The sequence below is a fragment of the Alicyclobacillus sp. ALC3 genome (assembly GCF_028751195.1).
Lineage (GTDB): Bacteria > Bacillota > Bacilli > Alicyclobacillales > Alicyclobacillaceae > Alicyclobacillus_L.
The window spans coordinates 4,777,182-4,834,852 of sequence record NZ_CP066784.1; the positions used below are offsets into that span (position 1 = coordinate 4,777,182).

General features: G+C 53.8%; 54 protein-coding genes and 3 pseudogenes (2 of these 57 cut by a window edge). 47 read left to right on the forward strand and 10 right to left on the reverse strand.

All coding sequences use genetic code 11. The annotated features are described in order from the left end of the window. The 17 genes from JC200_RS22665 to JC200_RS22745 form a co-directional block, all read left to right on the forward strand. A protein-coding gene (locus JC200_RS22665; RefSeq protein ID WP_443111932.1) for an NAD(P)/FAD-dependent oxidoreductase crosses the window boundary here: on the forward strand, positions 1-3 show its 3' portion. It extends 1,035 nt beyond the left edge of the window; the window shows 3 of its 1,038 coding nt (coding positions 1,036-1,038); its start codon lies off the left edge, out of view; the stop codon is at positions 1-3. Positions 4-39: 36 nt separating this feature from the next. Next, positions 40-897, forward strand: coding sequence for a bifunctional methylenetetrahydrofolate dehydrogenase/methenyltetrahydrofolate cyclohydrolase FolD (gene folD / locus JC200_RS22670; protein ID WP_274433999.1), 858 nt, complete (start codon positions 40-42; stop codon positions 895-897). Position 898: 1 nt separating this feature from the next. Then, entirely contained in the window at positions 899-2,314 is a 1,416-nt protein-coding gene (gene xseA, locus JC200_RS22675) for an exodeoxyribonuclease VII large subunit (RefSeq protein WP_274434000.1), read from the forward strand. Next, entirely contained in the window at positions 2,280-2,543 is a 264-nt protein-coding gene (gene xseB, locus JC200_RS22680; protein WP_274434001.1) for an exodeoxyribonuclease VII small subunit, read from the forward strand. The genes xseA and xseB overlap by 35 nt, the downstream gene beginning before the upstream one ends. After that, positions 2,536-3,441, forward strand: coding sequence for a polyprenyl synthetase family protein (locus tag JC200_RS22685; RefSeq protein WP_274434002.1), 906 nt, complete (start codon positions 2,536-2,538; stop codon positions 3,439-3,441). The genes xseB and JC200_RS22685 overlap by 8 nt, the downstream gene beginning before the upstream one ends. Positions 3,442-4,200: 759 nt before the next feature. Further along, entirely contained in the window at positions 4,201-4,770 is a 570-nt protein-coding gene (locus JC200_RS22690) for a CNNM metal transporter family protein (RefSeq protein WP_274434003.1), read from the forward strand. 37 nt (positions 4,771-4,807) lie between these two features. Then, positions 4,808-5,701, forward strand: a complete 894-nt coding sequence (locus JC200_RS22695; protein ID WP_274434004.1) for a TlyA family RNA methyltransferase — start codon at positions 4,808-4,810, stop codon at positions 5,699-5,701. Between the two features lie 40 nt (positions 5,702-5,741). Next, positions 5,742-6,254 (forward strand): hypothetical protein, encoded by a 513-nt coding sequence (locus tag JC200_RS22700; RefSeq protein ID WP_274434005.1) that lies wholly within the window; start codon positions 5,742-5,744, stop codon positions 6,252-6,254. Between the two features lie 15 nt (positions 6,255-6,269). Then, the gene (locus JC200_RS22705; RefSeq protein WP_274434006.1) at positions 6,270-7,130 is read left to right on the forward strand and encodes an NAD(+)/NADH kinase; all 861 of its coding nucleotides are present in this window, start codon (positions 6,270-6,272) and stop codon (positions 7,128-7,130) included. A 33-nt stretch (positions 7,131-7,163) separates the two neighbouring features. Beyond that, positions 7,164-8,876: a DNA repair protein RecN gene (gene recN, locus JC200_RS22710; protein ID WP_274434007.1), complete on the forward strand. Its 1,713-nt coding sequence runs from the start codon at positions 7,164-7,166 to the stop codon at positions 8,874-8,876. 118 nt (positions 8,877-8,994) lie between these two features. After that, on the forward strand, positions 8,995-10,368 hold the full coding sequence (gene spoIVB / locus JC200_RS22715; RefSeq protein WP_274434008.1) for a SpoIVB peptidase: 1,374 nt from the start codon (positions 8,995-8,997) through the stop codon (positions 10,366-10,368). A 41-nt stretch (positions 10,369-10,409) separates the two neighbouring features. Next, entirely contained in the window at positions 10,410-11,201 is a 792-nt protein-coding gene (gene spo0A / locus JC200_RS22720; protein WP_274434009.1) for a sporulation transcription factor Spo0A, read from the forward strand. 530 nt (positions 11,202-11,731) lie between these two features. After that, a complete protein-coding gene (ltrA, locus tag JC200_RS22725; protein ID WP_274436636.1) occupies positions 11,732-13,135 on the forward strand; it encodes a group II intron reverse transcriptase/maturase in 1,404 nt (467 codons plus the stop codon). Between the two features lie 478 nt (positions 13,136-13,613). Further along, positions 13,614-15,017 (forward strand): group II intron reverse transcriptase/maturase, encoded by a 1,404-nt coding sequence (gene ltrA, locus JC200_RS22730; RefSeq protein WP_274436636.1) that lies wholly within the window; start codon positions 13,614-13,616, stop codon positions 15,015-15,017. 478 nt (positions 15,018-15,495) lie between these two features. Further along, positions 15,496-16,899, forward strand: coding sequence for a group II intron reverse transcriptase/maturase (gene ltrA / locus JC200_RS22735; protein WP_274436637.1), 1,404 nt, complete (start codon positions 15,496-15,498; stop codon positions 16,897-16,899). 340 nt (positions 16,900-17,239) lie between these two features. Then, positions 17,240-17,425, forward strand: coding sequence for a hypothetical protein (locus JC200_RS22740; protein WP_274434010.1), 186 nt, complete (start codon positions 17,240-17,242; stop codon positions 17,423-17,425). Between the two features lie 118 nt (positions 17,426-17,543). Next, positions 17,544-18,119, forward strand: a complete 576-nt coding sequence (locus JC200_RS22745; RefSeq protein WP_274434011.1) for a hypothetical protein — start codon at positions 17,544-17,546, stop codon at positions 18,117-18,119. Positions 18,120-18,187: 68 nt separating this feature from the next. On the opposite strand, the pseudogene JC200_RS24615 reads toward JC200_RS22745, so the two are convergent. Further along, a pseudogene (locus JC200_RS24615) lies at positions 18,188-18,289 on the reverse strand (helix-turn-helix domain-containing protein); the annotation flags it as partial. Positions 18,290-18,503: 214 nt separating this feature from the next. Here JC200_RS24615 and JC200_RS22750 point away from each other — a divergent pair. Beyond that, a complete protein-coding gene (locus JC200_RS22750) occupies positions 18,504-19,223 on the forward strand; it encodes an MBL fold metallo-hydrolase (RefSeq protein WP_274434012.1) in 720 nt (239 codons plus the stop codon). Positions 19,224-19,249: 26 nt separating this feature from the next. Here JC200_RS22750 and JC200_RS22755 read toward each other — a convergent pair. Together JC200_RS22755 and JC200_RS22760 are read right to left on the reverse strand one after the other, a co-directional pair. Continuing rightward, positions 19,250-19,738, reverse strand: a pseudogene (locus JC200_RS22755) (IS3 family transposase); the annotation flags it as partial. Between the two features lie 80 nt (positions 19,739-19,818). Further along, on the reverse strand, positions 19,819-21,069 hold the full coding sequence (locus JC200_RS22760; RefSeq protein ID WP_274434014.1) for a reverse transcriptase domain-containing protein: 1,251 nt from the start codon (positions 21,067-21,069) through the stop codon (positions 19,819-19,821). Here JC200_RS22760 and JC200_RS24620 point away from each other — a divergent pair. The 3 genes from JC200_RS24620 (at position 21,045) to JC200_RS22770 (ending at position 23,938) form a co-directional block, all read left to right on the forward strand. Further along, complete coding sequence (locus JC200_RS24620; protein WP_443111855.1) at positions 21,045-21,356, forward strand: DUF5372 family protein; 312 nt, start codon at positions 21,045-21,047, stop codon at positions 21,354-21,356. The genes JC200_RS22760 and JC200_RS24620 overlap by 25 nt on opposite strands. Positions 21,357-21,380: 24 nt before the next feature. Then, complete coding sequence (locus JC200_RS22765) at positions 21,381-21,743, forward strand: DUF6788 family protein (protein ID WP_274434015.1); 363 nt, start codon at positions 21,381-21,383, stop codon at positions 21,741-21,743. A 152-nt stretch (positions 21,744-21,895) separates the two neighbouring features. Beyond that, positions 21,896-23,938: a recombinase family protein gene (locus JC200_RS22770; protein WP_274434016.1), complete on the forward strand. Its 2,043-nt coding sequence runs from the start codon at positions 21,896-21,898 to the stop codon at positions 23,936-23,938. Positions 23,939-24,977: 1,039 nt separating this feature from the next. Here JC200_RS22770 and JC200_RS24625 read toward each other — a convergent pair. Continuing rightward, positions 24,978-25,349, reverse strand: coding sequence for an IS3 family transposase (locus JC200_RS24625; RefSeq protein WP_443111856.1), 372 nt, complete (start codon positions 25,347-25,349; stop codon positions 24,978-24,980). Positions 25,350-25,396: 47 nt separating this feature from the next. Further along, a complete protein-coding gene (locus JC200_RS22775; protein ID WP_274434017.1) occupies positions 25,397-25,684 on the reverse strand; it encodes a transposase in 288 nt (95 codons plus the stop codon). A gap of 643 nt (positions 25,685-26,327) precedes the next feature. Between JC200_RS22775 and JC200_RS22780 the strand changes: the two genes are divergently transcribed. From JC200_RS22780 to JC200_RS22800, 5 genes are all read left to right on the forward strand, one after another. Continuing rightward, positions 26,328-26,894 (forward strand): class I SAM-dependent methyltransferase, encoded by a 567-nt coding sequence (locus JC200_RS22780; protein WP_274434018.1) that lies wholly within the window; start codon positions 26,328-26,330, stop codon positions 26,892-26,894. Positions 26,895-27,289: 395 nt separating this feature from the next. Continuing rightward, a complete protein-coding gene (locus JC200_RS22785; protein WP_274434019.1) occupies positions 27,290-28,330 on the forward strand; it encodes a hypothetical protein in 1,041 nt (346 codons plus the stop codon). A gap of 382 nt (positions 28,331-28,712) precedes the next feature. Next, positions 28,713-28,895 (forward strand): IS3 family transposase, encoded by a 183-nt coding sequence (locus JC200_RS22790; protein WP_274436638.1) that lies wholly within the window; start codon positions 28,713-28,715, stop codon positions 28,893-28,895. Between the two features lie 124 nt (positions 28,896-29,019). Beyond that, entirely contained in the window at positions 29,020-30,102 is a 1,083-nt protein-coding gene (locus tag JC200_RS22795) for a protein kinase domain-containing protein (RefSeq protein ID WP_274434020.1), read from the forward strand. A 415-nt stretch (positions 30,103-30,517) separates the two neighbouring features. After that, positions 30,518-31,366 (forward strand): alpha/beta hydrolase, encoded by an 849-nt coding sequence (locus JC200_RS22800; RefSeq protein ID WP_274434021.1) that lies wholly within the window; start codon positions 30,518-30,520, stop codon positions 31,364-31,366. Positions 31,367-32,578: 1,212 nt separating this feature from the next. Here JC200_RS22800 and JC200_RS22805 read toward each other — a convergent pair. Further along, a complete protein-coding gene (locus JC200_RS22805; protein WP_274434022.1) occupies positions 32,579-33,013 on the reverse strand; it encodes a GNAT family N-acetyltransferase in 435 nt (144 codons plus the stop codon). Between the two features lie 117 nt (positions 33,014-33,130). Here JC200_RS22805 and JC200_RS22810 point away from each other — a divergent pair. The 7 genes and pseudogenes from JC200_RS22810 to JC200_RS22830 all read left to right on the forward strand — a co-directional run. Further along, positions 33,131-33,448, forward strand: a pseudogene (locus tag JC200_RS22810) (IS607 family transposase); the annotation flags it as partial. Then, positions 33,432-33,641 carry a helix-turn-helix domain-containing protein gene (locus JC200_RS24630; RefSeq protein ID WP_443111857.1) on the forward strand — a complete coding sequence of 70 codons (210 nt, stop codon included), beginning with the start codon at positions 33,432-33,434 and terminating at the stop codon, positions 33,639-33,641. The pseudogene JC200_RS22810 and the gene JC200_RS24630, both read left to right, overlap by 17 nt. Before the next feature lie 16 nt (positions 33,642-33,657). Continuing rightward, positions 33,658-34,581, forward strand: a complete 924-nt coding sequence (locus tag JC200_RS22815) for an aminoglycoside 6-adenylyltransferase (protein ID WP_274434023.1) — start codon at positions 33,658-33,660, stop codon at positions 34,579-34,581. A 283-nt stretch (positions 34,582-34,864) separates the two neighbouring features. After that, complete coding sequence (locus JC200_RS24635) at positions 34,865-35,179, forward strand: DinB family protein (RefSeq protein WP_443111933.1); 315 nt, start codon at positions 34,865-34,867, stop codon at positions 35,177-35,179. A 129-nt stretch (positions 35,180-35,308) separates the two neighbouring features. Further along, positions 35,309-36,103 (forward strand): GNAT family N-acetyltransferase, encoded by a 795-nt coding sequence (locus JC200_RS22820; protein ID WP_274434024.1) that lies wholly within the window; start codon positions 35,309-35,311, stop codon positions 36,101-36,103. A 185-nt stretch (positions 36,104-36,288) separates the two neighbouring features. Next, positions 36,289-36,924, forward strand: a complete 636-nt coding sequence (locus tag JC200_RS22825; protein ID WP_274434025.1) for a TerC family protein — start codon at positions 36,289-36,291, stop codon at positions 36,922-36,924. A gap of 50 nt (positions 36,925-36,974) precedes the next feature. After that, positions 36,975-37,925, forward strand: coding sequence for a DMT family transporter (locus JC200_RS22830; protein ID WP_274434026.1), 951 nt, complete (start codon positions 36,975-36,977; stop codon positions 37,923-37,925). Between the two features lie 115 nt (positions 37,926-38,040). Here JC200_RS22830 and JC200_RS22835 read toward each other — a convergent pair whose 3' ends face one another. Beyond that, a complete protein-coding gene (locus JC200_RS22835; protein WP_274434027.1) occupies positions 38,041-38,826 on the reverse strand; it encodes an endonuclease III domain-containing protein in 786 nt (261 codons plus the stop codon). Between the two features lie 137 nt (positions 38,827-38,963). Between JC200_RS22835 and JC200_RS22840 the strand changes: the two genes are divergently transcribed. Continuing rightward, positions 38,964-39,629, forward strand: a complete 666-nt coding sequence (locus JC200_RS22840; protein WP_274434029.1) for an Hsp20/alpha crystallin family protein — start codon at positions 38,964-38,966, stop codon at positions 39,627-39,629. A 4-nt stretch (positions 39,630-39,633) separates the two neighbouring features. Here the strand turns inward: JC200_RS22840 and JC200_RS22845 are convergent, their stop codons facing one another. Both JC200_RS22845 and JC200_RS22850 read right to left on the reverse strand, forming a co-directional pair. Continuing rightward, positions 39,634-40,119 (reverse strand): permease, encoded by a 486-nt coding sequence (locus JC200_RS22845; protein ID WP_274434030.1) that lies wholly within the window; start codon positions 40,117-40,119, stop codon positions 39,634-39,636. Between the two features lie 33 nt (positions 40,120-40,152). Then, positions 40,153-41,478 (reverse strand): glycosyl hydrolase family 18 protein, encoded by a 1,326-nt coding sequence (locus JC200_RS22850; RefSeq protein ID WP_274434031.1) that lies wholly within the window; start codon positions 41,476-41,478, stop codon positions 40,153-40,155. 207 nt (positions 41,479-41,685) lie between these two features. Between JC200_RS22850 and JC200_RS22855 the strand changes: the two genes are divergently transcribed. Beyond that, positions 41,686-42,681 carry an MBL fold metallo-hydrolase gene (locus tag JC200_RS22855; protein WP_274434032.1) on the forward strand — a complete coding sequence of 332 codons (996 nt, stop codon included), beginning with the start codon at positions 41,686-41,688 and terminating at the stop codon, positions 42,679-42,681. 1 nt (position 42,682) lies between these two features. Here the strand turns inward: JC200_RS22855 and JC200_RS22860 are convergent, their stop codons facing one another. Further along, on the reverse strand, positions 42,683-43,351 hold the full coding sequence (locus JC200_RS22860) for a molybdenum cofactor biosynthesis protein (RefSeq protein ID WP_274434033.1): 669 nt from the start codon (positions 43,349-43,351) through the stop codon (positions 42,683-42,685). Positions 43,352-43,543: 192 nt separating this feature from the next. Here JC200_RS22860 and moaC point away from each other — a divergent pair, with 192 nt between their 5' ends. The 12 genes from moaC to JC200_RS22920 form a co-directional block, all read left to right on the forward strand. After that, positions 43,544-44,047 (forward strand): cyclic pyranopterin monophosphate synthase MoaC, encoded by a 504-nt coding sequence (gene moaC / locus JC200_RS22865; RefSeq protein WP_274434034.1) that lies wholly within the window; start codon positions 43,544-43,546, stop codon positions 44,045-44,047. Positions 44,048-44,118: 71 nt separating this feature from the next. Next, on the forward strand, positions 44,119-45,855 hold the full coding sequence (locus JC200_RS22870) for a sigma 54-interacting transcriptional regulator (RefSeq protein WP_274434035.1): 1,737 nt from the start codon (positions 44,119-44,121) through the stop codon (positions 45,853-45,855). A 252-nt stretch (positions 45,856-46,107) separates the two neighbouring features. Further along, positions 46,108-47,208, forward strand: coding sequence for a Leu/Phe/Val dehydrogenase (locus tag JC200_RS22875; RefSeq protein ID WP_274434036.1), 1,101 nt, complete (start codon positions 46,108-46,110; stop codon positions 47,206-47,208). A 46-nt stretch (positions 47,209-47,254) separates the two neighbouring features. Continuing rightward, on the forward strand, positions 47,255-48,682 hold the full coding sequence (gene lpdA / locus JC200_RS22880; RefSeq protein ID WP_274434037.1) for a dihydrolipoyl dehydrogenase: 1,428 nt from the start codon (positions 47,255-47,257) through the stop codon (positions 48,680-48,682). Positions 48,683-48,719: 37 nt separating this feature from the next. Next, a complete protein-coding gene (locus JC200_RS22885; RefSeq protein ID WP_274434038.1) occupies positions 48,720-49,724 on the forward strand; it encodes a thiamine pyrophosphate-dependent dehydrogenase E1 component subunit alpha in 1,005 nt (334 codons plus the stop codon). Continuing rightward, positions 49,725-50,708: an alpha-ketoacid dehydrogenase subunit beta gene (locus JC200_RS22890; RefSeq protein ID WP_274434039.1), complete on the forward strand. Its 984-nt coding sequence runs from the start codon at positions 49,725-49,727 to the stop codon at positions 50,706-50,708. 45 nt (positions 50,709-50,753) lie between these two features. Continuing rightward, entirely contained in the window at positions 50,754-52,076 is a 1,323-nt protein-coding gene (locus JC200_RS22895; RefSeq protein WP_274434040.1) for a dihydrolipoamide acetyltransferase family protein, read from the forward strand. A 71-nt stretch (positions 52,077-52,147) separates the two neighbouring features. Next, positions 52,148-53,113: a lipoyl synthase gene (lipA, locus tag JC200_RS22900; protein ID WP_274434041.1), complete on the forward strand. Its 966-nt coding sequence runs from the start codon at positions 52,148-52,150 to the stop codon at positions 53,111-53,113. Further along, on the forward strand, positions 53,110-53,838 hold the full coding sequence (gene lipB / locus JC200_RS22905) for a lipoyl(octanoyl) transferase LipB (protein ID WP_274434042.1): 729 nt from the start codon (positions 53,110-53,112) through the stop codon (positions 53,836-53,838). The genes lipA and lipB overlap by 4 nt, the downstream gene beginning before the upstream one ends. Next, the gene (locus JC200_RS22910; RefSeq protein ID WP_443111858.1) at positions 53,835-55,493 is read left to right on the forward strand and encodes an acyl-CoA mutase large subunit family protein; all 1,659 of its coding nucleotides are present in this window, start codon (positions 53,835-53,837) and stop codon (positions 55,491-55,493) included. The genes lipB and JC200_RS22910 overlap by 4 nt, the downstream gene beginning before the upstream one ends. A 17-nt stretch (positions 55,494-55,510) precedes the next feature. After that, positions 55,511-56,371: a methylmalonyl-CoA epimerase gene (mce, locus tag JC200_RS22915; protein WP_274434043.1), complete on the forward strand. Its 861-nt coding sequence runs from the start codon at positions 55,511-55,513 to the stop codon at positions 56,369-56,371. Continuing rightward, a protein-coding gene (locus JC200_RS22920; RefSeq protein WP_274434044.1) for an acyl-CoA carboxylase subunit beta crosses the window boundary here: on the forward strand, positions 56,371-57,671 show its 5' portion. Its footprint extends 241 nt past the window's final position; only the first 1,301 of its 1,542 coding nucleotides appear in the window; its start codon is at positions 56,371-56,373; the stop codon falls past the right edge of the window. The genes mce and JC200_RS22920 overlap by 1 nt, the downstream gene beginning before the upstream one ends.

The following is a 57,671-nucleotide window of genomic DNA, read 5'->3' on the forward strand; positions in this document are numbered from 1 at the left end:
TGACAAGGACATTCTTGTAAAACAAACGGGGGGATCGGCATGGCCGTACGACTGGATGGAAAAGCCATCGCTGCAGAAATTCAAGCCGATGTTGCAGCACACGTAGAAGCAGAAGCCAGCCGAGGTCGTACCTACACTTTGGCCGTAATCTTAGTTGGCGACCATCCTGCCTCTGCAACCTACGTCCGCAACAAGCAGCGGACGGCCGACAAAGTTGGCATCGCGAGCCAGCTCATCCAACTCGGCGAGGATATCAGTGAGGCTGAACTGCTTGCCGAAGTCGAGCGTTTAAATGCCGATCCCGCTGTGGATGGAATCTTGGTTCAGTTACCGTTACCAAGTCATGTGGCAACTACAGAGGTCTTGCAGCGAATCGACCCACAAAAAGATGTGGATGGCTTTCATCCTGTCAACGCGGGACGGAACTTTGTTGGCCTCGATGCTGTGTGGCCGTGTACGCCTGCTGGCATTATGGAAATGTTGCGGCGCAGCGACATTGACGTAGCAGGTAAACACGCCGTCGTGGTCGGGCGCAGCAACATTGTCGGTAAGCCGATGGCCATGATGTTGCTCGAAGCGAACGCAACGGTCACCATCTGCCACTCACAAACTCCGAACTTGGAGGAGATTACCCGGCAGGCCGACATCCTTGTGGTGGCTGTGGGACGTCCGAATTTGATCCGAGCGACAGGAGTGAAACCTGGTGCCGTCGTGATCGACGTCGGTATGAACCGAGTAGATGGCAAGCTGACCGGAGATGTAGCATTTGCTGAAGTCGAATTGGTTGCGGGAGCGATTACACCTGTCCCCGGTGGTGTGGGTCCACTGACCATCGCGATGTTGATGGCAAACACGGTCTGCCTGGGTGAGTGGCGGCGCGGTGTGGGGGTCAACTAAGGTGTCGACGGTCGTAGCGCATTCAGAACGTTCCGATGTCTGGACTGTGGCTGAGTTAACGGATCGAATCAAGAATCGAATTGAATCTGATCCCGGCCTCATGCACTGCATGGTGGCTGGCGAGTTGTCCAACTTCAAGCATCACTCCAGTGGGCATATGTACTTCACGCTGAAGGATGACAAGAGCCGTGTCCGCGGGATTATGTTCGCGGGCCGCAACCGTTTTCTGCGGTTTGCGCCGAAGGACGGCATGCGCGTCATTTGTACTGGTTCAATCGGCGTGTTTGAACGTGATGGCCAATATCAGCTCTACGTCGATGACATGCAGCCGGACGGCGTCGGGGCTCTCTACGTTGCTTTTCTCCAACTTCGAGACAAACTCGAACAGGAGGGCTTGTTCGATCCGGCACGAAAGCGGCCGTTGCCTGCTCACCCTATGCGGATCGGCGTAGTGACCTCGCCCACTGGTGCCGTAATTCGAGACATTTGCACCACCTTGTCGCGCCGCTATCCATTGGCTTCCGTTGTCCTCTCACCTGCGGCTGTTCAAGGCCCTGGTGCAGCCGAAACGATTGTGCGTGCTCTCCAACGACTGTCCGATTTGCATCAATCAGGCACGTCCATCGATGTCGTGATCGTGGGTCGGGGCGGTGGGTCTCTAGAAGAGTTGTGGCCATTCAATGAAGAAGCTGTGGCTCGTGCCATCGCGACGTACCCGATTCCCGTGATTAGCGCCGTAGGCCATGAAACAGACACGACGATATGCGACTTTGTGGCAGATGTTCGCGCTGCCACGCCGACAGCTGCGGCTGAGTTGGCGGCGCCCAATCTGCAAGAAGTCGCGGCTCAACTGCAAGAATGGCGCAAGCGCTCAGCAACGGCGCTGAGATTTGCTCACGCAGCGCGCACACAGAGCCTGACGGCGCTGAGTAAGACCGCTGTGTTACGGGATCCGATGAAGTTGGTGGACCAGCGGAAGCAAACGGTTGACTACCTGGAGGCTCGTGCAGCGAGATTCATTCAGACGCCAGTGCAACATGCGGGCCGCAAGCTAAGCGCGATTACGGAGAGGCTGTACCGAGTGGACATCCGCCGCCGTATGGACCAAGCGAAGAGAAGTGTCGATGCACACTGTGAACGGGCCTCGGTGGCCGTACATCGTAAGTCTGAGCGGGCCAATGCCACGCTGGAACAGCGTATCAGCCAACTTCAAGCTTTGAATCCACTCGCGGTTCTGTCCCGAGGGTACAGTGTTATCCTTGACGAGACCACAGACACTGTGATCGGCAGCGTCAGTAACCTCGTAGGGGGACAGCGAGTACGCCTCCAAATGCAAGACGGGTTTGTGCACGCGCATATTGATGGTGAGGAGGGAGACTACCATGAGCGAGGAAAACAGCTCCGACTTGACCTTTGAGTCAGCCTTGAAAAAACTTGAAGAAGCCGTCCGGCAGCTTGAATCAGGTGAGCTCAGTTTAACCGATTCAATTGAGCGGTACAAGGAATCTATGCAACTCGTGGCATTTTGCCGGCAGCAACTGGACGCTGCAGAGTTTCAGATTGAGCAACTGGTCGACGGTCAGAATGGTCCTGCTTTGAAGGCCATAGACGACAGTGGGCTTATTGAGAGGGAGAACCATGACTGAGCCGCAAGAAGGCGCCTTGTCCCTGGCGCCTGCATACCTCGCAGAACAAGCAGCGCTCGTCTCACAAGAACTCCAGCGGCTTTTCTCAGACCCGCACCAGCCGAAATCCCTATTTGACTCCATGCACTACAGCTTGATGGCGGGCGGCAAGCGACTTCGACCCGTGCTGTGTCTGGCCGTGGGGCGAAGTTTTGGCGTGCAGGAAGCGGATTTATTACCTGTGGCCGTGGCGCTTGAAATTCTGCACACCTACTCGCTGATTCACGATGACCTCCCCACCATGGATGATGACGACTTGCGCCGTGGACAGCCGACTAACCATCGGGTTTTTGGTGAAGCTACCGCCCTCCTCGCAGGAGACGCACTGCTGACCTACGCCTTCGAACAACTTGCAAAGCCAGCAGCTATTCCTGCGCAACGCCAACTCAGGATGGTTCAGGTGCTTGCCAGTGCAGCCGGTTGCTTTGGTATGGTTGCCGGGCAAGTGGCGGACCTAGAGGCGGAGGGCACGCCAGGTTCTATGGATACGCTTCGTTTCATTCACCTGCACAAAACGGCGCGACTAGTCGAGGCCTCGGTACAGTTGGGTGCGATTTTCGCTGGTGTGGATGCAGCCGTTGAAGAGGCGCTCTGTAAATTTGGTCGATCGCTTGGACTCGCGTTTCAGATTGCAGACGACTTGCTTGATGTCATCGGAGACACTGCCGCACTTGGGAAGACGGTCGGGAGCGATGAGCGGATGTCCAAGCTGACGTACCCGAAGTTAGTCGGCGTAGACGAGACCAAACGCCTCATGCAAGTCGCTCACGCCGAGGCGTTGGCAGCCCTAGACAGTGTCCAAGTCGACGCTCCTTTGCTGCGCAGCTTGGCGAACTTCGTGATTGCCCGCGGTGTCTGACGACTGAGTAGGCATACATGACTGCGGCAACGTGCGGCAACGCGAGAGTGTGAGCAAGGCGCATAGCAGAGCGCGGCGGGGCGTGTTTGCATTCGAGCCCTCGACGCTCGTGTGCTATAATGGGAACACATCGCGACACAGGTGGCGCAGTATTCTAGTCAGCCGTCTGTTTCTGAAGGCGGGGCTAAAAATCCGCCAAAGGGCACATCGATGAAGTTCCTGGTGGTGGCTTGGGGCGCCCAGCCCTGGGTTTCTGCTGGGAGTTAAGGAAGGTGGGCGGTTCGCAATGGCATGCGAAACCCGACCCAGCTTTCGCGGAGGCCCAAGTGCGTGGCTGCCTGGCGCAGTTATGGCTTGGGGTATGAACCTGCATGCGGAGGCAATCTGTGTGCAGCGTAGCCTGCCTTGAGCGGTTTTGAGGGGATCACGGGATTCAAACGGTCGCTTCTTGGCCAAGAAGGACCGTTGGTGCCGCGTGAAATCGAGACTGCAAAAGAGGCTAGGAAACAGCAGCGGTTGTCGCGGAAAACGCCTAGACTGTTCGCCAATTGCGTGGCTCCTTGGGGATTATAGTGTGGACTGAGTGGTAATCCAGTCTGACAGACGGCGACGCTGACAAGGGACGCTGAAAGGGAAACCGCCCGTGCGGTGACGCGCGAGCGCGTCCTTGGGAAAACCTACTGGACCTAAGCCACAGCATTTACTCAAGGAGCTGCCACCTGGTTTTGTTGCTTTTGGACAAGCCCTGGGAGGTACATAATGAAAAGAACACCGTGGCGCCGGGCCATCCGGTTCGCGTTGACGGTTGCGGGATTATCATTCGTTCTCGGTGGCGTGTTTGACACATCCACCGTTTTTTTAAATCACGCGTTCTGGTTTATTGGCGCCATTGCCATCCTTGTGATTGTGGTGGTGGGAGCGCTGTTCGACATGTTGGGGGTCGCAGCGGCTGCCGCATCCGAGACACCGTTTCACGCCATGGCCTCGAAACGTCTGTTCGGCGCGAGGCGGGCTATCTCAATCGTGCGAAATGCAGAACGGGTATCCAGTATCTGCAGCGACGTGATCGGCGATATTGCTGGGGTGCTGAGCGGTGCAGGCGCTCTTGCAGTCGGGGCTCAATTGTCAAACACGATGCACGTGACGTCTTGGCATCGAGAGTTTGTCATTATCTTGTTGACAGCGCTGACCACTGCCATGACGGTAGCTGTGAAGGCAATTGGGAAGACACTCGCCATTCGTGTGCCCACACCAATTGTTTTGACGGCAGCCCGCATTGCCGACAGCATTTTGTTTTATCGGCGGTCGCCTGGTCGGAATCGCCGCTAGTAAGACTTCAGTGCATACAACTGAACGGAGGGCAGACATGAGCAGTCGGCGTGAGCAGCGTCCAGCAACGTCATCCAGTGGAGCAACAAAACGGGTTCGGGTTGACGTCCTACTGGCAGAACAGGGGCTGTTTCCGAGTCGTGAAGCTGCGCGCCGGGCGGTCATGGCCGGCATTGTGTCCATTCAAGGTGTGCCCGTGGATAAAGCAGGCACATTTGTTACACCGGGGACGGTTTTTGACGTAGCTCGCCCAGCACACGACTTTGTGAGTCGCGGCGGACTCAAGCTCGAACGGGCCTTAAGCCGATTCGACGTCCTGCTCGACGAACGAGTGGTCTTGGATGTCGGGGCTTCTACGGGTGGCTTTACGGACTGTGCGCTGCGGCATGGTGCAGCACGCGTTTATGCTGTCGATGTCGGGTACGGGCAACTCGACTGGCGTTTGCGCAACGATGAGCGCGTCGTCGTCATGGAACGGACAAACTTTCGCCACGTTGATCCGGACTCTTTTCACCCTTCGCCAAATGTCGGCGTCATGGATGTTTCGTTTATTTCCACACGCTTGTTGCTGCCGAATTTGCGGGCGAGTTTGTCAGGCGACTTCGACATCATTAGTCTGATCAAACCACAATTTGAAGCCGGACGGGAACACGTTGGGAAAGGTGGAATCGTTCGGGATCCGCTTGTCCACCTCCATGTCCTGCTCGGACTGATGTCGTTTTTACCACAGGTTGGGCTCACCTGCCGAGGCCTCGACTATTCGCCAGTCACAGGAGGCGACGGGAACTTGGAGTTCCTCGGTTGGTGGAAGAAAGATGACGGTGCGAGCCACATGTCTGAGTGTGAATCGGATGCATTTCGTGTGGTCACAGAAGCTTGGCGAGAATTGCGCAATGAGGATGTTTCAGGGGTATTTCTGAGCCCAGACTGAAGAACACTCGCCGACGAATCGTAACGGGGAGGTGCAATCGATGCGACTCCAGGTTCTGTTCGCGTTGCTGATTGGGGCGGGTGTCCTTCTGCTCGTGGGCCGGTCAATTTTTTCCCAGTGGCGAGGGGCGGACAAGGGTGTTCCTCTGCGCGGTAAATACCGTGCGGCGATGGAGTGGCTCGAAGGCAATGGATATCGGGTGCTTCGCGCGCGTGAGCGGTCCACGTGGGTAGGATACTACGGGGACCGCGAGTTTCAGAAGCAACTCATTGCAGACTTCATTGTTCGTCAAGGTGCGAAGACATATGCCGTAAAACTTGCCAGTTCCCGTGAAAAGGGTATCAGCGGCGCGAAACTGCGTGACAGCTGGTTCCCACTGTATGTGCTGTTCGGCGTGCAAGGGATTCTTCATATAGACGTCGAACACGAAGTTGTCCAGGTCGTGGACTTTGACTTGAAGCCCCCGTCCCGAGTCGTTTGGGCTCGAGTCATAAACCGCTTTCTGTGGCTCCTGGGCGGTGCTTTACTGGCACTTGTGGTAATGCACGCGTGAAAGGGGGATGTGTTGTTGCGAACCATAGCTCTTCTGCATAACCCGGCGAAATCGGGCGCCTTGCAGTTACGGAACAGAACAGAAGCGTTACTCACTGCCGCGGGAATTCGGACTCTGACGGCAGACACTGGCGCTGAGTTGTACGAGCGCGATTTTGCAAACGAGCAGGTTGAACTCACACTGGTCTTTGGCGGCGATGGGACTTTTTTAGGGGTGGCGCGTCGCCTGGCACCTTACGGCTTACCACTGCTCGGCATCAACGCCGGACACCTGGGCTTTCTGACAGAGGCAGAACCGGCGGACCTTGAAGACACAGTGAACAAAGTGGTCGAGCGGGAATACCAGCTTGAACAGAGGTTGATGATTGAAGCTCAGGTCGTCCGGGGTGGGGAAGTGCAGGCCTGTCTGATCGGCCTAAACGACGCTGGAATCGGCAAGGGCGGCTTAGCGCGGATGGTCACAGTGGACGCGTACGTGGATGGGGTGTACCTGGATACCTACAGCGGCGACGGCGTGATTATATCGACACCGACTGGTTCAACGGCATACTCCCTCTCTGGTGGCGGTCCACTTGTGGTGCCACACCTAAACGTCATGCTCATCACGCCAATTTGCCCACACACACTGTTTTCGCGTCCATGCGTGATCAACGACACGCAAGTGGTCAGATTGGTAGTACACGCAAACCACGATGAGGTTGGACTCACCCTCGACGGGCAGGAAGGTTTTAAACTTGACCCGGGGGACGAGGTGTGGGTGCGGCGCTCCGCACACGTGACGACGCTCGTCAAATGGCACGGGCACCACTTTTTCGACGTCTTGCGGGACAAACTTCGTCACCCGGAAGTTGCGCCAGAACCGTATCGCCCTTCGTGAGGATGGCTGGGGATACACCTGGGAGGGACTCTCTTGCTTGTTGAGATTTCCATACAAAATTTTGCACTGATTGAGTCAGCGCGTTTGTCGTTTGGCACGGGGCTTACTGTATTCACAGGTGAAACGGGTGCCGGAAAGTCGATTTTGCTCGACGCGATTGGTTTGCTTCTTGGTGGGCGTGGGTCCGCCGATCTCATTCGCCATGGACAGAATCGCGCCCTTGTAGAAGGGCTATTTACCCTAGCGCACGGTGACAAGGGGTTGTCAGTCCGGGCACTGTGCGACTCCTACGGGGTCGACGTCGAGGCGGCAGACGCAGAATTGGTCGTGAGTCGTGAGATCCACGCGAGTGGACGAACCGTTTGTAGAGTCAACGGTCGTATTACGACCGTACAAATGTTGCGTGAAGTTGGTTTGCTACTTGTCGGACAACATGGGCAACATGAACATCAAGGATTGGTTGAAGCCAAGGAACAGCTTCGATTTTTGGATTTGTTTGGTCGCCATGATGTTCTGCTCGAACGTGTTCGTGCCAGCTATGACCAGTGGGACGCAGCAGAGGGCGCGTATCGAACGGCAACCCAGAACGAACAGGAGCGTATTCGTCGCCTCGACCTACTCAATTTTCAAATCGATGAAATCGCCAGTGCGCACCTTGTGGCAGGAGAAGAACAGGAACTTCAAGTTGTTCGGGGTAGGCTTCAGTATGCGGAGAAAATTGCTGAAGCGTTACGCGTGGCCGTGGAAGCTTTGGACGGAGGAGACGCCCGCAGCGGTGTCGGTACTCTCCTGTCTTCCGCAATTCGTGAAGTAGCTGCTGCGCGGGTGCATGACGACGAACTGCAATCCGTGTCGGAGTTGTTGGACACGGCTCAAGTGCATATTGATGAGGCGCTCCATAGCTTGTATCGGCACTTACAGCAGATCGATACGGACCCCACGAAATTAGACACGGTCGAAGTCAGGTTGGCTGAAATTCGGTCGCTTGAACGAAAGTACGGCGCTACCGTCGAAGAAGTCTTGGATTTTTACAGCGCCTGCGTTGCCGAACGCGATGAGACTGTACATTACGAGGCGCATTTGGCCAAGTTGAGAGGGGCGGCCGATGATGCAATAAGGAAGCTCCGGGCGGACAGTGAGGCGTTACATAACGCCCGGCTTCAGGCTGCTTCGCATCTGGCACACGAGGTTGAGGGCGTGCTTCGAACGCTTACTCTTCCGAATGCTCGGTTGCACATCCAGCTAGAGGACCGTGTCAACTCCGATAAACAACTTCGGTTTGGGCCAAACGGTACAGACGAAGTGACGTTTTTGTTTTCAGCTAACAAGGGAGAGCCACTGCGTCCGCTGTCGCGAATCGCCTCCGGGGGAGAATTGTCACGGACATTGTTAGCCTTGAAAGCGGTGCTGTCCGCAGTGGATGACGTGGAGACCATGATTTTCGATGAAATCGATGTCGGAGTCAGCGGTGCCGCTGCGCAGCAAATAGCGTTGCGCCTACAGCAACTTGGCCGTACAAGACAGGTCCTTTGTGTTACGCATTCCGCTCAGGTGGCGGCGGCAGGTGATTTGCACTACTGCATTGAAAAGACCGAAAGCACAGACTCCACCACGACTTCTGTCCAGGAGTTAGATGGGGCAGGACGTGTTGATGAGATCGCGCGACTTGTTGGCGGGCACATGTCAGGTGAAACTGCGACTGCACACGCCAAAGCGTTGTTGGCGGGGTTCCAAAACAGACAGTAGCCGACTCGGACAGCGGTCGGCAGGCTGCTGTGGCATGTTTTGCGCAACATAATGACGGCCCTGCGGGGTACCTTACTAGCACACGTTTCTGGGAGGTGCACGCAAAGGGGGGCCGATCATGCAGAAACACGGGTTTAGTAAACATCTGCGAGTTGCCTTTGCGGTACTGTGCAGCTGTTTGGTGTTGTGTCCGCCAGTGCGACACTTGGCTGAAATGCCGGCAGACGTCGATTTGCCATTAGGGCAGTCGACGCAGATTCCGGTCGGCGTTCCGTTGCAGGTTCGAACGGATTCCTCTCTGCACCATGTCATTCGAGTGAAACCAATGAACGACACAGAACACGACGGGACCGCGATCACGGTACTGTCGACAGACTTGGGCGATGCCGACGTCAAGACGCGTCTGTTTGGTGTGATTCCCTGGAAAACGGTTCGCGTTCATGTCGTTCCTGAAGACCATGTTTTTGTCGGTGGTCAGTCAATTGGAGTTAACCTACACTCCAATGGCGTCATGGTGGTTGGCTTCCAACCCATTGCCGGTAAACGCTCTCCTAGCGCTGCCGCTCACCTGCAACTGGGCGATGTGATTGTCCGTGTCAGTGGACACGCCGTTCACAGCAGCGAGGACCTCGTTCGGCTTGTCCAGGCAAGTACAGGGGTGCTACACATGGAAGTGCTTCGTCACAGTGCTTCGCTCAAACTCAGTGTACTTCCCGAGCGAGATGAACTTGGGTCTCTTCATCTAGGGCTGTATGTTCGAGACAAGGCTGCAGGTGTCGGTACCTTGACGTTCTATGAACCACAGCATCATCGTTTTGGCGCACTTGGGCACGTTATCGCTGATGCAGATACCGGCCAACCCATTGTTGGAACGGGAAATATTTACGAAGCAGACGTAACGGGAATGGTGAAAGGTCGCGCAGGTCAACCAGGTGAGAAACGTGGCCGTTTTCGACCCAGCGACACGTCACTTGGGCGAATTGAAGAAAATACAGACTTTGGTGTATTCGGATCGATGGACAACATGCCACCGGACAGCCTACTGAGCCGAGAATTGCCGGTTGCCTTGCCAAGCCAAGTTCAGGACGGGCCTGCAGAGCTTTGGACTGTCCTCCACGGACGGCGCGTCCAGGCGTTCTCTGTTGAAATTGAAACCCGCCAGCAGCAAGACAAACCGACAACCAAAAGTATGGTGGTCCATGTTACGGATCCGCGATTGCTGAAGGAGTCGGGAGGAATCGTACAAGGCATGAGTGGAAGCCCATTGGTACAAAACGGCCGATTAATCGGCGCTGTGACTCATGTCTTTGTGTCGGATCCCACCCGGGGGTACGGAGTGTACGCAGAGTGGATGTTGCGGGAGGCTGAATCTCCGGAGGAGCAGGCAGGCGAGAGTCGCGGCCATTTGTCGAAAACTGTCGGATTGCACGAACTAAACGCGAAAACTATTCAGTCATTTTTGGCAGGACATACCCACGGATCGTCGAATTGATAACAAGCGTCGAATCGATTTGAACGTGGGGGGATTGTCCAGTGTCAGCTTTGCGTGTCCTCATAGCGGACGATAACAGGGAGTTTGCAGAAGTGCTTGCCGAATTTATTAGCTCCCAAACTGATATGGTGCTTGCTGGTGTAGCTTATAACGGTACTGATGTTCTAGCGCTCGTCAAAGAACAACGCCCAGATGTACTGATTCTCGACATTATTATGCCTGTACTTGACGGGCTGACGACACTGGAGCGCTTGGCCGAACTGGACATCCCAATGCCAAAAGTGATCATGCTTACAGCGTTTGGTCAAGACCATGTTACGCGCCGAGCAGTCGAACTCGGCGTCTCCTACTTCATTCTCAAGCCGTTTGACATGCCAGTACTTGCAGAGCGAATTCGCCAAGTGACTGGTGAACAGCAAGCTGCAACCACGTCCGTCTCAGGGTCCATGCCAGCAAATGTCGTTTCATACCCGAGCAAACGCACCATTGATGCCGCGATCACGCAGATTATTCACGAAATTGGTGTGCCGGCACACATCAAGGGTTATCACTATCTCCGCGAAGCCATTGGCATCGTTTTTGAAGATGTCGAAATCCTCGGCTCTATCACGAAAGTCCTGTACCCTCGAATTGCTGAACGCTTTAAAACGACCCCGTCCCGTGTGGAGCGTGCAATTCGTCACTCCATCGAAGTGGCTTGGGGACGAGGTAACATGGACGCAATTCGAAATGTGTTCGGGTACACTGTCAGCGTATCGAAGACAAAACCGACAAACTCAGAGTTTATTGCCATGATTGCAGACCGCTTGCGGATTGAACATCGTGTGAGCTGAGCCTGACAGGTCCAGGTCTAGGGGATATTTGAGGGTTTAGATTGGCCACAGCTGGTTTCTTCTCAGGGGGTGTCAGTGTCTTTACCAGCAAAACCACGACCGCATGGTCGTGGTTTTTCGATGTACGCCCGGCACGGGCGGTTTCTATAGGGTGAAAGTCCCGAGCGGGGGTTGGTGACATACCTACCGTTAGCCAAGAGCAAGGGTGTCTGTCGCGAGGCGGAATCTGAAGGAAGCTGGAGGCAAACTCTCGACCCGAGGTACACGAATCGCATTTGAGGCTGTGACAGTCGGATGAGTTGCCATTACACAACGAAGTCCGAAGTCACCAAGGGCTGTTGCAGTACACTGCGGCGGGTGCATGAGAGGAAAGGAACCGTTCTTATCCGGGGAGGCTTGTCCGATACGCCAGTAAATCTGGTAACCGCTACCGGGAGGTGGCGCTGAACGGGCAGGAGTCAGCAGAGGCCATAGTACACCGACAAGCGCTTGACGGTGGAAGGGCCGAACATGAAACGAGGATGGACTGGATGCGTTCGTACGACGAGCAAAGACAGCAGAATACCCCGCAAGGGGCCTCCGTCCAGAAGGTAGCGGTGAAGCCGCGAGAGGCTGGAGAGCGAGGGCCGAGTTCGTCGTCGGCACAAGGACAGACCCCATCCTGCGAAGACGGTACCACCTTGCTGGAAGAGGCGTTGCAGCGAGAGAACATGCTGCGGGCCTTGTACCGAGTCGAGTCGAACAAGGGAGCGCCGGGCGTGGACGGAGTAACGGTAGAACAACTACGGTCGTACGTCCAGACGCACTGGGCTGACATTCGTCAGCAGCTGTTCATGGGAACCTACAAGCCTCAACCTGTCAGGCGGGTCGAGATTCCGAAACCCGGAGGCGGGCAGAGGAAGTTGGGGATTCCGGCCGTGGTCGATCGACTCATCCAGCAAGCACTTCTCCAGGTGCTTAACCCAATCTTCGACCCAACGTTCTCACCGAGTAGCTTTGGATTTCGTCCGGGCCACAGAGCCCAGGACGCGGTGCTCAAAGCACAGGAGTACATCCGAGAAGGGTACGCATGGACGGTCGATATGGACTTGGCCGCGTTCTTTGACCGCGTCAACCACGACATGCTTATGGCACGTGTGGCACGAAAGGTGAAGGACAAGCGAGTTCTCAGGCTGATTCGCGCGTACCTGAACGCAGGTGTACTGGAGAACGGAGTCGTGGTAAGGAACGAGGAAGGCACACCGCAAGGTGGGCCACTCAGCCCGCTTTTGGCGAACATCCTGCTGGACGACTTCGACCGAGAACTCACGAAACGCGGACATAAGTTCGTCCGCTACGCGGACGACTGCAATGTTTACGTGAAGTCGCGCAGAGCCGGGGAGCGAGTAATGGCCTCACTGACGAAGTACCTGGAAGAAGGACTGAAACTCAAGGTGAATCGAGAGAAGAGTGCCGTAGACCGACCACAGAAACGAAAGTTTCTTGGGTTCAGCTTTCTCTATGGGGAGCAGGCTCCGATTCGACTGGCCGAGAAGTCCATCGAGCGATTCAAGGACAGGGTGCGCCAGATAACAAGTCGAACACGGAGCATGTCGCTGTCCGAGCGAATCCGACGACTCAACACCTACATGATGGGCTGGGTTGCGTACTTTCGACTTGCACAGATGAAGCAACATTGCGACCGATTTGACGAGTGGATACGCAGAAGGCTGAGGATGTGCATTTGGAAGCAGTGGAAGCGGATAAAGACCCGCTATACGAAGCTCCGCGCACTCGGACAGCCAGAATGGGTAGTCCACATGATGGCGAACTCGCGCCGCGGACCATGGCTGATGGCGAAGAACCTGAACCAGGCCATGAACAAGGCGTACTTTGAAGCGCTAGGTCTGAGGAGTCTTCAGGAGAGGTATTTACAACTTCGTGGTGTTTCATGAACCGCCGTATGCGGACCCGCATGTACGGTGGTGTGAGAGGTCGGGGGCTAGGCGCCCCCTCCTACTCGATGTACGCCCGGCACGGGCGGTTTCTATAGGGTGAAAGTCCCGAGCGGGGGTTGGTGACATACCTACCGTTAGCCAAGAGCAAGGGTGTCCGTCGCGAGGCGGAATCTGAAGGAAGCTGGAGGCAAACTCTCGACCCGAGGTACACGAATCGCATTTGAGGCTGTGACAGTCGGATGAGTTGCCATTACACAACGAAGTCCGAAGTCACCAAGGGCTGTTGCAGTACACTGCGGCGGGTGCATGAGAGGAAAGGAACCGTTCTTATCCGGGGAGGCTTGTCCGATACGCCAGTAAATCTGGTAACCGCTACCGGGAGGTGGCGCTGAACGGGCAGGAGTCAGCAGAGGCCATAGTACACCGACAAGCGCTTGACGGTGGAAGGGCCGAACATGAAACGAGGATGGACTGGATGCGTTCGTACGACGAGCAAAGACAGCAGAATACCCCGCAAGGGGCCTCCGTCCAGAAGGTAGCGGTGAAGCCGCGAGAGGCTGGAGAGCGAGGGCCGAGTTCGTCGTCGGCACAAGGACAGACCCCATCCTGCGAAGACGGTACCACCTTGCTGGAAGAGGCGTTGCAGCGAGAGAACATGCTGCGGGCCTTGTACCGAGTCGAGTCGAACAAGGGAGCGCCGGGCGTGGACGGAGTAACGGTAGAACAACTACGGTCGTACGTCCAGACGCACTGGGCTGACATTCGTCAGCAGCTGTTCATGGGAACCTACAAGCCTCAACCTGTCAGGCGGGTCGAGATTCCGAAACCCGGAGGCGGACAGAGGAAGTTGGGGATTCCCGCCGTGGTCGATCGACTCATCCAGCAAGCACTTCTCCAGGTGCTTAACCCAATCTTCGACCCAACGTTCTCACCGAGTAGCTTTGGATTTCGTCCGGGCCACAGAGCCCAGGACGCGGTGCTCAAAGCACAGGAGTACATCCGAGAAGGGTACGCATGGACGGTCGATATGGACTTGGCCGCGTTCTTTGACCGCGTCAACCACGACATGCTTATGGCACGTGTGGCACGAAAGGTGAAGGACAAGCGAGTTCTCAGGCTGATTCGCGCGTACCTGAACGCAGGTGTACTGGAGAACGGAGTCGTGGTAAGGAACGAGGAAGGCACACCGCAAGGTGGGCCACTCAGCCCGCTTTTGGCGAACATCCTGCTGGACGACTTCGACCGAGAACTCACGAAACGCGGACATAAGTTCGTCCGCTACGCGGACGACTGCAATGTTTACGTGAAGTCGCGCAGAGCCGGGGAGCGAGTAATGGCCTCACTGACGAAGTACCTGGAAGAAGGACTGAAACTCAAGGTGAATCGAGAGAAGAGTGCCGTAGACCGACCACAGAAACGAAAGTTTCTTGGGTTCAGCTTTCTCTATGGGGAGCAGGCTCCGATTCGACTGGCCGAGAAGTCCATCGAGCGATTCAAGGACAGGGTGCGCCAGATAACAAGTCGAACACGGAGCATGTCGCTGTCCGAGCGAATCCGACGACTCAACACCTACATGATGGGCTGGGTTGCGTACTTTCGACTTGCACAGATGAAGCAACATTGCGACCGATTTGACGAGTGGATACGCAGAAGGCTGAGGATGTGCATTTGGAAGCAGTGGAAGCGGATAAAGACCCGCTATACGAAGCTCCGCGCACTCGGACAGCCAGAATGGGTAGTCCACATGATGGCGAACTCGCGCCGCGGACCATGGCTGATGGCGAAGAACCTGAACCAGGCCATGAACAAGGCGTACTTTGAAGCGCTAGGTCTGAGGAGTCTTCAGGAGAGGTATTTACAACTTCGTGGTGTTTCATGAACCGCCGTATGCGGACCCGCATGTACGGTGGTGTGAGAGGTCGGGGGCTAGGCGCCCCCTCCTACTCGATGTACGCCCGGCACGGGCGGTTTCTATAGGGTGAAAGTCCCGAGCGGGGGTTGGTGACATACCTACCGTTAGCCAAGAGCAAGGGTGTCCGTCGCGAGGCGGAATCTGAAGGAAGCTGGAGGCAAACTCTCGACCCGAGGTACACGAATCGCATTTGAGGCTGTGACAGTCGGATGAGTTGCCATTACACAACGAAGTCCGAAGTCACCAAGGGCTGTTGCAGTACACTGCGGCGGGTGCATGAGAGGAAAGGAACCGTTCTTATCCGGGGAGGCTTGTCCGATACGCCAGTAAATCTGGTAACCGCTACCGGGAGGTGGCGCTGAACGGGCAGGAGTCAGCAGAGGCCATAGTACACCGACAAGCGCTTGACGGTGGAAGGGCCGAACATGAAACGAGGATGGACTGGATGCGTTCGTACGACGAGCAAAGACAGCAGAATACCCCGCAAGGGGCCTCCGTCCAGAAGGTAGCGGTGAAGCCGCGAGAGGCTGGAGAGCGAGGGCCGAGTTCGTCGTCGGCACAAGGACAGACCCCATCCTGCGAAGACGGTACCACCTTGCTGGAAGAGGCGTTGCAGCGAGAGAACATGCTGCGGGCCTTGTACCGAGTCGAGTCGAACAAGGGAGCGCCGGGCGTGGACGGAGTAACGGTAGAACAACTACGGTCGTACGTCCAGACGCACTGGGCTGACATTCGTCAGCAGCTGTTCATGGGAACCTACAAGCCTCAACCTGTCAGGCGGGTCGAGATTCCGAAACCCGGAGGCGGACAGAGGAAGTTGGGGATTCCCGCCGTGGTCGATCGACTCATCCAGCAAGCACTTCTCCAGGTGCTTAACCCAATCTTCGACCCAACGTTCTCACCGAGTAGCTTTGGATTTCGTCCGGGCCACAGAGCCCAGGACGCGGTGCTCAAAGCACAGGAGTACATCCGAGAAGGGTACGCATGGACGGTCGATATGGACTTGGCCGCGTTCTTTGACCGCGTCAACCACGACATGCTTATGGCACGTGTGGCACGAAAGGTGAAGGACAAGCGAGTTCTCAGGCTGATTCGCGCGTACCTGAACGCAGGTGTACTGGAGAACGGAGTCGTGGTAAGGAACGAGGAAGGCACACCGCAAGGTGGGCCACTCAGCCCGCTTTTGGCGAACATCCTGCTGGACGACTTCGACCGAGAACTCACGAAACGCGGACATAAGTTCGTCCGCTACGCGGACGACTGCAATGTTTACGTGAAGTCGCGCAGAGCCGGGGAGCGAGTAATGGCCTCACTGACGAAGTACCTGGAAGAAGGACTGAAACTCAAGGTGAATCGAGAGAAGAGTGCCGTAGACCGACCACAGAAACGAAAGTTTCTTGGGTTCAGCTTTCTCTATGGGGAGCAGGCTCCGATTCGACTGGCCGAGAAGACCATCGAGCGATTCAAGGACAGGGTGCGCCAGATAACAAGTCGAACACGGAGCATGTCGCTGTCCGAGCGAATCCGACGACTCAACACCTACATGATGGGCTGGGTTGCGTACTTTCGACTTGCACAGATGAAGCAACATTGCGACCGATTTGACGAGTGGATACGCAGAAGGCTGAGGATGTGCATTTGGAAGCAGTGGAAGCGGATAAAGACCCGCTATACGAAACTCCGCGCACTCGGACAGCCGGAATGGGTAGTCCACATGATGGCGAACTCGCGCCGCGGACCATGGCTGATGGCGAAGAACCTGAACCAGGCCATGAACAAGGCGTACTTTGAAGCGCTAGGTCTGAGGAGTCTTCAGGAGAGGTATTTACAACTTCGTGGTGTTTCATGAACCGCCGTATGCGGACCCGCATGTACGGTGGTGTGAGAGGTCGGGGGCTAGGCGCCCCCTCCTACTCGATGGTATTAGCCTCCCGGTGTTTGGTCTACAGGTGAGAAAGTGTAATATAAGGGCAATGAGTAGCTTTTGGGGGAGGAAGGTACAGAGTGGTTTTCTTGTCTAAGCCTTGTCTGTAAGCTTTTGTAGGCGAATGCTCTGGGCTATAAGTTTTTTTCTGCTTAATACGGGACCGCTTGAAGTAAATGTGTCCAGCCATTACTGTGTGAATATTCTCACCAAACAAGGGCGGTGCTATCGTATGGGCAAGAGTGCTGTAAAAGGAGGGAGTTGGATGAAAAAACGAAACAGCAACAGTCTGTGGGTCTTGATGATACTCGGGGCAGGTTTGTCTGTACTCACTAGTCGTTTATTAAACGTCCCTTGGCTCTTTGCAACTTTGACAGCTGATGCCGGGGGGCTTGTAGTGTGGTTTGCCACACGGCATTTCTTCAGCCGCCGCAAACGGTGCACCCGTTAGTAGCCGGTCGCTCTGGAAATTTGGCGGCCGCCCATTGCAGTTAATCGCAGCCACCTGTACTACACGGAAGAGGTACCCCATAAGCCAACGGTCGGTACTGTTGAAGGAGGCTCACTATATGCAACGTAGCAAGGAACCTTCATGGAGTGCGGTAATTGAGGGGACTGAAGACCTCAACTTTGCAATTTATGTTGCAAGTACATACGATTTGCTTCCGAAATCGAAGCCGTTCAGCGAGTCGAGACGATGGACTTCGACTAACCCATCAGTTGAACTGACACCCGCGGAGAAAACTGTACTTGCAGTTCAGTGGTTGGAATGGTGGACTAGGTTAGTGGAAGTGAGGTCTATTCATCAACACAATCTTGCACCGTCCTATTTCGAATCCCTGGACAATGAACTGGCGGGTGTCTGTTCGGACACATGGCACGCATTTCGTAATTGGTGGCATATGCCCGCTGGTGGAGGCACTGCAATGATTTTCTGGGAGTCTGCTGACAAGGTAGGGGAGTACGTCAGGCAGTTCGAACAGCAGGTGAACAGAAAGGCTAAAGCGTTTCGTTTGAAAGTCGATTTAGTTTACACGGGGTTAGATGACTTGATTGAAGTCAGTGACGAATATGTAATTATGCCGCTCCGCTCTGCTCATGAGAATCGTTTTTGGTGGACAAAGAAGATCAATGCTGTAGGTTAGATGGTCTGCTGAGAAATCTGTTCAGTGTGTTTACCTGATCGTAGTAATTCAATGTGGTCTTTTCCATTTTAAAACCGCCGTTCGTCCAGCAGGCGATTGTAGAGCAGGCGACAGCGCTCTAAAGTGAACTGTATTTTCTCTTCTTGCTCTTTCGTGGGGTAAGTCTGTACTTGTACGCCTTTCGCATGAGGTCATCTCGATTTCGCGCTTCGATATACTTCTGGATTACGTCCTGTTGAATGCTCGCGGACGGTGCTGCGAATAAGGACTCCACGCTGTGCTAACAAGTTGATTTGATGCGGTGTGAGGGAGTCGAGCCTCGAATGCAAATCCACCTAGGTAGGGACTGCGTCACCTCGCAGCTAAATAAGGGGAGTGACCAATATGTCGACTCTGAGGGCAAAACACTTTGACGTCTTCCAGATTCAACAAGGAATTTATGCTGCTATAGCAAATGAAGGCACCGGCGCGATGGCAAACACAGGATTTGTTGATTTGGGTGAAACGGTCTTAGTCTTTGATTCTTTTAACACCCAACAGGCAGCGGCAGAGCTTCGTGAGGTAATAGCGTCTGTCACAGACAAGCCAGTTTCACACTTAATCAACAGTCACTGGCACGGCGATCACATTCGTGGAAATCAAGTCTTCCGAGACGTGTCCATTGTGGCTACGGAGCGGACAAAAAGGATCATGCAGGAGAACCACCCCGCAAGAATCGCAAGGCAGCGAGCCAGTCAAAATGAATTGTGCGACTACATTGAGACCCTCGAAAGTCAACAAAATTCAGCTGGAGATAGGGACCAGAGGGCACGTCTTTTAGAGATTTCTCTCCTGAAAGAAATCAAATGTTCCCTACCGACTTTAGAATTGGTTTTACCCAATGAGACATTTGAAGCAACTTGGCACACGGAAGGAACAAATCGTAGGGTAGAGTGCCACACTCTTGGCGGAGGTCACACGGTTTCAGATTCATTTCTGTATATCCCAGACGCACGAGTCTGTTACATCGGAGACCTAGTTGCCGTAAATAATCACATGCTGATTATCGACGGGAACGTTGGTATTAAGTCAATAGGGTGGACACACCAAACAGAGAATATATGAAAATTCAGTCTAAATTTCAGTAGAGATCATTGACTTGACGATCGGATTCCCTTGTAATGGTAATACATGGTCTGGAATCGAGCTGGTGTATGGTAGCCGATGGAGGAGTGAATCCGCCTGCGGTTGTACCAGAGTTCAATGTATTCCCAGATGTCCCTTTGCGCATGAACTCGTGTTGAGTATTTCTCCAGGTGTATCAGCTCTCGCTTGATCACACTGTGGAAAGACTCGATGCACGCGTTGTCCCAGCAATTGCCCTTTCGACTCATGCTACCGACCATGCTGTACTCCTTGAGCTTGTCCTGGTATTCCTTGGATGCATATTGGCTACCTCTGTCCGAGTGGTGCAAGACACCGGCTTCAGGCTTCTCACGTTCATAGGCTTGTTCCAGAGCTTCGATGACAAGCTCTTTCGTCATCCGTGAACCCGCTCTCCAGCCAACAATCTTACGTGTGAATAAGTCCATGATGCTCGCAACGTAGAGCCAGCCTTCGGTTGTCCACAGTGAAGTAAGAGACAAGGCGTAGTCGAACTATTTCCTTGCCTCTCCTTCCCGAACCGGACTTGCGCCTCTCAACGCATCCGGCTCTCCATTTAAACGTTGCTCAGAGCAAAGGCGACTTCATCATAATAGGACTCAATAGTCCGCTGATTTGTGGAACGTAGGATGTAGGGGTTCCCGTCGGGATTCCGCCACATAAACCACCCTTTTCGGCTGGTTATGAGCCTCCGAAGTGCCACTTGACCATAGAACCCGCGACTGTTTTGACCTTGTAGCACCCAGACCTTGGCTTTGCCCACTTCGGGGGAACGAACATGGTCTCGCATTAGTGTCCTGAAGCCTCGTTTGTACTTTCGGGCCAGCCAGTATCCAAGTTTCCAAAATATCACTCGGTCAACCTTGCTAAAAATAGTCGCTGTATGGTCGGTGTACTGATAAAAGTTGGCCCATCCTGTGATTTGCCGGTTGAGACTTTCGATGACGTCTATTGTGTTCGCACCGTAATTTCCTGACAGCTGCTTGACTATTCTTTCCGTAAAGCGGCGGTACTTCTCCCACGGAATTGTCGTTACAACCCGCATTTGCCCACGTGGGCCTTTTTTACGGATAATACGATGGCCCAGAAACACAAAGCCGTCATTTACATGGGTGATATGCGTCTTCTCCATATTCAGTGTGAGTTTAAGATGGTCCTCTAGGTAAGCACGACATGCCTCGCGCACTTCTTCTGCATGAGCCCTGGTTCCTTTGACAACAACTACGAAATCATCTGCGTATCGGCAATACGAAATCGCCGGCTTCCACTGCCGACCTTCGCGTATCGCGATAGGGCGTTCGTTTTGTATTCCGAAGTTCCATGCCCAGCGGTCCTTTCTCACCTTTTTGTTCAGGTAATTCGCGTCCATCCATTGGTCAAATTCGTGTAACATGATATTTGACAGTAGTGGTGAGATAACACCACCTTGTGGAACGCCCTCACTTGCAGAACAAAATAGGCCGCGGTCTATACAACCAGCCTTGATTATTCTCCAGAGGAGCCTGAGAAATCTCTGGTCGGAAATGCGTTTGCGGACGGCCTTCATTAGCAGGCGATGATGTACCGTGTCAAAGTAGCTTGAGAGGTCACCTTCGATGACCCAGCGCCCTGCAGTGGCGTTGCTTTGTGCATTCCCGTCCTGCAGTTGCATTCTGATGGTTCGAATCGCATGATGGACACTACGGGCCGGTCTAAATCCGTAGGATAGCGTATGAAAGTCACTTTCCCATATAGGTTCCATTGCCATCAGCATCGCTCGCTGTACGATACGGTCTCGTAGGCATGGGACGGTCAGCGCAAAATGCACTTCAGCTCAATCCCCTTTCGGCATCTGTAACTATTACCCATCCATTTCATCCTCTCCACGGGCAGACCTTTGCCCTGCTTAAAGTGAAGCACGTAAATGGGACTGCTCTGTGCTCTCTTCAAACGGATTCCACTGTCCTCTGCGTTCCAGAGTCCTGGACGGATTGGTGTCGCGTCGACTCCCAACCGGTCACCCCATTTAACGCACTGGACTTGAAGGAATTAGCCGAACTCCTTCAAAGCCTAGATGATTCCTCGATCTCAGCAACGAATTTAATTGACAATTGAAAATCAAGGAGGTAATTTCTTATTATGAATACTACTGATAAGAACGAGGCACCTAGAAGATTCAAATCTGTTCCTTTGCAAGACATCAAACAGCGGAAAGGGCAGCTGTTAAAGGCGCTGCCGCCAATGGACCAGATTCTGCGCGGATCCCTTATCACTCGACACGTAAAGTGTGGCAAGCCAACCTGTCACTGCGCGACTGGCGTTGGTCATACAAGCTTATACCTGTCGTCTTTTTATCATGGTAAAACGCAAATGGATTACGTTCCTGCAGCCTGGGAGCAACGGGTCCGAGCTGGGCTCGAAAATTATGAGGTCGCACAGGACATTCTCTCGGAACTGACTGAGCTCAATCTAGAACTGCTTCGACGCCGAGATAACGAATAGTTCGTCGGCCTCGTCGGAGGGGATGTTCGTGTCTAGTTCGGCATTAGCCGCATTGGTCGGAGATGACGCGCAAAGCTTGGACGAGCTCATCACGGTCGTAGCTGGGATGGTGCGTTCGTGCCTTGCGGCAATGCATGGGGAGGAACAAATTCATGACGACAGCACCGTCGAAGGTTCACCCAGAGCACCTGAACAGACCAGCAATTGTGTACATCCGTCAATCGAGCCTAGCCCAGGTCCGGTTTCACCGGGAGAGCACGGAACGCCAATACGCTCTGCGGGAGAAGGCCATCGATCTGGGATGGGCTCCGGAACAGATTCAGGTCATCGACGAGGACCTCGGGATTTCAGGGTCTGGCCGTTCGCAGCGTTTGGGCTTCCAGAACCTCGTGGCTCAAGTATCACTTGGCGAAGTTGGTGCAATCTTGGGTCTGGAGATTTCGCGCTTGGCGCGTTCTTCAGCGGATCTGCTGCGCCTTCTCGAGCTATGTGGCCTGTTCAACACCATCGTAGTGGATGAAGACGGCATCTACGATTTGCGAGATTTCAATGACCGATTAATTCTTGGTTTCAAAGGAACCATGAGCGAGGCAGAATTGCATTTCTTACGCGCTCGGTTAATTGGCGGCAAAAAGAACAAAGCAAAAAAGGGCGAACTCCGTTTTCCACTACCCGTTGGCTATGTGTATGACGCCAACGGACAGACAGTGTTGGACCCTGACGAAGAGGTTCAAACAGCCATTCACAATGTTTTTCGTGCATTTCGTACGACAGGTAGCGCCTACGGTGTGGTTCAGTTCTTTGCCCAAAACGGCCTTCGGTTTCCAAAACGGGCCTACGGTGGTGCGTGGGCCGGACAACTCGTTTGGGGAACACTCAACCACAGCCGAGTTCTAGGGGTACTGTACAATCCCGCGTACACTGGCGCATACGTTTTTGGTCGATATCGCGACCAAAAACGTGTGAATCCTCAAGGGCTGTTTATTCATCATACGGTGCGGCTCCCTCGCGAGCAGTGGGAGGTGTTCATTCCGGACCATCACCCGGGATACGTCACATGGGAGGAATACGAAAGGAATCTCAAGCAACTACACTCGAATCGTACCAACCTCGAGAAAAGTGGCCCCGCACGAGAAGGTACAGCCTTGCTTCAAGGGCTCGTAATATGCGGGAAGTGTGGTCGGCGCATGAGTGTACGCTACACTGGTAACGGTGGGATTTCTCCGCACTACGAATGCAAAGGACGGTGGGAACATGGGCACCGAGCCACATGCACGACAGTGCCGGCTCCGAGCATCGACCAGGCCATCTCAGAGCGCCTGCTGCAGGTAATACAACCAGCCGAATTAGAGCTTGCCCTACAGGTAATGGACAAACTGCTTCACGAAGAAGATGATGCAGATAAGGGCTGGAAATTATCACTAGAGCGGGCGCGGTACGAGGCAGATCGAGCCGAGAGACAATACCAGCAGGTCGAGCCAGAAAACCGTCTGGTAGTGCGCAGCCTTGAGGCACGATGGAATGAAAAGCTTACCGAATTGGCGCAGCTTCAAGAGCAGTACACCCAGTATGTGGAGCGCCGCAGTTGGCGGCCTACCGAACACGATAAGGTGGCAATTCTGAGCCTTGCGAAGGAGCTACCTCGAATCTGGTCCAAGCCATCCACTACATTCAAGGACCGAAAACGAATCCTTCGTTTAATGATTGAAGACGTCACCATATTCGCTGAACCGAGGAACCCAGCTGTTCGGCTTGGCTTGCGATGGCGCAATCAACATTGCGAAGAGCTCTGGGCTTGTAAGCCGTTACCGCAACATATGGTGGTCAAACATTCACCTGAAACCGTTGAGGTCGTCCGCAGGCTCTCCGAAACGATGATCGACCAGCAGATCGCAAAACAGCTAAATGAATCAGGCATGCGCACACCAGACGGCAGAATGTTCACGATTGACTCGATCAAGTGGATTCGCTACATACACAAGATACCTGGATACACTTCACGGCGTCATGGGCTATCCGTCAAAGAAGTTGCTGAGCGCCTTAGAATTGCTCCGGGGGTCGTCTACTACTGGCTCAATCGTGGAATTCTTAGTGCGACAAAAGCTGCTCCCGGGTATCCTTGGGAAATTCACTTGAATGAGCAGAAAGAACTTGAACTGCGGGAACGAATCCAGAAGTCAGGCCATTTGAATTAGCTAGTTTAGCACCAACAGTGTTGCTAGCTCTCCAATTCCAAAACCTTATTGGGAGGCGTGCAGTATGAATTCACCGTCGGGATACCAAGTGGTCTAAGTTTTCCATTTGCTTTTGGAATATAGACACGTCGGGCGGGGAGCGGGCAGTATGTGCCTGTTAAGAGCTCATACCGTATGGCTTCCAACTCGGGAACTAATCGCGCCTCCATCTTGCGCTTATCAACACCATCTACACCGGGTGTTCGGGAGCCCTTAGAGGCCAATGTGATTCTCGCCGCTTCACTAATCCATGTTCTGTCAGTTATGAGTCTCAAAAGCCGATCAAACTTACGTTCCTTGTCTTCTGATGACCACGTCGCCAGTTTGCTTTGCATTTCACTGATTATCAAAGGTCTTCACCTCACTATGGTCAGTTAATGAGCCAAGCAAACCGTTTAAACTGCCCCCCTTCGCCATGTGGTTGGCTTTCCCAACCTCGGACTACTACGAGGGCTCCGTCAACTTGCACAGCATTGGGGATACACTCCCTTAGCATCTGTGCCAGCCTTCCCCAGTTCACACGTTGGACTCTACACATGGGTGAGGTTGCCTATCGCAGTCTTTGACCTTGCGTTCTGCAAGTCGTAGCGGACATTACGTTCTAGCTGTGCACTCAACGTAATTCCCTGCAGGTCAGCCTACGTGTCTAACCAGCATTCGTGATTCCCGCCAATTCGGTTAGCGTGTCTCAGTCCGCAACCTGCCTATTAAGCGGTGTAGGCAGGGGTGACATTTCAACCCCTAGATGCGGTTTAATAGGTTCGTGTTCCTCAACCGTCCCATGCTCAGCCTAGAGACTCATCTTGGCGTAACCGCTTCGCCGCAAGCCCCGTTTCCCGCAAACTACGTCACCTTGCCAGTGTCGGCAAGTCACCGTTGCTTCGGCTCACTTCCTCTCACAGCAGAAGAAGGGCATGTCCATGGAAAAAAAAGAACCATGTCGACGTGCATTCCAAACGTGCTCAATTAACCGCATGGCATCCGTAAATGGATGATTTGGTTATCTGGGCGTACCGTAGGTGATATCAGCCATCCAGACCTCGTTGGGACGCTCGGCATGGAACGTCTGATTGAGCACATTGTCATGCACAGGGTGGTTATGTTTTGAATTGGTGGTTGCCTTGTACTTGCGAACCGTACGGCTCCTCAGCCTGTTCTCTCGCATGATTCCAGCCACTGTCTTCTGACCAACCCGTATCCCCTCACCATGGAGGACTCGGGTAATCTTGGGACTCCCGTACAAACGTCGAGAGGACACGAAGATCTCATGGACTCGTCGGCTAATCATGCGTCGCCGTTGTTTACGCTGACTCTCAGGACGAGTCAACCATGCATAGTAACCGCTTCGATAAACCTGTAGCACTTTGCACATCCTCTGAACCGAAAAGTCGAAGCGGTGGTCGTAGATGAACTGATACCTTACTTCCGGTCTTTGCTGAAGATGCGCACTGCTTTTTTTAAGATTTCTACTTCCTCCCGCAGCTCACGGTTTTCACGTTCTAAATCTCGTGTTGCCTGAGCTTCTGGCTTTAGGTGCCCACTACCGACGAACGGATGCTTGGGGTCTTGCTTGTACTGAGCAACCCAGCCGTACAGCGTTTTTGGGGTGACGCCAAGGTCACGTGCTACCTGGGAGGCAGGCTTCCCATCCTCTACAACCAGTTTGACGGTATTGAGCTTGAAATCGTTGTCGTATTGCTTTGCCATTGTAGACACCTCGAATCGATTTACTAATTTTCACATTCCCGATTCGCTGTGTCCACTACTACAACCTAACACCACGTCGAGAATTGGATATCTATACTCGATAAGTTAAGGAACTGGGAGTTCGATTACGTTGTACCTGGACATGGACATGTGGGAGGGAAGGAATGGATTGAAAAAGCAGCGGACTATTTGTCCGACTTACTAAAGACATCTACTGAGCTGCGTGACAAGGGATACGTAGCCAGTGAGGTCGGTGAGTTGGACGTGCCAGAGAAATATAAGAGCTGGTCTGCAAGCGAAATTTATTCAAAAAATATTCAACATTTGCTGTCCCTCGCATAACGACTTTAATATCAGATGCTTGCGCTGAAGCACATGGTGTTTCTTCAACTCGGGGGCAGTTCAGATTCGGATGGGCGGGGTGATGACTCCGACAGGACTGATGGTCGGAGTTGTATCCGTAAGGCGTGCGGGTCACCAGGGAACCACACCCCGAAACGGCTAACCATGTCGCGGGTACCGTGACTGAAGGGTCCTAGGCGTTCGTAGTCAGTCAGATGGCATGGGAACCGATATACGATAGAAGGCAACCGTCCGTAAGGAACTTAACGCGACACAACGACTGGTAAAAGGCGGTGAGAGGATGGTGACCAATACTGATTTGAGAGTTGTTGTCGGATCGGGCGGAAGTAAAAACAACATCGGTTGGCTTCATACAGAGGAAAACGAATTGAACCTACTGAAGCATAGCGATTGGGACGAGAGGTTCGCCCCAAATTCAATTGCCGTCATTCTCGCTGAACATGTTTGGGAACATCTAACGCACGCTGAAGGTATTGATGCCGCCAAGACATGCTATGAGTTTTTGCAGCCAGGCGGTTATGTGCGGTGTGCAGTTCCTGATGGATTTTTTAGAAATGAGTGGTATCAAAATATGGTCAAGGCTGGCGGTCCTGGTCCAGCCGATCATCCAGCAGCTAGTCATAAAATCGTTCACACATATCACACGTTGACAAGCATGTTTGAAGCGGCTGGGTTCCAAGTTCATCTACTGGAACATTGCGATGAAAATGGTCACTTTCATTATGATGATTGGGATGAAAGCGGTGGGTTCATTTATCGGTCAAAGAGATTTGACCACAGAAACCGAGACGGAGAACTCGGATTTGTTTCACTAATTGTTGATGCAATAAGGCCACAAGAACAGTAACTACGTGCCTTCCTTCCTTCTTTCTGTCGCTAAAGAGCAGAAAAAACCACATAGAGGCTCTAGTTGCGAGTTAGGGAGATTGCTCAAAAGACAAGTTATAATATCCCCCGTTGACAAATGTTCCTTGGAGACGGGAACGACAAAATCGTCAATCTCTCGGTGCACACCAGTAATCGAGATCCCGTTTACCTGTAGAAACAAACCTCAGTTGTAACCGTTGTCCGTTTTTTGCCGTCCTGAAGCATGGACGATGTTTTCTTAATTACAAAGAGAGACCTTAGCTCAATTGCAAGTCCCCTCACAGGCATAGAAAAAATTCAGGAAAGTGGACTGTAACCAAATAGCGGGATGACTCCGTCTAACCAAGGTAATCAACGTGGGGAGGCACTCACTTAATGAACAAGTATAAGAAATGGGCAACAGGCGGAGTTGCAGTAAGCATTGTAGGAATTCTTGTAGGGTGTGGTAATGCCAACAATACGACTCGCGGAGCTGCCTCTGCTCCTGCGAACACGAGCAATCAAGCGATGGCGAGCACTGTAACACGCACAGTCGTAAACTCTACTGCGCCCCCTCCGTCCAATCCAATAGGCAAGTCGACAATAGGCACTAATACCATAACCACAGTAGCTGCACTTCAACTGGAATCTAAAGTCGATCTAAAGTTGCTGTCATTCCTACCGCTATTGCCTTCGTATACGTCCGGACGAACGCTCAAAGACACGATACTTAGCAATCAGGCAGGGAATGGACATCCGACTTTCCAAGCTGTCTACGATAGCGGGCGAAACAAACTGGTATTAAACGAAGTAGAATCGAAGTATGCTAAATCCCATGCCGGATGGAACAAGATACTCGTCGGGGATACCCCAGCGTATGTAAGTGTCAGCAACAACAAGACACAGATTGAATTTGTGAAAGGTCAAATTGATTACTCGCTCATCGCCAGTCAGAAAGTAGCAGATACCGAGCTGGTCAAGATTCTCAAATCACTGAACGCAATCGAAGTAGCTTCGCAAAACATTAACATGGAGTTCTCCGGGAAACAGGCACTGGACAAGGCATCGTTTCCAATTACAATCCCAAGTAAAGTACTGAATGGTTACTCTCTGAAATATGACAGCCTTTCTGTATTTGAGAAGAACAAGGGGGTGAAGGAGAACCTCGCTCTCGACTATATCCGTGGGAATTTTGAATACGAAATTTTTGAAGTTCCTGGTTTGGTGAAGGGAATGAATCAAGAAAACATACAAAAAGTCATCCAGGTCGACGGACATAAAGTGGATATGGGGGCTGTAGGGTGGGCGTCACCGACTCAGACATCTTGGTTTACATCGAACAAAAACATAGGGTATGTCATTTCCAGCAATAATATTTCAATTCCTCAAGTGAAAGAAATCATACAGTCACTGCTAAGCCCAGCCCCGTCTCGGTGAGGAGAAGACGGCTTCATCGTAAATTCCAAATATCCGAAAACGACACTGCTCTTGTTTCGCTCCAGGGCTGCGACTTGAAAGTCGTCGGTAATCATGTGATGCGAATCCAACCGTCCATGACTTCGGACGCAACCTACCGTGACGTGGGACAGTGGTAACACAGTCTTGCGATAGCTCACGGGACAATGTAGCCGCGCTAGATGGCGTGAATTCTGGCCGGCACTAGGTGGAGAAGTGCAGGGTAAACAAGTGGACACCATATAAACAGCGTCACCACAAACGAGCAAAACACCATGACACACTTGAGCCAAAATGACAAGTAGCCGGAATATGCGTCGCAAGGGGAAATGTTTGACAGTGGCCTGCAGTGAATTTTCACAGTATGCTAAAGCGGGAACTTGTCCATCTGAAAAAATTCGAGACAAGAGAACAGGCAATGAAGCGCATTTTCGAGTACATCGAAGTGTGGTACAACCGAGTGCGCATTCATGCATCGACGGCTTATTTGTCACCAGTCGAGTACGAATACACATATTTCCAGGCGTTTAGGGAACACGTGAGCTAGGTGAACAAAACGTCAGGAGCGCGACATAAGATAGATGCAATGGGAAACTGCTAAACCAATGTTTATGTGCAAGTTAACGTGAAAGGATACTGTCCCAATGAGGTCTTCCCCAACAGGGCTCCTAATGTCTTATCCAAATCGTCTTGATCGCTACGCCAACGTGTCTACTAACTTGGCGTTGCTCAGTAACCAACGGCTTCGAGAGAGTGTGGAAAGTGCTTCAATTCTGGGTACAGGCATAGGCGGTACATCGGCGATAATGCAGCTTGAAGCCACATCGATCTTCGCTAAGATAATACCGCTGACGGAGCTGGAAAAACGCACTGAGAATGTCATGTCCACTAGAAACGTGTTCGACCTGCCACCGTATTGTCACTATGGTATTGGCTCGCCCCCAGGTGGTGTTTGGCGTGAAGTGGTTGCGCAGACCATGACGACTAACTGGGTGCTAGCAGGACAGTGTGAAGGTTTCCCCATGATGTATCACTGGCGCGTGTTGCCGAATCTACGTATGCCACTGTCTGAAGAACTGAGCGATATTTCGCGTATGGTTGCGTTTTGGGATTCCGACGCGGTGGGTAATCGTATTGAGGCAAGTGAACAATCAGTCGACAGTGTTGTACTGTTCTGCGAGTACATTCCTCACAACCTACATGACTGGATGAATGAGCAGGTCGCAATGGGTGCGAAGGAAGCTAATTCAGCTATCACCATGGTGGAATCCCAGGTGAGGTCAACTGTTTCATTTATGAATTCGCAAGGCTTACTCCATTTCGATGCTCACTTCGAGAATATCCTAACCGACGGAAGTCGTATTTACATTACGGACTTTGGTCTCGTCACATCTTCTCGATTTGAACTGTCCGATTCCGAACGGGCGTTTGTTGAATTGAACAAGACTCACGACGAGTGTTACGTAGTGACGCACCTTGTAAACTGGCTTGTAGCAGGCTTACTCGGCTTAATGGACCGAAATGACCGTATTGACTTCATACGTCGGTGTGCCAGTGGGTACGACCCTGCAGAAGAAGTGGGATCTGTAGCGGCGGATATCATCAATAGATACGCTCCCATAGCCACGGTCATAAATGACTTTTACACGGGTCTTCGTATGGATAGCAAAACTACGCCATTCCCTGTAGAAGAGATTCAAAGGGTCTCCGCAGAAATTGGTTTCGACCGCTATTCAAGTGACCCATCTATATAACCCTAGTCCAGTGACAAAAGATGCTTAGCTTTCACTGATTTCGTAATGTCCGAAAGGCCGACTATACTATTAAAAGAACTAACTCTTGAAGTTCCTGTCGTTGGTCTGACTTAAAACACAATTGGAAATAATTTACTAATACAAATGTTCCTCGGCGATGCGACAAAATCCTCAATTTCTCGGTGCACACAAGTAACCTCATTGGTATCACACGTTACAACAATTAAAACACGTTCAATTCGAGTTTTGTGTTCGGTCGTTGGGTCAACCTCCGATACGTTGAACCTGATGCAATTGTGTGTAATCATCCAACAATAGGTGATTTGGTAATCCGGGGCTATTGCAGCAACATGGAAGATGGCAGGCGACATATTCTTGACTACATTTTTGGTGAACTCAAGGAGGTGAACTCCCTTTGTTCTACGCAATAGTTTTGATAGTAGTTCTTATGATGTGGCTTGGACTAAATGCACTACTGGCTTGGTATCCCGCTCATCCAAAAAAGATATCTCCTACCAATATGACGCTTACGACCACTCCTTTAGAATATGGTCTTCATTATGAGGATGTTCTTGTGGGGAATGGGTTATCGGGATGGTTTATTCCATCACACACGGCCCGTGCAACCGTCATTCTTGTTCATGGGTGGATGTCGTGTCGGGAGGAAAAGTGGGTTCCATTTTTGGAACTAGCCCGTCACCTTCACGAACATCAAATGAACGTGCTCCTGTACGATGCTCGTTATGTGAATGAGAATAAAACGTATAGCGGTGGACAACGAGAATCGGTGGATTTAATCAACGTTGCGGATTGGTCTGCGAAACGTACTGGCGTTCCGGTCATTGTGTGGGGTTTTTCGGCAGGGGGCCACGCCGCACTGTTGGCTCTATCAAAAGATGACACCAACATCAGGTGTGCCATTACGGATAGCGCCTTCGTTAATGCGAGCGAGTCATTTAAGAGCATGTATCGCAACCTGTATCACATACCTCAACCTTTGCTTGCGTTGTTGCCACTCTTTTTCAAGTTGTACACGGGCTGTTTTCCAGGTAGACTTCAACCACGCATCAACAAACCTTTGTTCGTGATACATGGTGACGCCGATTCGTCGATTCACGTGATGAATGGGAGAATCTTAAAGGCTATCCCTACAACTCAGTATTGGGAAATCAATGGTGTGGAGCATGAAGAGGCATTTGTGAAACATTCTGCCGAGTACACGGAACGTTGCATTAGTTTTATTGATGGCATTTTAGGAGCGTAGAACGCCCAATTGGGTCAGTTCTGCTTGCATTAGCGGGGGCATACATGCAACAAGTCACCTGTGCATGGATATGCATGTCACTAAACTAGTGCATTATGGTTCTGACGGGCATGTGAAGACCAGTTGGTGATCCACAATCAAGATAGAAGTACACGAACCGTCGGTGTTGAACCTTTAGGGCAGGAAACAGTTCGTAGCCAAAGTACTCATTAGTGTCGACCATTCGTCAGAGTTTCAGACAGCATTGAAGACAGCTATGTAGCTGGGGGCATTGTTCTCGCCATGAAATTGCCTTTGGAATAACGAACACCACTTATGCTTGAACCATCACTGTGAAGTGTAATTCGGCACGATGTTTGCGGTTTCTTGATAATGGTCCTCAAGAAATGAGGACGAATTTGTCTTTATGTCTGGTATAGGCGGTCGGGAATCCGCATTAAGAAAGCGAATCGAGCACATCAAATAGTTCAACTGAACTAAAATGACTTGATATGGACAACATGCGCCGTCATCTACGCTTGTGTCAAGCAAAGTGTCTGGGAAGGGACATTTTAGCTCATCGCCATGATGAGCTAAACTAGTGTAATCACCTGACTTGGACATTGTGTTCGTCGGGATTAGAACATCAGACACCGTAAGCCTATAGTGTTAGTACTACGCCATTTTGTCCAAAGATTGATGGTGACTGGTGTCCGCAGCTTGACGGAGACCGTGTCCAAAGCCCGCCACAGCGCCTTTCGAGGTACGCGTGATGTCTAACTAAAATGTTCAATACTATGCCGTTTGAGCCTAAAAGTGTGGTCGACGACACATACTGTCCGTTTCAAGGTGCGAAGCGGACATTGACGCCCGACATTTCACGGGAGATCCTATCTTCAGTGACATGATTTCCAGACCCACATCAAGCCCTCTTGGAACTAGGGGTGGAACCACAAGTCTGTGGATTCCACCAATCTTGCCAGTGTGGGAACCCATCGCCGTCTGTCAAGGCTGTAATGACTACCTTGACGGGCTCCACCCCTGTTCTTCGAGTGTTCCTGTTTGGCATGCCCGATGGACCGCCTGTCCATATGGACGCATTGCTTTTGTCATACTCTCTCGTCAAATCCTGGTCATCTAACACCGTCAAGTTTTGGACGCTTTGAGGCAGACAAAGCAGTGCGCAAAAAGAACCAATTTACTTTCCGACTAAAAAACTATTATATCTGGATTTTATGATTCACGCAGCGCCTTCTGATAGTGGAGCTGAGTCTTCGTTTGCACATACCCAAGTTTCGGATAGAAGTTATGCGACTCGGGACGCTGCGTCCCGGACCTGAGCCGAACGACTTCGTACCTGTTCTCCAATGCCCAGAGCTCAGCCTCAGTCATCAACAATCGCCCCACGCCTTGCCTTCGATATTGATGGGCTACAACAATGCCTCGGATCTCCACGTACGGAGGCGAACTGAGGGTATGGATGCCGTGTACGTGCAACCATCCGATGACCGCGTCATGACCTTCGGCAACGAAAATCTGATGCTCAATCAGTTGTTGCAAGTAATCAAAACGTTGCCTCACGTCTTCATCACTGGCAGGATAACCAAATTGCTCGCACAGGGCCGTTACGTGCTCAACATCTCTTGGTTCCATTCGGCGCACCAGCATGTGACCACTCCTCAAACTTTGACTTCTCCTCAGGGCTCATGATTCCTCTAGTCCGTACCAACACGATTTGGCTGAAGGGTCTAACGGCAGGGTTTGAACAGTTTTGTTTGAATCTAGTACTGTGCTGCACAAGGGTGGACGTTCGAGGTCGTTGCTGATTTTGGGTCAGGCATGAACTACCACAAGAAAGGTTTAAAACAACTGTTGAACGCCATTTTGCAGGACGAAGTAGGCTTTGCCATATGCGAGGCGAAAGACGTGGAAGTCGTCATTCTCAACCAAGGTGAAGACAGCACGTTTGAAGAAGACCTTGCCAAAGATGTGCTAGAAATCATTACGGTATTTTTTACGAGGTGCTACGGTTCCTGCTCAGGCAAAAAGCAGAAATTGATTGAAGGCATGAAGAAGGTCGTCGAAGGTGCTGAGAAGCCATAAAATCGCGCTCGATCCGAACAACAGACAAGCCGCCTATTTTTCCGGATCCTGTGGTGTGGCTCGATTTGCGTACAACTGGGGACTGACGGAGTGGAAGCGTCAATACGAAGCAGGAATCCAACGTCAAAGCTACCTATGCGTAGGTTTGAGTAAGTTTGGAGGAACGGCAATGAGAACTTACCAAAAAAGATAAGGGGGCTTGACTTGGCGTGAATCTTCGCTACGACGCTTTGGTGGAACGCATAGTTCAATGGGCTGTACGTGGAGACGATATTCGTTTAGTAGTGATAATTGGTTCACGTGCTCGAACTGATCGGCCGGCGGATTTGTGGTCAGACTTGGACCTGTTGGTTTTCACAACGAATCCAGACCTTTATTTATCAAGCACTACGTGGCTTTCTGAGTTTGGAGAGCACCATCTAACGTTTCTCGAGTCCACGGCCGTTGGGGATTTCGTGGAGAGACGTGTCCTGTTTGATGATGGGCTAGATGTAGACTTCATTCCATTGCCGATGAACGTAATTGAAGGTGATGTTGTGCCTGAGATGTCGGGAGTTCTTCAACGCGGCTATCGGGTACTCGTCGACAAGGATGGGTTTAGATCGAAGCTTGAGGATGCAGCAGGCGTAGCCAAAGATTTTGAGGTTTCAGCGCCTATCATGCCGACTGACGCGTCATTCCTGCATTTAGCAAACGACTTCCTCTACCATGCAGTGTGGTCAGCAAAGAAGTTGTGCCGAGGGGAATTGTGGACGGCAAGGATGTGTTGCGATGGACTCATGAAGCGCCAACTACTGCAAATGATGGAATGGCATCATCAAGCTTGTATAGGTTTACTTGACACCTGGCATGAAGGGCGTTTTCTGGACTCATGGGCCGATCCCAGTGTACTTAATGACGTAAGACAGTCCTTTTGTGTTTACGATGTTGATTCTGTATGGACAGCCCTACTGACGACCGTTGATGTCTTTGGAGGTCTCGGGAAGAAACTTGCCGGTCAGTTGCGGTACGAATATCCGACCGACGCTCACGACTATGTTGTAAGTCTTCTCCAAGGGTATCGAGAGATGAACGCTGTAGGAACAGTCGACGATCAGGCCATCCTATCTCAACCGGACCGCAAAGGAAGCTGACACCATGTTGGATTAAACGTATCCAATCTTGAGAGGTCAGCACGGTTTTGGGGCTGGCTGTTAGAACATTTGGGCTACCAGCCCTATCAAAAGAGTCCAGAATTCATGGGAATGGTGCAAGCCTTAACGCAGTGTGCAATCATCAGAGCTGTGGAATGTCGCGCATGCTTTGCAAAGGGCAGCGAACTGAACACGTCTGAAACTCAGGCGTGTCTCAACAGATACCTAACACAATGGGATGTTAGAAGGACACCAGGCAGATGCTACAATGCACAGAAAGTGCATGAACCGCAGAGCGTCGGAGAGGACAGGATGGAGTTGCTCGAGTTCTTCCGAGTATACAACTGTTGACAGCATCCGTTCATGGTCAGATCGTTGCCGCGAGGAAATTGAGCCGTTTCTTCAGGCGTGGGCTCCGTCAAGGGAGTTACAGTTGGTACGAGCTGCGTGGAGGCCAGGAGAATCGATTACGGCCGGGGAAGTTGTTCGCCACATTGTCGCACACGAGATTCACCACATTGGTCAGTTGTCGGTGTGGGCACGAGAAGTGGGTAAGGAGCCTGTGTCGGCGAATTTGATCGGACGAAGACTGTTCTGAATGTCTACAACACCCCCGTTAGGATGGGTGTACTGCGGTAAGCGTAGGTGGAGTTGCATGGGAAGACCCTGAAAGCCTGGGTGCCAAGCTTCCGGAACGGATTAAACAGACGGTGCGGGAGTGGAAATAGTGGACACTGCGACGATAATCGAAATGGAGCTTTCATACAAGCGCTCATTTGCGAATGTGAAGCCTCAAGATTGGGGTTATTTGTTTTGGAACGATCAGAATCCTGCCCACTGGGATGCAAACCACGCATGGGTCCTCCGCCAGCCGGATGACTATCAAACTGTGCGAGAAACTGTCGAGACGTTTTTCGGGAAGAGAGGGGGTATCCCTCGTTTCTACATGTTCGATGCGAAGTCCACCGCGGGATTTAACGCCTACTTAGAGGAAGCGGGATATCATTCGGAAACCGCCGTCGACCCTGTTCAAGTATGGAACGGTACTTTGGTCGACGTTGCTCAGGACATCAACGTTGCAATTGAGCTGGTAACGTCAAACAACTATCAAGATGCAATGTACGTTGAGTGTGGCATCACGGAATTCGGGGGCCGTGAGGTACGGGAGACTGCATTTGAACTCGAATTTCGAAATTCATCCTACCGACACTTTCTACTCAAGTTTAACGGTGCCCCAGCAGGCATTGCGTGCATTTTCGAACACGGAGCGAATGCCAGAGTGGAATCGGTCGCGGTACTGAAGGCACACAGAGGACATGGACTCGTGAACCTGTTGCTCCGACGAATTCAAGAAGAAGCAAAGGCAAAGAGATATACCTCTTTGTGGGTGTTTCCTGTGAGTGAAACTGTTGAACGAGTCTATCAAAGATGCGGTTTCACAACTATCGGGAAGCTCGAAAGTGCGCATGTCTACCAAAGTGGCCCCGGCATAAAGGAAGTCACCGGACGCGGCGATAGCTGAGCCTAGTACTGTGTTCCCCTTGGGGCGCACTTGATAATCGCTGACCACCTTGAGGATTGACCACCCTATGAGTTGAGATGCCGTTTCGTTCATGATTGCCCCCCCTACGCATATCATGGGTAAGGACATGCTTCGCGGGTATGCACGTTGTCGCGTGGAAACGCGAGTCATGTGGGGGGCGCGGTATGCAACAATTTGTGACGATTTTCATGCTGAACTTGCTGACGAGTGTCGATAACGCAATCGTGGTTGGCAGCATCGCACGGCGTTCAAAGCACTTGGTGGCGTTAGGGGCTAGCAGCGCCGTCATTCTGACGGTGCTGCGCACGGCCCTAATCACCGGAGTTGTGTCTGTGGTCAACCAACCGGGGTGGAGTCTTGGTCTGGGACTGGTGGTGTTTGCCGTATCTGTGCGCATGGCGCATATTCAAACAGACGCCCGAAAACCTGAGCCACGCTTTTGGAATCTCCTCGCAGTCATCGTCGTGACAGACCTCGCACTCAGTATAGACAACATTCTCAGCCTTGCTGTCGTTTCCAAGACTGTGTGGCTCATCGCCGTTGGCGTCTTTCTGAGCCTCTTGCCACTGCTCATGCTGTTGCCGGTGATATCGCGCATCATCGACCAAATCGCATGGTTGCAGGTGTTGGCTGCAGGGTTCGTCGCCGAGCTCGCTGCTGACACTGTTTTGGATGATAGGTGGCTGCTAAAACGCGCGGTTTCGGGGCATGTGGAGTTCCTCATACGCAGCGGTTGTGCCTTAGCCGTTCTCGCCTACGGTGCTTGGCGACTACGTCTGTATCGCAAAGTTGCGGGTTGATATCGGTGTGCCAGACTAAAAGAGGTATTTCGTCGTAGGGCGTCGAATTCTTGCCCGTTTCGGCAAGGAGGGCCACTCTCATACCACATCGAAGACTGTTCGCAAACTCGTTTTTGCTGTTTATCACGTTGATTTGGGGCGCCACCTTCACGTTGACGAAGACGGCCCTGTTGAGTGTCCCTGTTTATCCTTTGTTGTTCACGCGCTTTTTTCTGGCTGCGGTAGCGCTGACCGGTGTGTCCCTGCTGGCCCCCGCCCGTCGCACAATTTGGCGCGGCAGAGTGTGGGGAATAGGCACTGTCCTAGGGGTGTTCCTCTTTGGTGCGTATGCGCTGCAAACTCTGGGCTTGTTGACAGTGAGTGCTCCGACAGCCGGATTTTTAACGGGTCTGAACGTCGTTTTGGTCCCCATTTTGGGAACGTTGTTGACCCGGCAGCGGGGATCGCTGCGCACTTGGATTGGTGCACTATTTGCAGCTGCAGGACTTGCATTAGTGAGTGGCAGCGGTATATGGCATCTTCAACCCGGGGATCTGTACATCCTCGGTTGTGCAGTGTGCCTTGCCCTGCAAATCCTCGGAGTCGACCGTTACACGAACCAAGTCGACCCAATCGCCCTCGCCACCGTCGAACTGTTTACAGTGGCAGTCTGTGCCCTGGCTGTATCGCTCCTCTGGCCGCAAGGCCCGCATGCGTGGTCACTTAACCATTGGTTGCGTCCCGGTGTGATTTGGACTGTCCTGGTCAACGGTTTGCTTGGGACATCGCTCGCGTATTGGGGTCAAAACGTTTGTCAAAGGTTCACTTCGGCGGGCGCAATCGCGATTATCTTCACGATGGAGCCAGTTTTTGCCGCAACCATCGCGTGGGTGTTCGTTGGAGCAGCGCTGTCAGTAGGAAGCGTTATCGGGGGAGTGCTCGTTGTCGTCAGCATGTGGGTAGCAGACCCAAGCATTCGGCCTTTGCGGCTGCGGGCGAACACAGTGGCGCGTCGTAACTGAACCGAATCTCTATGCCCAGGTCAAGGGACTGGTTCGGAAACGATTCACCCGTGATCTAACTTTCCCGCGCTCAATCACGGCCACTATAAGAGTGACAATCCCAGGCTGTCCAGCTTCATGTCTCCTCGTCGTGATGATGGCGGTTGATGTTTTTCAGGTGAACACACTCAACCCGGAGTGGACACTCGCCGCACTTCGGTTGGGTTGGATTGCAAAACCGATGGCCAACCGCGTCGATCAAAGCGTGGTATTCATTGTAAAGCTGAACGTCCTGCGGCAGGTGTTCCATAAACCAGCCGCGCAGCTCGTCGTACGAGATGTCTTCTGGTACCAGACCGAGGCGATGAAAGATGCGCTTTGTGTATGTGTCAATCACAAACGATGGCAACTTGGCTGCGTACAGCAGAATGTCGTCAGCTGTTTCAGGACCGATCCCGTAAATATTGAGCAACTCTTTACGCAATTTGTCGAGTGGCTGGCTGAGCATGACGCTAAGGCTGTTGTGGTGCGTTTCCGCCAAATGATCGGCGAATGCTTTCAATTTCCTTGCCTTGGTTCGGTAAAAGCGCGTCGACCGAATACATCCCTCAATCTCTTCGAGTTCTGCTTGACGCAACTGGGAGAACGATAACAGTTCTGCTTCAGCTAAGTTATGCAGCGCTTTTTCTGTATTGGCCCAAGAGACGTTTTGGACCAAGATGGCTCCGATTACAACTTCCTCACCAGTGTCAGCGGGCCACCAGTAGCGAGGTCCAATTTGATCGAACATGCGCTGGTAAACACGCAGCAGGTGGTCAGTGATTGTCTGACTGGACAGTTCGTGGAGTTTGTGCTGGTTCGGGCCGATGCTGCCTTGGAAAATTGCGGTGGATCGAAGATTGTGCTGTTCCATAGCGTTCATTGTACCACCACGTTAGTGGCTGTAAAGATGTGTAGCGTGGCAGGTCTCCCTCGGTATTTCTAGATAAATCCATGTCGCGGTGTCCTCGACGGAGCGCTTTGCATAGAATGGGTGCGAACAACAAAGAGGTGTCGGCGATGAATAGAAATAACCGAGGTTTTTTCGACACGATGAACAACCTTCAACAGATGGGCGAGCACATGAGTAAGATGTTTGGCGGTGACTTTTCTCGGCAGTGGATGAACGGGTTTGGACCATCGCAGGGGCGGCCGTCCGCGAGCCAATTTCAAGGCAGAACGTCAGGCTCGGGGCCTGCACAACCTCTGAACGGGTGGTCAGGGGGCGGGTTCCCGCAGGGAGGGTCCGGTATGCCGGATTGGTTGCACAGTATGCCTGGGCTCGACGGGATCACGAACTTCCTTGGGGCTGGGGCTGGGGCTGGGACTGCCGGCTCTGCTGGCTCTTTCCCGCCTGTAGACGTTTATGAGACAGACCGCGAGGTATTTGTCATTTGCGACGTTCCGGGGATAGAACGTCCATCCGGTATCCGCGTGTCCGTCGAGACCGACCGGGTGGTGCTGCGTGGAGAAATCAAAAACCACCAGGGCAACAGGTCAGGCGTGGCGGCGTCGCTGTCCGAGCGCCGCACTGGAGCGTTCGAACGTGTGGTTGACTTGCCCGCAGCAGTGGACCGCACTAAGTCGCGGGCGGTTTACAAAGACGGGCAGTTGGAACTGCGACTGCCCAAACTGCGTGGGTCCCAAGGCGAGAGCGGGCGGTCCGTACAGGTCGACTTCTTGTGATCCGTCAGCCGTACCACAGATTGACCAACACCCCGCCGATGACGGCTAAAACAAACGAAACGCCTGCACGCACGAGTGTAAAACGCAACCCTAGGAACGGAACTTCAGCTGGCAGTCTGGACAGTGAAAGCAACTGCCAACTTGTGAGGAATGCAAACATGGCTCCAGGTCCAGCACCCTCGGCAAACAACCCTGCGACTAACGGATACGCAGCCCAGCGTGAACCCGTACCAGCGAGGCCGAGGGTCGCTCCGAGTAAGATGCCTGGCAGTCCTGACTCTTTGCCTAACAAACGTGCGACTGCCGCAGGTTGAAATACTTGCGCGATTAAACCGGCGGCGAACATCGAGACGATCATCCACGGCAGTGCTTGACCAAACATTTCCGTACTCAACTCGAGACCTGCACCAGCTCTTGTCGGGTGCATGAGTCCGAGGACCACGTATCCGCACAAGGTCAGCACTGCCATTGACAACAACACGCGGTCCACGCAGCCACCTCCTCGTCGCTCGCTAGGTATTCCTCATGAAATTGACTGCCGCAGCGCGTTTACAACAGTCGACCAAATGTGCGCATTGGACAGAGACAGAGACCAAACCGCAACGCCGGCGAGTCCGTTACTGGAGACGAGGTTGAGTTTATCTGTCCAGGTGCGAGGACCAGGATACCAAACCTCCTCGTACCCTGTGGAAAGGGGATAACGAGCATAGTACACGCCAAGCTGTGCGTTCCACGTGCCCGTCGAGTGATGCGACGCGAGAATGCCGGGAACGGCGGAGTCAGCAAGCGCTTGGCTGCTTACGCTTCCATCCGGGTAAACGTGCCAGAACTGTGTGTAGGACGGAAGCCCGAGAATCAATTGGTCTGCCGGCACGCCCGTGTCAAGCAGGTCATTTACAGCTCGCGTCACCCAAGGCACATCGGCGACGGGCCCTGGGACCGAGTCACCACTCCAGTGTTCGTCGTAGGCCATCAGGACCACATAATTAGCGGCGGCAGCTAGACCAGCGTGAAAGTAGGCAGCATTGTCCTGCAACGGCACGATGTCTGGTGTGATGTCAACAGATAGAACAGCGTGCTCTTTCGCCAACGCCTGATGAAGCGCTTGAACAAATTGAGTAAAAGCCGCCTGGTCAGAGGAGTAGAGGTTCTCAAAGTCGATGTTCACACCATCCAAATGGTCCGTTCGCACGGCCGCCGCGACCGCTTGCACGGCTTGGGCGCGGGCCGCTTGATTGGTGAGTAGAGCGTGCGTCAAAGTCGCGCTGTACTGGTTGTCAAACATCGCCCACACTGCGATGTGGTGCTGATGGGCGTACTTGATTACGGCAGGGTTGGAGTAGTTTTTGACGATCCCGGTGGGCGACCACAGCTGCAGCCATTCTGGACTCACGACATTTATCCCTGGATTGCCGTTGATCGTCTGAATGGAGGACTGGGTGGACTCGTCTGGTAACCAGCCGAGTTCTACGTGATGTGATTTGGCCTGCCATTTGGCAAGCGATGTCATGAGACTGCCCTGTGCAGACACCGCTGGCAGATTCGGGCCGGCTGGTGCAGGCAGTTCTGAAGTTAGCATGGCCAGCGGGTCTGAGATCGGCAGACGGAACACCTTGGCCAACGCAACCGGCAGCGACATCCCCCTTTGTGTTTGGGTCAACTGATAGTGGCTTGTCCCAACCAGTTCGCTGACGACTGTCGCAGACAGCGACGAGGCTTGAGACTGGGCGGCGCGCTGCCAGTTGCCTCCGCCGTAGAGAAGAAACAGGCTGGACAAGCAAGCTGCCATAATCCCGAACGCGACCAGTGCCATTGAGATCCATCGAGTAACGTCCTGTTTCCTTGGCATTGCAGTGGGCCTCCCGTCCGGGGCAAGTGTGTGTCCCTGGCTTGCTTACAGTCTCAAGTCTATGAACGGACGCGAGAGTTTAGAAGAGTCGTGAGAGAACGGAAGCGTTGTGAACGCAGAGGTAGCACGGTATCATAGGTCAGGAGAGTGACTGCAGGCGTTGGCAGCAGAGACTGTACGAGTATGGCTAGAGAGGTTGGTGGTCACATGACCGTGCAGAAGAAGACGGAAATTCACAGGTTGGAACTGCCAACGAGGCTACCCATTGGCACCGTCAACGCCTATCTGGTGCGCGCCGGGGGAGCACAGGTGCTCGTCGACTCGGGAATTCACACGGAGGAATGCCGCAATCTGCTTGCAGAGCAGTTGACCAGACTTGGCGTTCATCCACATGACATCGACGCGCTGGTATTGACACACGGTCACGTCGACCACACGGGATCGACCCAGTGGTTTCGCAATTACGGTGTGAAAGTGTACGCTCACCCTGGGGTTGCTAACTGGTTGGACCCGGACGGCGACTGGGCGCGCTATCGGCGAGCCTTCGACAAACAATTTTTTCGCCAGATGGGTATGTCAGTGGAGGACATTGTCTATGCGGAGCGGATGCTCAATTTTTTGGCTCAGTTGACCGACCGGTCGGTTGTTGATGTGCCGCTCTTGCCTGGCCAAGCGTTTGAACAGTTGCCAGGCTTTTCTGTTCTCTATGTCCCAGGTCACGCTCAGGCAGCGGTGGCGCTGTGGAATGAGCAGACGGGAGAATTTATCGGCGGCGACCAGGTGTTGCCACGTATCTCGTCGAACGCGGTAATCGAGCCGCAGGCAGGGGCTCCCGTCGGGAGCGAAGCTGTGCGCACACGTAGTCTCATCCAGTATCGGGAAAACTTGCAGTTTCTACAGTCGTTGCCGATTGAAACGGTGTACCCTGGACATGGTGACCCATTTCAGGGCGCCAACAGTTTAATTGCCAGCCGGTTAATCGAACAAGAACGGCGTCGCAATGAACTCAAGGACCTACTCAAAAGCCTCGGTAAGTCGTCGGCGTATGCGCTCGCAGTTGCGTACTTCCCGGAACGAACTGACCAAGCACCGCTCATTCTGTCGGAAGTTGTGGGGTATCTCGACTGGATGGAGTCGCTTGGGGCCGCCGTCAGTCACCCGGATGGCGATGGCGTCCTGCGTTGGCAGGTGGCAGGAGAATGACTCACGGGGTCTCCTGCCAGGTGGTCTCACCGTCCGCGTAAAACTCCTTCTTCCAAATCGGCACTTCTTTTTTCAGTCGCTCAATTAATGTTCTCGCTGCTTGAAATGCGGCGTCTCGATGCGGGGAAGCGGCAGCGCAAAGTACGGCAATGTCGGTCGGGAACAGTTGCCCAATGCGATGCCACTGCAGTGTGCGAACACCGGGCCACTCGGCCTGAACTTCTGCCTCGATTTTTTGCATTTGCGCAAGTGCCATATCGAGATATGCTTCGTATTCTAGGTACAGCGACTGGCGACCACGTGTCCATTCACGCACGGTGCCGGAAAACAGAACCGTACCTCCAAACGCCGGGTCAGCGAGTTCCAACAGAGCTTCCGCGGGCTCGAGTGGCTCGGTCGTGATGCGGCAGGATGGGTATGGACTGCCGCCGCTGACTGGTGGAATCAGGGCAACTTCGTCGCTGGCCGAAATCAGTTGTCCGTCCTCTACGTACCTCCGGTTAATCGCAACCAACGCGCGCCGCACACTATCGACGTTGTCGGGAAAGCGTTCTTCGACGACAGCCTTAAGTGCCTCCACCGAGATCGTTTCGCTCTGAATATCGACCGTGATGGCCGACGACCCAGCACGTTCGGCCAACCCAGCGAATAGTTTAATGGTTAGTTTCACCATGCCACCCCCTGTCCCCATAGTAGCTTCTGTGGGTAGGGGGGACAAGCAGAGCCCCTGACTTTTCGCTGTAGGGGAGTTCTGGCTAAAGAACAAAAGTGAAGAACTGCAATGACCAATGGTAAAGTGGACATAGGTGAAGAGTACGTGCCAAATCAGCAGAGGTGAGGGGAGATCCCTACGGAACCAGCAGTGAATCGTGAAGATGCCAAATTTACTCACTTTGACGACGATGGGCGTCCAAGAATGGTCGACGTATCCGAAAAGCTAGACACAGAGCGGGTAGCAGTCGCCTCTGCGCACGTGCGTATGCAGCCAGAGACAAGGCAGCGCATTCTGGACAAAGCATTCGCAAAGGGTGACGTCCTTGCAACAGCTGAGTTGTCGGGCATCATGGGGGCAAAGCGCACTTCTGATCTGATCCCGCTGTGTCACCCCATCATGTTGACGAATGTTAAAGTTCGTTGCGAGTTTTTGTCCGAGACAGTGCTTGGGATTGAAGCTACGGTCGGTACGACTTATAAAACCGGAGTCGAGATGGAGGCGCTGACTGCATGCAGTGTGGCCGCACTGACGGTCTACGACATGTGCAAGGCGGTAGACCGCAGTATGGTGATTGAGTCTGTCCGACTCGAGTACAAGGCAGGCGGAAAAAGCGGGGTGTTTCACCGTAACGAGTCAATGGCTGACAAGTGAAGGAGGCACGATGACCCGGGTCTAGTCTGCCCCTACTGATGCTACAATGGGCAAGAGAGGGGAGACGCTAGGTGTTTAGAGTGATGGTCGTAGGGGCAGGACGAGGCGGCCGCCAGGTCATGGAGGCGACCGTAGACCACCGGGACATTCACGTGGTCGGAGTTGTCGATAAGTCGTCCACCGCTCCAGGGGTCACCTTCGCCCGACAGCGCGGCATTGCGGTCCACACGGATGTGGCTGCAGCCATCACCGCCATGCACAACCATGAAGTCGACGTCGTTCTGGAAGCGACAGGCGACGATTCTGTATACGAACACCTACGCACCTCAGCTCCACCAGGCATCGTCGTGATTGCTGGAGATGCGTTGAAATTCTTCATGCTGTTCCTCGCTGACACGACAGAAGCCACGAATCTACGCGAAGTGCAAACGCTTCTTGAAGCGATTATCAACAGCACCCAGGACGCAATCACTGTCGTCGATAAAACTGGTGTACAAATTCTGATCAACCCCGCGTATACGCGATTGACAGGGATGGCTCCTGAGCAAGTCATCGGTAACCCTGCGGACGTAGACATCGCAGAAGGCGATAGTATGCACATGAAGGTACTGAGAACGCGGGAGCCTGTGAAAAACGTGCAGATGAAGGTGGGGCCGTATCGGCGTGAGGTGGTCGTCGATGTCGCGCCAATTTTAGTCGGAGACGAACTGCGCGGGAGCGTAGGTGTGCTTCACGACATCTCTGAAATCAAACACTTGACGGAGGAACTTGCGCGAGCCAACCAGTTGCTGAGAACTCTACAGGCCAAGTACAGCTTCTCAGACATTGTCGGGAGAAGTCCGGCAATGGTCGTAGCCATTGACCAAGCCAGGCGGGCGGCTCAGACGCCAGCGACCGTACTGCTGCGCGGCGAATCTGGCACTGGCAAAGAGCTATTTGCCCATGCTATTCACAATGAGAGCGCACGTCGAAACGGGCCGTTTGTGCGTGTGAGTTGTGCAGCACTGTCTGACAGCTTGTTGGAGAGCGAGCTGTTTGGATATGAAGAGGGCGCTTTTACGGGGGCCAAACGCGGCGGACGACGAGGTCTGTTTGAGGAGGCTTCGGGTGGGACATTGTTTCTCGACGAGGTCGGCGAGATGAATGTGACGACACAGGCCAAGTTGCTTCGAACCATCCAAGAGCGGGAAGTGGTCCGAGTTGGAGGCACGCATCCGATCCCGGTCGATGTACGCCTTATCACCGCCACTCACGTCAACTTGGAACAAGCTGTGGCTGCTGGACGGTTTCGTGAAGACCTGTACTACAGACTGAACGTGATTCCAATCGTCATTCCACCCTTACGCTACCGCAAAGAGGACATCCCTAGTATCGCGACGCAAATTTTACTTCGACACAACCAAGCATACGGCCGCAACGTAACACGAATGAGCGATGCCGCTGTGGAGACGTTGTCGGCTTACGACTGGCCGGGGAACGTCCGTGAACTCGAGAATGTCATCGGGCGCGCGATGATCAACATTAGCTACCGCGACCAGGTTCTTGAAGCTTACCATTTACCTGTGTTTGTGCAGACTCAGCCCGAAGCTGCGGCACTGCCGAAAGCGAAGGGCAGGCTCGAACTGATGTTATTGAATTTGGATAAATCGGTACGCCCCCTCGAAGAAGTCGTGCGAGATGCGGAGCACCATGCCATTATTCAAGCTCTCTCAGTGTGCGGTGGAAACAAGACTGAGACGGCCCGCAGACTGGGTATTTCCGTTCGGTCGTTGTACTACAAGCTGGGGCAGATGCCTGTCAAGGATTGAGGAGTCGGGGTTGGCTGGAAAGCGCTTGCATGCATTTTTTTGCGTGGCATGCAATAATGTGCACGCAGGTCTTGTCACAGCGGCCCTTCAGTCGGCTTCGTTGGCCCCCCGTGTGCAGACATCGCGGGTTTTTCACTGTGGCACGAATTTTGCTTCCTTACGTATGTCGCACAGGATACTGTGAGACCCTTGCTGTGACTTTGTCGCGATTGCCCGGGTTATGCAGCGGGGCCGAATGAGGAGGCAGACACCATGGAACTGTTTCACTACCTAGAGACTTATGACTACGAACAAGTTGTGTTTTGTCACGACCAGGCATCAGGACTGAAAGCCATCATCGCGATTCACGACACAACCCTCGGCCCGGCGCTAGGCGGTTGCCGCATGTGGTCGTATGCGAGCGAAGAAGAGGCATTGACAGACGCCTTGCGGCTCGCCCGGGGCATGACGTACAAGGCAGCAGCAGCGGGACTTAACCTCGGCGGCGGCAAGACGGTCGTTGTCGGAAACGCAAAGACAGACAAAACGGAAGCTCTGTTCCGATCGTTAGGACGTTATATACAGGGACTTGGCGGTCGCTACATTACAGCAGAGGACGTCGGGACCGACGTTCACGACATGGACATCATTCATCAAGAAACAGACTACGTGACCGGTATTTCCAAGACGTACGGCTCAAGTGGAAATCCGAGTCCGATGACAGCTCTCGGTGTATTTCGCGGCATGCTCGCGACTGCTAAGGTTGCGCTCGGAACGGATGACCTGTCAGGAAAGACCATCGCTATTCAAGGCTTAGGAAGTGTCGGATACGAACTGGCTGAACACCTGCACCACGTCGGTGCGCAACTCATCGTTTCAGATATCAATGATGAAGTGTTGCGGCGGGCTGCAGAAGAACTGAACGCGAAAGTGGTCGCCCCTTCGGACATTCTCTCTGTCCAATGCGACATTCTCGCTCCGTGTGCGCTGGGTGCGGTCGTCAACGACCAGTCAATCGCGCACTTGCGTTGTCAAGCCATCGCGGGCTCTGCCAACAACCAACTTGCAGAAGAACGACATGGCGACGCGTTGCACGAAATGGGGATATTGTACGCCCCAGATTACGTGATTAACTCGGGTGGGTTGATTAACGTCGCAGACGAACTAGAAGGGTATCAAGTCGAACGGGCCCGCGCGAAAGTGGAAGGCATTTATGACATCATGCTGCGCTTATATGAAACATCAAGCCGGGACAACCTGCCGACCCATTTGGCAGCGAACCGCATGGCACAGGCGCGCATTGACCAGCTGCGAGCTGTGCGCAGTACCTACTTGGAACAGGCGAAGAACGCACCGCGCAGGACGCATCACTAAACGTGGGCTAACCTGACAGAGTACAAGTGGAGAGGAAGGTGATGGAGTGCCGAACCAAGACCTCGACCTAGTGGTGCTCGGCGGTGGTACTGGCGGTTACGTGGCCGCAATACGCGCCGCACAGCTCGGTCTAAAGACTGTCGTGGTTGAACGTGACCGACTCGGAGGCACTTGTTTGCACCGAGGCTGCATCCCCAGCAAGGCTCTTTTGAAAAGTGCTCAAGTGTTGAACACAGTCAAACACGCTGCTGACTTCGGAGTCGCTGTCTCCGCTCCTGAGTTCAACCTTGAAGTTGCAATAGCTCGTAAGGACCAAGTGGTCTCGACACTTCACAAAGGCGTTCAGTTTCTCATGAAGAAGCACGGCATTGAAGTTTTGCAGGGAACTGGGCGAGTGATGGGACCTTCTATCTTCTCGCCGCAGGCGGGGGCGGTGTCTGTTGAACTCGCGGAAGGGGACCCGATAATCCTATCGCCGCGGTTCACTTTGATTGCGACAGGGTCACGACCAAAGCCCCTCGCAGGGTTGCCGTTTGACGGAAAACACGTGGTCTCGAGCGACGACGCCCTGCAACTGCAAACTCCGCCGAAGTCTGCCATCGTCGTTGGGGGCGGAGCCATTGGAGTGGAGTGGGCATCGATGTGGAGTGATTTCGGGGTCGATGTGACCATTGTCGAGTACATGCCACGTCTAGTGCCGGGAGAAGACCCGGACGTATCAGCGGAATTGGCAAGACTGTTCAAGAAACGCAAAGTGAATGTACTGACAGGGGCAGCCGTGATCGCCAATACGTACGCGGAAACCGAAGACGGGGTCTGCTTAGAGGTGGAGACGGAGCGCGGACGCGAGCGACTCTTGGCAGAACTCGTGTTGGTGGCAGTGGGACGAGTCGCAAATGTCGAGGATATCGGGCTTGAAGCCACCGATGTCAAGCTTACGAACGGAGTCATTGCTGTAGATCAGAGTTACAAGACCGCAGAGAACAGCATTTACGCCATCGGCGACGTGATTGGTGGACTGCAGCTTGCTCACGTCGCCGCGCATGAAGGGATTCACGCGGTCGAGGGCATGGCAGGCCGCCCGGCAGCGCACCTAGACACGCTACTCATCCCGCGCTGCACGTACTGCCGACCTGAGGTGGCCAGTGTCGGTCTCACGGAAACTGCGGCAATAGAGGCTGGACGTCAGGTCAAAACAGGGAAATTCAGCTTCAAGGGCAACGGTAAGGCGTTGGTTGAGGGCGAAGCCGACGGTTTTGTTAAAATCATTGCAGATGCAGAGACAGCAGACGTAATCGGGGTCCATATTATCGGCCCACACGCGACAGACCTCATCTCAGAGGCAGGTTTGTCGTTAGTGATGAACGCTGCTCCGTGGGAAATTGGCAGGACAATCCACCCACATCCCACACTTTCTGAAGCGATCGGCGAAGCTGCACTGGCGGTTGACGGCAGTGCCATACACGGGGGGTGAACAGCACGTGACGAATTCCGAGGGGAGGAACGCCACGATGACAGAGACACCGCGTCACCGTTTATATGGGTTGACGGATGAGCAAGTGGTCGAAATGTACCGCTACATGGTGTTGGCAAGAAAAGTGGATGAGCGGATGTGGTTGCTGAACCGGTCCGGCAAGATTCCGTTTGTGATCTCTTGCCAAGGTCAAGAGGGAGCGCAGGCTGGCGCTGCCTTTGCGCTAGATCAGGATAAGGATTACATTGCCCCTTACTATCGAGACCTGTGCATGGTCTTGGCGTACGGTCATACGGCGCGTACAGAACTCTTAGCAGCATTCGGCAAGCCAGAAGACCCGAACAGCGGGGGCAGACAAATGCCAGGGCATTACGGCGACCGGTCCCGTCGAATCCTCACAGGGTCAAGTCCTGTCTCCACGCAAATCCCACATGCCGTTGGGATTGCACTTGCAAGCAAAATGCGTGGTGAAGACGGCGTGGCGTACGTGTCCTTTGGCGAAGGCAGCAGCAACCAGGGCGACTTTCACGAAGCTGCGAATTTCGCAGGTGTGCACAAGTTGCCTGTCATCTTCTTCTGTGAAAACAATCGCTATGCCATCTCCGTACCGGAAGGCAAACAACTCGGCTGCATCAACGTCGCCGACCGCGCCATTGGCTACGGATTTGAAGGCGTGGTTGTGGACGGCATGGAGCCGCTCGAAGTCTACCGCGTGATGAAAGAGGCTGTCGAGAAAGCTAGGGCAGGCGGCGGACCGACCCTTGTAGAAGCCAAAACCTACCGACTGGTTCCACACTCCAGTGATGACGACGACCGCGCCTACCGCTCGCGCGAAGAGGTTGAAGAGGCGCGACGGACGGATTCGCTGGTGCGCATGAAGGCGTACTTGCTCGAAAACGGGGTCCTGAGCGAAGCCGAGGAAGCTGACTTGGTCGCGGCAATTCAGGAAGATGTGAACGAAGCGACTCGGTATGCCGAACAGGCGGCTTCCGCAGACCCAGGAACGCTGTTCGACCACGTCTACGCCCAGGAGGTGCTCTAAATGCCCGTTCGTCAGTACATTGAGGCAATCCACGACGGTTTGTCCGCTGAGATGGCAGCAGATGATCGGGTCTTCGTCCTTGGCGAAGACGTTGGTGTGCGCGGTGGTGTGTTCCGAGTAACGTCCGGGCTGTTCGAACAGTTCGGTGAAGCTCGCGTGGTGGATACACCACTGGCTGAGTCGGCGATTGTTGGCGTAGCCATCGGGGCGGCGGCGGTGGGGATGCGCCCGGTCGCAGAAATCCAGTTCGCAGATTTCATTTTGCCAGCCATGAACCAGATTGTCTCGGAAGCGGCAAAAATGCGCTATCGTTCCAATGGTGACTGGTCTTGTCCGCTGGTCGTCCGCGCCCCCTACGGTGGCGGCATCCACGGCGCGCTGTATCACTCGCAAAGTGTCGAGGCGCTGTTTGCCCATGTCCCAGGTCTGAAGATCGCCACGCCTGCCACGCCTGCAGACGCCAAAGGCATGTTGCGCGCAGCCATCCGTGATCCTGACCCTGTGCTGTTTTTTGAGCACAAAAAACTCTACCGTTTGCTGAAGGAAGACGTGCCAGACGAAGACTATATTGTACCGCTCGGGAAAGCTGCCGTCCGTCGTCAAGGCGACGACATCACCGTCATTTCATACGGCTATGTGCTGCACCTTGTGCTTGAAGCTGCCGACCGACTGGCAACGGAGGGCATCTCCACTGAAGTTCTGGACTTGCGCACGCTTCGCCCCCTGGACGAAGAAGCCATTTTGGCTGCAGCTCGCAAGACCGGCAAAGTACTGATCGTACACGAGGACAACAAGGTGGCAGGCGTCGGCGCTGAAGTCTCAGCGATGATTGCGGAGAAGGCGCTGTTTGACCTGGACGCACCGATTGCACGGCTGGCTGGACCGGAAGTCCCGGCAATGCCATTTGCTCCTCCGCTCGAACGAGCTTATCTGCTCGACATTGACAAAGTCACAAATGCAATGCGCGAACTGGCACGGTTCTAAGCTTCTGATCAACGGACCCGCGTCGACAGCAAAGGAGTGACACACTTGCCAGACGTTAAAATGCCACAACTAGGTGAGAGCGTGACCGAAGGAACAGTCGGTCAGTGGTTCAAGAAGATCGGTGATCCGGTCGCACAGTATGAGCCCCTGCTCGAGGTAGTCACGGATAAAGTGACAGCAGAGGTGCCTTCAGACTTTGACGGGATACTTCAGGAAATTTGCGTAGCAGAAGGGGATACGGTGTCTGTTGGCACGGTTTTGTGTCGCCTTGCCACTACATCGGACGCGACCCCGCCTGTTCCGAATGTCTCGGGACAAGGCCAATCATCGGAATCCGAAGCCGCCAAGAGCGATACCAACGTTCAACAGTCTGGTGCGGAGCGCGCGGCGCCGTCGGCCCCTGCACCAAGACCGAGTGGTCGCTTCTCACCCGCGGTATTGTCCCTTGCACAGGAGCACGATGTCGACCTAGCTGACGTAGCCGGAAGTGGTGAAGGCGGCCGCATCACGCGCAAAGATGTGCTTGTATACTTAGAACACAGACAAAGCCACCCAGCGGCTGCAACAGAAGTCAAGGCGGATACCGCTCGCGGGGTTCAAAGCCCTCTGCCGACGAGACCGCCAGCTCCGAATACCAGCCGGTCAGAGCGCAAAACGGAGTCGCCGGACGCCGACGTCGAAGTCGTGGAAGCCACAGCGATTCGCAAGATCATCGCGCGGCGCATGGTCGACAGCAAGCACGACGCACCGCACGCGTGGACCATGGTCGAAGCAGACGTAACGCGTCTTGCCCAATTTCGCGACGCAACGAAGGTAGACTTCAAGCGCCGCGAGGGAGTGGACTTAACTTATTTGCCGTTTTTCATCAAAGCGGCTGTCGAGGCGCTAAAGCGCTTCCCTGAGGTCAACGCATCGTGGGTAGACGGGCAAATTCACTTTAAAAAGAGAATCCACATTTCCATCGCGGTTGCCACCGACGCCGGTCTTGCTGTGCCTGTGATTCACGACGCGGACAACCTCAGCATCGCGGGGCTGGCGCACAGAATCAACGAGCTAGCGGCGAAAGCGCGATCCGGGAGACTCACTGTCGACGACGTACAAGGTGGTACTTTTACAGTCAACAACACAGGGGCGTTCGGTTCGGTTTTATCGCAACCGATTATCAATGCGCCACAAGCAGCCATTTTGTCTTGTGAGAGCATCGTCAAGCGCCCAGTCGTCGTCAACGATGCAATCGCAATCCGAAGCATGGTGAACCTCTGCATGTCACTGGACCACAGGGTGCTGGACGGATGGGTTGCAGGGCAGTTTCTTCAAGCGGTCCGTGAACGGTTGTGTTCGTTCGGCGCGGAAACTGTACTATACTAGCCCACTGCAGTAAACTGAATGGAGTTTGACGAGGTCCCCGGCACAGCCGGGCCAACCGCGGAGGTGGCACAGTGACGGAATCCAAACTCGCTGAAAAGCAGCGCCACAAGACAGAAGTTATGCGACAACAGGCGAAGGATCGGCCGGAGTGGCTGAAAATCCATATTTCTTCCGGACCGAACTTCCGGGATCTAAAGAAAATCATGCGGACTGGCGCACTACACACCGTCTGTGAAGAGGCGCGTTGCCCGAATATCTACGAGTGCTGGGAACAGCGTACGGCAACGTTCATGATTCTCGGTGACGTCTGTACGAGGGCGTGTCGGTTCTGCGCCGTGACGAGTGGTAAACCTACGGAACTCGACTGGGCAGAACCCAAGCGGGTCGCAGAAGCGGTTGAAAGGATGGGCCTGGAGCACGTTGTCGTGACGAGTGTGGCGCGCGACGACCTATCTGACGGGGGCGCCGCAGTATTTGCTGCCACCATTCGTGCAATCCGTGAACTCGTTCCTGGATGTGGTGTGGAAGTTCTGATTCCTGACTTTCTCGGAAACTGGGATGCGTTGCAAAGTGTCCTCGATGCGTCGCCTGATATCTTGAACCATAACATTGAAACGGTGCGGCGACTTTCTGACCGCGTGCGCTCAAGGGCGAAGTACGACCGTACTCTGGAGCTCCTGCGCCGTGCGAAGGCTTCACGACCTGATATCCGGACAAAGTCGAGCATCATGGTCGGTGTCGGCGAAAGCGAAGCTGAACTCCTGGAAACGATGGATGACCTGAGAGTCGCTGGTGTTGACATTTTAACGATTGGGCAGTACCTTCAACCGACCAAAACACACTTATTGGTCGAGAAATTCTACACGCCAACAGAGTTTTTAAAGTTGCGCGGGGAAGGACTGCGCCGCGGTTTCGCCCACGTGGAAGCAGGGCCTTTGGTGCGCAGTTCGTACCACGCTCGTGACCAGGTTGAGCGCGCGAACGGACTCCCACTTCAGTCTGCCCGACAAGCGGGTGTCGAGGCGACGCAGGAATGACGTCGCCTCGAACACGTCCGACACTCACACAGGTGCGTGCCGTCTCCTTGGGCCGTACGGCGTACGACGACGCACTCGCGACTCAGCAAGGGCGCGCGAGCGCTCTCCTTGACATGCACGATGAACAGCAGACAGTGTACGCCGTGGAGCATCCACCTACGCTGACGATCGGGAAGAGCGGCTCGGAAGCGAACATTCTCGCATCGCCTGAACGGTTGGCAGAACTCGGGATGGTCATACGCCATATTGATCGTGGCGGAGACGTCACCTACCATGGGCCCGGCCAAGTTGTCATGTACCCGGTGCTGCACCTTGAGCCGTGGGGCAATGGAATTCGGCGGTACGTGGAGATGCTCGAGGAGACCGCAATTGAAGCTGCTGCCACTGCAGGTATTGAGGCGCGCCGCGCCGACGGCTACCCGGGCGTTTGGGTCAAAAACGCAAAAATCTGCGCGATTGGTGTGCGCGCGAGGCGACGCGCCACTGGCGAGTTTGTGACGACACACGGGATCGCATTCAACGTCACGACAAACTTGGCCCACTTTGATACGATTGTACCGTGTGGATTACACGATAAAGGCGTGACGTCCGTCGCACAGGAACTAGGCCCCAATGCGGCGCCGTCCTTTGCAGACTGGGAGCAGCGCCTTTTTGCTGCGTTTGGGCGCGTATTTGAAGTTGATCTAATCGAACAGGGGTCTCCACTAGAGGAGGGTACTGTGTGACACTCCACGACAGGTATCAGGCATGGCAAGCGAATGTGGAGAACGCCGTCGCCAAGCGGGCAGAACGTAAATCGGAGTTTGTTAACCACTCCGACGTGCCCGTTGAGCGCCTGTACGTCCCAACCGCCGCCGTGACGGATGAGGATTTCTACATAGAACAACTCGGCTTTCCGGGTGAATTCCCATACACGCGGGGGATTCAACCGACGATGTACCGAGGTCGTTACTGGACGATGCGCCAGTATGCTGGGTTCGGGTCTGCGGAGGAGACAAATGCGCGTTTTCGGTACCTGCTCTCTCAGGGTCAAACCGGGCTAAGCACAGCTTTTGACTTGCCGACACAAATCGGCTACGACGCCGATGACCCGTTTGCGCGTGGGGAAGTAGGCAAAGTGGGCGTGTCAATTTCGTCACGTCTGGACATGGAAACGCTGTTTCACAAAATCCCCCTCGACCAAGTCAGCACGTCAATGACGATCAACGCACCGGCATCAGTGTTACTCGCCATGTACCTGGTAGTCGCTGAAAGCCAGGGGGTGCCTTGGACTCGTGTGAACGGGACGGTGCAGAACGACATACTGAAAGAGTATGTGGCTCGCGGGACGTACATTTTCCCGCCAAAACCGTCCATGCGGTTGATTACAGACATCTTCGACTTCTGCGCGCGTGACGTTCCAAACTGGAACACCATCTCCATTAGTGGTTACCATATCCGCGAAGCAGGTTCGACTGCGGTGCAAGAGGTGGCCTTTACGCTGTCGAACGCGATTGCCTACGTGCAGAGCGCAGTTGATGGAGGCCTTGCGGTTGACGACTTTGCACCCAGATTGTCATTTTTCTTTAACGCGCACAACGACTTTTTCGAGGAGATTGCCAAGTTTCGCGCAGCTAGGCGCATGTGGGCGCACATCATGAAAGAGCGCTTTGGCGCTAAAAATCCACGCTCGATGCAACTGCGGTTTCACACCCAAACCGGCGGGAGCACGCTGACAGCGCAGCAACCGGACAACAACATCGTGCGAGTGACCTTGCAGGCGTTGGCCGCTGTCCTCGGCGGCACGCAGAGTTTACATACTAACTCGCGTGACGAAGCTCTCGCGTTGCCTACGGAGGATTCGGCTCGCATCGCCCTGCGTACACAGCAGATTATCGCCTACGAGAGCGGCGTTGCAGACACTGTCGACCCGCTTGGGGGCAGCTACTACGTCGAGTCTCTGACAACCGCCATGGAAGAGCGCGCTTGGAAGTACATTGACTACATCGACCAACTTGGCGGCGCTGTAGCAGCCATTGAACAAGGGTACATGCAGCAGGAGATCCACAAAGCCGCATACGACTTGCAGCGCGCGATTGAACGCGGTGACGAGGTCGTCGTCGGTGTCAACAAATTCAAGGTTGATCACGAAGTTGAACCGGAACTTCTGCGTGTCAATCCACGGCTTGGAGAGGAACAAGCGCGGCGGCTGGCAAAGTTGCGCGAAGACCGCTCTGCGGCTGAATGTACTGCCGCACTCGAGAAACTGCGGTCAGCTGCAGGCGAGTCGACCAACCTGATGCCGTATATCATTGACGCGGTCCGCAAGTACGCCACAATTGGCGAGGTCAGCAATGTGTTGCGTTCTGTCTTTGGCGAATACCGCCCGCCGATCTTTTGATTAGGGAAGGTGACAAAGTGCCACAGCCGATTCGCGTTCTCATCGCAAAACCGGGGTTGGATGGCCACGACCGAGGGGCACTCGTGGTCGCGCAGGGCCTGCGGGATGAAGGCATGGAGGTCATTTACACAGGACTGCGACAAACCCCGGAACAAATTGTGGCGACCGCCATCCAAGAGGATGTTGCATGCATCGGCCTCTCAAGTCTGTCCGGAGCGCATTTAGCGTTGTTTCCGGAAGTGGTGCGATTGCTGCGTGATCAGCATGCAGAAGACATTTTAGTGATCGGCGGCGGCGTTGTTCCACAGGAAGACATTACGCTACTTAAAGAAGCAGGCGTGGCCGAGGTTTTCACACCAGGCTCGACGATTCACCAGATGGCCGAGTACATCCGTGAACACATCCGGCTGACGGGAGTGGACGATTGGCCCGATATCGCCGCGGTGACCCAACACGTAGACCATATTGGCGTGGCCGTGAAGTCAATTGAGGAAGCCTTGCCGTTTTACACAGGGGTCCTCGGACTGCAGGTTGTTCACCGCGAGGAGATTGCCGATCAAGGAGTCCGCGCTGCGTTTGTTCCGGTCGGGGACGTGGACATTGAACTCCTTGAACCCACTCGAGCCGACAGTCCAATTGCAAAGTTCATCGACACTCACGGGCCGGGCGTACACCACATTGCGTACGCCGTCGACGATGTAGCGGTTGCTCTGAAAGCCGCTGCAGCTGCGGGGTGTCGCTTGATAGACGAAAAACCTCGTCCTGGCGGGCAAGGCAAGCTCATCGGCTTCGTTCACCCGAAATCCACATATGGCGCGTTGACCGAGTTTTGCCAGAGGACGGGGACAGCCATTGATGTCGAAGGGGGCGAACTCTAATGGAGGATAGACTGTATGAACTCCAGGACCGACGCCGGAAAGTCGAACTCGGCGGCGGCGACCTGCGAATCTTGCAGCAACACGAAAAGGGAAAGTTAACTGCGCGTGAACGGGTTGAGGAACTCCTCGACGATGGCACGTTCCGCGAGTTGAACCCATTCTCCGCAACGCGCGCCAAGTACCCTGGACTGGATACGGTCGATGCGCCAGGTGAAGGCGTCGTGACGGGGTACGGCAAAGTGGATGGCCGAACCGTGTATGTATTTGCGCAAGACTTTACTGTGTATGGCGGAGCACTTGGCGAGGTACATGCACAAAAGGTCGCGAACGTCATGGATTTAGCGGCAAAAAACGGCGCGCCGATCATTGGACTTAACGACTCCGGGGGTGCGCGCATTCAGGAAGGCGTAGTGTCGCTTGACGGTTACGGCCACATCTTTTACCGCAATTCCATATACTCTGGCGTGATCCCGCAAATTTCCGTCATTCTCGGTCCCTGTGCGGGTGGCGCAGTCTATTCCCCGGCTATCACAGATTTCATTTTTATGGTTCAAGGGACAAGCCAAATGTTTATCACCGGGCCGAAAGTCATTGAAACAGTGACAGGTGAGCAGATTTCGAGTGACGACCTCGGTGGCGCGCGCGTCCAGGAGCGCGTGAGCGGCGTTGCGCACTTTGCCACAGACACGGAAGCAGAAGCGCTTGCAGGCGTCCGCCGCCTGTTGTCCTTCCTCCCATCATCGCAACGGGAAAAGCCTCCCTATCTGGCTTCGCCCGTTTCGGTCGAGCCCGACGAGGCACTGTTAGACATCGTGCCTGTCGATGGAACGAAAGTGTATGACGTCAAGGACGTCATCGCACGCCTCGTCGACGACGCTGACTTTCTCGAAGTCCAACCGATCTTTGCGCGCAATGCGGTCGTTGGGTTTGGCCGCATTGGCGGCTACGTGACAGGCATCGTTGCAAACCAGCCGAAATTTATGGCGGGCGGTCTGGACATCGACTCGTCTGACAAGATTGCGCGGTTTATTCGTTTCTGCGACTCCTTCAATATTCCGCTCATCACCTTGGAAGACGTAACCGGGTTTATCCCTGGCATCAAACAGGAACACGGCGGAATCATCCGTCACGGAGCAAAAATTCTTTACGCATACTCCGAGGCCACCGTACCCAAAATCACCGTCATCTTGCGAAAGGCGTACGGCGGCGCCTATGTTGCGCTGAACAGCAAAGCGATTGGAGCTGACTTGGTCTACGCGTGGCCTAATTCCGAAATTGCGGTGATGGGACCGGAAGGGGC

What these genes read in the sequence shown, in the direction of transcription:
- JC200_RS22855 (WP_274434032.1), top strand. Translation starts at nt 41,686, where the DNA reads ATGACCGTGCAGAAGAAGACGGAAATTCACAGGTTGGAACTGCCAACG.
- JC200_RS22840 (WP_274434029.1), top strand. Translation starts at nt 38,964, where the DNA reads ATGAATAGAAATAACCGAGGTTTTTTCGACACGATGAACAACCTTCAA.
- JC200_RS22770 (WP_274434016.1), top strand. Translation starts at nt 21,896, where the DNA reads ATGACGACAGCACCGTCGAAGGTTCACCCAGAGCACCTGAACAGACCA.
- JC200_RS22780 (WP_274434018.1), top strand. Translation starts at nt 26,328, where the DNA reads ATGGTGACCAATACTGATTTGAGAGTTGTTGTCGGATCGGGCGGAAGT.
- JC200_RS22790 (WP_274436638.1), top strand. Translation starts at nt 28,713, where the DNA reads ATGCTAAAGCGGGAACTTGTCCATCTGAAAAAATTCGAGACAAGAGAA.
- JC200_RS22695 (WP_274434004.1), top strand. Translation starts at nt 4,808, where the DNA reads ATGAGCAGTCGGCGTGAGCAGCGTCCAGCAACGTCATCCAGTGGAGCA.
- JC200_RS22825 (WP_274434025.1), top strand. Translation starts at nt 36,289, where the DNA reads ATGCAACAATTTGTGACGATTTTCATGCTGAACTTGCTGACGAGTGTC.
- JC200_RS22805 (WP_274434022.1), bottom strand. Translation starts at nt 33,013, where the DNA reads ATGCTGGTGCGCCGAATGGAACCAAGAGATGTTGAGCACGTAACGGCC.
- JC200_RS24635 (WP_443111933.1), top strand. Translation starts at nt 34,865, where the DNA reads ATGAACCGCAGAGCGTCGGAGAGGACAGGATGGAGTTGCTCGAGTTCT.
- xseB (WP_274434001.1), top strand. Translation starts at nt 2,280, where the DNA reads ATGAGCGAGGAAAACAGCTCCGACTTGACCTTTGAGTCAGCCTTGAAA.
- JC200_RS22775 (WP_274434017.1), bottom strand. Translation starts at nt 25,684, where the DNA reads ATGGCAAAGCAATACGACAACGATTTCAAGCTCAATACCGTCAAACTG.
- ltrA (WP_274436636.1), top strand. Translation starts at nt 13,614, where the DNA reads ATGCGTTCGTACGACGAGCAAAGACAGCAGAATACCCCGCAAGGGGCC.
- JC200_RS22875 (WP_274434036.1), top strand. Translation starts at nt 46,108, where the DNA reads ATGGAACTGTTTCACTACCTAGAGACTTATGACTACGAACAAGTTGTG.
- ltrA (WP_274436636.1), top strand. Translation starts at nt 11,732, where the DNA reads ATGCGTTCGTACGACGAGCAAAGACAGCAGAATACCCCGCAAGGGGCC.
- JC200_RS22835 (WP_274434027.1), bottom strand. Translation starts at nt 38,826, where the DNA reads ATGAACGCTATGGAACAGCACAATCTTCGATCCACCGCAATTTTCCAA.
- folD (WP_274433999.1), top strand. Translation starts at nt 40, where the DNA reads ATGGCCGTACGACTGGATGGAAAAGCCATCGCTGCAGAAATTCAAGCC.
- JC200_RS22740 (WP_274434010.1), top strand. Translation starts at nt 17,240, where the DNA reads ATGAAAAAACGAAACAGCAACAGTCTGTGGGTCTTGATGATACTCGGG.
- ltrA (WP_274436637.1), top strand. Translation starts at nt 15,496, where the DNA reads ATGCGTTCGTACGACGAGCAAAGACAGCAGAATACCCCGCAAGGGGCC.
- JC200_RS22850 (WP_274434031.1), bottom strand. Translation starts at nt 41,478, where the DNA reads ATGCCAAGGAAACAGGACGTTACTCGATGGATCTCAATGGCACTGGTC.
- JC200_RS22885 (WP_274434038.1), top strand. Translation starts at nt 48,720, where the DNA reads ATGACAGAGACACCGCGTCACCGTTTATATGGGTTGACGGATGAGCAA.
- JC200_RS22690 (WP_274434003.1), top strand. Translation starts at nt 4,201, where the DNA reads ATGAAAAGAACACCGTGGCGCCGGGCCATCCGGTTCGCGTTGACGGTT.
- JC200_RS22700 (WP_274434005.1), top strand. Translation starts at nt 5,742, where the DNA reads ATGCGACTCCAGGTTCTGTTCGCGTTGCTGATTGGGGCGGGTGTCCTT.
- lipB (WP_274434042.1), top strand. Translation starts at nt 53,110, where the DNA reads ATGACGTCGCCTCGAACACGTCCGACACTCACACAGGTGCGTGCCGTC.
- JC200_RS24625 (WP_443111856.1), bottom strand. Translation starts at nt 25,349, where the DNA reads ATGTGCAAAGTGCTACAGGTTTATCGAAGCGGTTACTATGCATGGTTG.
- JC200_RS22765 (WP_274434015.1), top strand. Translation starts at nt 21,381, where the DNA reads ATGAATACTACTGATAAGAACGAGGCACCTAGAAGATTCAAATCTGTT.
- JC200_RS22685 (WP_274434002.1), top strand. Translation starts at nt 2,536, where the DNA reads ATGACTGAGCCGCAAGAAGGCGCCTTGTCCCTGGCGCCTGCATACCTC.
- JC200_RS22750 (WP_274434012.1), top strand. Translation starts at nt 18,504, where the DNA reads ATGTCGACTCTGAGGGCAAAACACTTTGACGTCTTCCAGATTCAACAA.
- spoIVB (WP_274434008.1), top strand. Translation starts at nt 8,995, where the DNA reads ATGCAGAAACACGGGTTTAGTAAACATCTGCGAGTTGCCTTTGCGGTA.
- JC200_RS22795 (WP_274434020.1), top strand. Translation starts at nt 29,020, where the DNA reads ATGTCTTATCCAAATCGTCTTGATCGCTACGCCAACGTGTCTACTAAC.
- JC200_RS22890 (WP_274434039.1), top strand. Translation starts at nt 49,725, where the DNA reads ATGCCCGTTCGTCAGTACATTGAGGCAATCCACGACGGTTTGTCCGCT.
- JC200_RS22745 (WP_274434011.1), top strand. Translation starts at nt 17,544, where the DNA reads ATGCAACGTAGCAAGGAACCTTCATGGAGTGCGGTAATTGAGGGGACT.
- JC200_RS24620 (WP_443111855.1), top strand. Translation starts at nt 21,045, where the DNA reads ATGGGACGGTCAGCGCAAAATGCACTTCAGCTCAATCCCCTTTCGGCA.
- JC200_RS22785 (WP_274434019.1), top strand. Translation starts at nt 27,290, where the DNA reads ATGAACAAGTATAAGAAATGGGCAACAGGCGGAGTTGCAGTAAGCATT.